The organism is Eubacterium sp. AF16-48 (genome assembly GCF_003479405.1).
GTDB classification, from domain to species: domain Bacteria; phylum Bacillota; class Clostridia; order Lachnospirales; family Lachnospiraceae; genus Eubacterium_G; species Eubacterium_G segne.
The window spans coordinates 1-50144 of sequence record NZ_QUHB01000015.1; the positions used below are offsets into that span (position 1 = coordinate 1).

Consider the following 50144-nt stretch of genomic DNA (forward strand, 5'->3'; position numbering starts at 1 on the left):
GGCAGGGACTACCTTTATTCTGAACTGGTAAACCCTATCTTTATAAAGGACGGCGACAATGTGAAAGTCAAGGTTGCGGTAAAATTCATTGATAATCAGACAAAAGCGACGCAGGTATCGCAGTATGAGCTTGTGCTACATAAGGATAGTAACTGGAAGATTGTAGGATAAATGATATAGCGTGCATTTCCTATCAGATTTGCACGCTTTTACAAAACGACAAGAAAACTGTGCAAAAATATTGACTTGTAATGACCGAATGCTATAATATAAATGACAAGTGTACTTGGTATTATTTGAAGGGAGCGTTATATAATGGATAAAGAAAAAATACTATCACAAAACAAAAAAGAGAATCTATATCTTGATGAATACGAAAAACATATTAAACTTCAAGGGAAATCTTTTGGCTTAATGTTTGTTTTATTTATCTGCATTTTAATTCTTTTCATTAAAGCAGTTTGTAAAGAACCTTACTATGACATAATGACAATTATTGGGTCTGTGGCATTTGGCTCTATGGGTTATGAAGCACATATTTCAAAAAATAAATCCAAATTTGTTATTGCTTTATTCTTTTTTCTATTTATGGGGTATTACTTTTATAAATTTTTAATGGTAGGTTTATAGAATGGACGAACATTTAATTTTGCGAAACAGATTAAAAACTGTACGAAAAGAAAAAAAATTATCACAAACAGAATTAGCTGAACTAGTCGGGGTTTCTCGGAATACAGTTAGTTCTATTGAAACTGGACAATTTAATCCAACAGCAAAATTGGCATTAGTGCTTTGTATAGCTTTAGATAAAAAATTTGAAGAATTATTTTATTTTGATTAAAGGAGAGAACGATTATGGAATTAGAGGAATTGATTGTTGAAATAGTTATAGGATTGTTTTTACTTTTTACATCTTATCAAATAGGTATAAAAGAGAATATTACTTTATTACATGGTTATCATTATACACAACTTGACCCTAAAGATAAAAAGGTGTTTACAAAAAAAATAGGAATAGGCACTTTACTGGTTAGTATTGGTATTCTTGTTATGCCGATTATCAATTTAATCTCTCATTCTGAATTAGGCTATTACATAGGTCTTATTTTGATTGTTGTAGGAGTGTTTTATATCATATTCATCATTGTAAAATACAATGGAAAACTTATTAGCTTTAAAAAGTAGAATTGAGGTATGAATATGATAGGACTGAACAAAAGAGATATAAAAAAGGCATTGAAAGCTGGTGCAAAAGCTGGCGGTGTATCATTGGCTGATGTTCGGGCGGATATTGAAGCTACGATTGATGAAGCTATGAATAGCACCGACCCAGAGGTGCAGGCAAATTTCAAAAAGTATTTTGGGAATAAACGCCCTACACCAGAAGAATATATTTATATCATTACGAAAAAGACAAAGGCAAAATTATAATAAAAGGGTCGTGGAAATGCTTCACAAAATTGTGATCTGCATTATCACGGCTCTTTTACTCTCTGTTTACTTTCAAAACTGTAAGTGTAATTGAATACTGCCCTTGCTATAATTTAATTGTATTCCAAAACAAATAAATGTGGCAGGAAGAAAGGAGCGATTTTTAATGGAACACATTTTAAATTTAGAGCAAGTAAAAAAATACTACGGGGGTAACTCTGGAAATATCACAAAGGCAGTAGACGGTATTTCTATGTATGTAGATAAGGGCGAATTTGTCGCAATCATGGGAGCTAGTGGTTCTGGAAAGACTACCCTATTAAACTGTATCTCTACGATTGATACTGTAACCAGCGGACACATTACAGTCAATAATCAAGATATTACCAAAATCAAGGATAAAGATTTTGCTGATTTCAGACGTGAAAATTTAGGGTTCATTTTTCAAGATTTCAACCTTTTAGATACTTTAACGATTGGAGAAAACATTTCTTTATCATTGGTTATCAACAAACAGAACCCTACTGATATTGAGAAAAGAGTTCATGCTATCGCCGATAAATTGGGTATTCGTGATATTTTATCGAAATTTCCTTATGAAGTTTCTGGCGGACAAAAACAGCGTTGTGCTTGTGCTAGAGCCTTAATCAATGAACCGAAACTGATTTTAGCTGATGAACCGACGGGAGCTTTGGACTCAAAAGCTTCCAGATTATTACTGGAAACAATGTCTGAAATCAACAAGAAAATGCAGGCTACTATTTTAATGGTAACACATGACCCGTTTAGTGCGTCTTTCTGTGAACGTATTTTGTTCTTGAAAGACGGTAAAATATTCAATGAAATTTTCAGAGGGGAAAAAAGCAGAAAAGATTTCTTCAATGAAATACTGGATATATTAACCTTGCTCGGAGGTGAAGTGGGAAATGTTAGGTAAGTTAGCGTATAGAAATACAAAAAGAAATATTAAAGATTATTTGATTTATCTGATAACCGTTACTGCATCCTTTTCTCTTATATTTGCTTTTAATTTGGTGGCAAATTCTGATGAAATTGTAAAGTTATGTTCCAGTATGGATGCATTTAAGAATTCATTGTTCGCTGTAAATATTCTTATTATTTTTGTGATATGCTTTTTGATCAACTATACAACGAAATTTATGTTTGAAAAAAGAAGTAAAGAATTAGGAACATATATGCTTCTTGGCATTAAGAAAAAAGAAATTGCCCACTTAGTTGTAATTGAAAATATACTGTTGGGAATTTTAGCATTTGTATTAGCTATTCCTATTGGCTTTTTATTCAGCCAGTTTGTGTCGTTAGTAATTGTAAACTTACTGGGTATTCCAAAAACTCTCTTTATTTCTTTGAATTTCGTTTCTATTGGACTATTGATAATTTATTTTTTAACTATTTATGTTTTGGTTTTGCTTAATCTATTAAGAAGAATAAGTAAAATGACGATACGTGATTTTCTTTATTTTGACAAACAAAATGAAAAGAAAATGTTCCGTGACAGTAAAAAAAGAAATGTCATTTTTGTTTTAAGTATTATTCTTGGTGCGATTTCTCTTTTTCTCTGGAATTCACGTTGTACTATGGATAATTTTAATAAGCAAGAAACACTTACTTATTTGATGGTAAGCGTAATCATGTTGATTATCAGCATTTATGGTATATCTACAACTTGTGCAGATATGTTCTTGACTGTTATCTTAAAATTTTGTATAATAGGAATTGAAGTTAAATTAGATGCTAAAAATTTGTAATTAAGAAGGAGGGATTCGTCATGTTGGTATTCCAAATGCGTAATGTAGATAAAACATCTACTGTTTTGAAACAGACTAAAAACAGTGATTACGCAGATAAATAAATACGTTAGATTAATTCCTACCAGTGACTAATCTTATGACTTTTTAAACAGATAACTAAAATTACAAACAAATCGTTTAACTTCTGTATTTATTTACAGATGTAATCACTTCAGGAGTGATTACATGAACAAAAATATAAAATATTCTCAAAACTTTTTAACGAGTGAAAAAGTACTCAACCAAATAATAAAACAATTGAATTTAAAAGAAACCGATACCGTTTACGAAATTGGAACAGGTAAAGGGCATTTAACGACGAAACTGGCTAAAATAAGTAAACAGGTAACGTCTATTGAATTAGACAGTCATCTATTCAACTTATCGTCAGAAAAATTAAAACTGAATACTCGTGTCACTTTAATTCACCAAGATATTCTACAGTTTCAATTCCCTAACAAACAGAGGTATAAAATTGTTGGGAATATTCCTTACCATTTAAGCACACAAATTATTAAAAAAGTGGTTTTTGAAAGCCGTGCGTCTGACATCTATCTGATTGTTGAAGAAGGATTCTACAAGCGTACCTTGGATATTCACCGAACACTAGGGTTGCTCTTGCACACTCAAGTCTCGATTCAGCAATTGCTTAAGCTGCCAGCGGAATGCTTTCATCCTAAACCAAAAGTAAACAGTGTCTTAATAAAACTTACCCGCCATACCACAGATGTTCCAGATAAATATTGGAAGCTATATACGTACTTTGTTTCAAAATGGGTCAATCGAGAATATCGTCAACTGTTTACTAAAAATCAGTTTCATCAAGCAATGGAACACGCCAAAGTAAACAATTTAAGTACCATTACTTATGAGCAAGTATTGTCTATTTTTAATAGTTATCTATTATTTAACGGGAGGAAATAATTCTATGAGTCGCTTTTTTAAATTTGGAAAGTTACACGTTACTAAAGGGAATGGAGATAAATTATTAGATATACTACTGACAGCTTCCAAGAAGCTAAAGAGGTCCCTAGCGCCTACGGGGAATTTGTATCGATAAGGGGTACAAATTCCCACTAAGCGCTCGGGACCCCTTGTAGGAAAATGTCCTAAGTGTGGCAACAATATTGTATTAAAAAAATCGTTTTATGGTTGTTCAAATTATCCTGAATGTAAGTTTACTTTAGCTGAACATTTTAGAAAGAAAAAACTAACCAAAACGAATGTAAAAGAATTACTGGAGGGAAAAGAAACCCTGGTAAAAGGAATCAAAAACAAAGAGAAAAAGCCCTACAATGCCGTTGTAAAAATTGGGGAAAAGGGATATATTGATTTTATCTCTTTTTCAAAATAAACATAAAAGCCCTTTAAAGAGGGCTTTTATATATTAATCACAAATCACTTATCACAAATCACAAGTGATTAATCACAAATCACTTGTGATTTGTGATTCTTAATGATACAATATTACTATGTTTTAGCTTTAAAGGCTCGTACAGACTATATGTTTTGTGCGGGCTTTTTTCATACCCGAAAAAATTTAAAAAATTTTTCAAAAGAGGTCATTAAATCACACCTAGCTGTCCTTATATGGTGCGGAAAGAGGGATAAACACTTTTCAAATCATAAAGGAAAGGAGGTGAGATTGATGAAACCGTCTGACTTCCAGAAAACAGTTCAATGTCGTTTTGAAAGTTGTTTAAAGAAAGTTGTCCGTAGTGTCGTGAAAGATTATTACAAGGAATTAAACCGTCGTAAGAATAAAGAAATATCTTTCAGCGAATTGCCAGATGTCCTTGTTGATAAAATGGCTGTTTGGGACGACTACGAAACAGATTATACAATCTTTTCAGTATGTGGCATTGATATTCGTGTCCTTGATGATGAATTGGCAGAAGCCTTGAAGAAACTTCCAGAAAGAAAACGCAATACTCTGTTGATGTATTACTTCTTGGAAATGACAGAAAGTGAAATTGCCAACTTGCAGAAAATCACGCAAAGCGGTGTATTTAGAAACCGACATCACGCTTTGGAAACTATGAAAAAAATACTCAAGGAGGAACATTAGAAAATGAAACAGTTATTTAAGAAACCGTCTTATTACTTGATTTCATCAGCTATGGATTGAAACGAAAAAGCGATTGAAAAATTACTGGCATTTTATGACCCTTACATATCAAAGTGCTGTTTGCGTTCACTTTATGATGAATACGGCAATGTTTATATCGTTGTAGATATGGAATTAAAAGGACGTATCAGAGAAGCACTTATCAAAATGATTTTAGGTTTTGATATTGAAGATATGGACTTAGAACCAGAAGAATAAGCAGTTTTTAGCGGAGCATGATTTAATATCCCCCTCTTTCCTGCTCTGCCACCTGCTTTTATATGAAAGCAACACGCTTTCACCACAGCTCTTTGACAACTGAATAAAGCAGACAGATACGTTTGTGAGATGGCGAGCCACGGGGACTGTACGCCACGACCTTTTCAAAAGAAAGCGAGCGACCCACGCAGTGATCCGAGAGCGACTGTTGGAAAAGTCGTTTTGCCATGACCTATCCTCACAGGATAATGATACGTCCGCATGGTGCGGTTCTGCCCACAAGAATGGGAATAGTTGAGATACTAATGGAGCTTTCCAAAGCCGTCTGCCTGCTTGTAAAAAACGACACACAGTAAAGGGGGGTGCATAGATTATGAACAATACTGATGTGCCTATTTGGGAAAAATATACGCTGACGGTTGAAGAAGCGTCCAAATACTTCCGCATTGGCGAAAAGAAATTGCGTAAATTAGCCGAAGAAAATCTTGACGCTGGCTGGGTTATCGTGAACGGCAACCGTATTCAGATTAAGCGAAAACAATTTGAAAAAATCATAGATACATTGGACGAAATCTAATGTCATTGAGCCGTAGATATGGTATAATAAATATAGCGTATCACGGCTCGTTCCATGACGGAAAGGAGCTTTACACTATGTCTAATGTAAAACGAAAAGACAGTAAAAATCGCAATTTGCGTAATGGAGAGAGCCAGCGAAAAGACGGAAGATACGTTTATAAATATACCGATATATACGGAAAGCCACAATTTATCTATTCTTGGAAACTTGTACCGACAGACAAGACACCTGCTGGAAAGCGTGATGATATATCGTTGAGGGAAAAAGAAACACAGATTAAAAAAGACCTTAACGACGGTATCGATACAGCAGGCGGTAAAATGACAGTCTGCCAGCTCTACGACAAGAAGAACAGCCAAAGAAAGAACATCAAGAGGGCTACTGAAAAAGGACGACAGTATCTTATGAACGCTCTGAAAAATGACCCATTGGGTATGAGGGCGATTGATACTGTTAAGCAGTCGGACGCTAAAGAATGGGCTATCAGAATGAGCGAAAAAGGATACGCCTATAAAACGATTGATAACTACAAGCGTTCCTTGAAAGCGTCATTTTACATGGCGATACAAGACGACTGTATCAGAAAGAACCCGTTTGAATTTAAGCTAAGTGATGTTCTGGAAGATGATACGGAGCAGAAAGTTATCCTTACACCAGAGCAGGAAGAACGCCTGCTTGCCTTTATGGAAAAGGATAAGATTTACAGCAAGTATTATGATGAGGTTGTGCTTCTGCTGGAAACGGGACTTCGTATTTCTGAATTTTGCGGACTAACGACGCATATTGATATGCAGAACAGAATACTCAATATAGACCACCAGTTATTGAAAGACAGCGAAATCGGCTACTATATTGAAACGCCAAAGACCAAAAACGGAAAACGAGAACTTCCATTGACAGAACGGGCTTATCAAGCAATCCAAAGAATACTAAAGAACAGAGGAAAGGCACAACCGTTGATTGTAGGTGGTTATAGCAATTTCCTATTCTTGAACCGTGAGGGCTTACCTAAAGTTGCAGGAAACTATGAGGGCATGGTGCGAGGACTAATTAAGAAGTATAACAAGTATCACACGGACAAGTTACCGAACATCACACCACATTCATTCCGACATACTTACTGTACGAATATGGCAAACAGAGGAATGAACCCAAACACCCTGCAATATCTTATGGGACACGCTAACATAACCATGACACTTGGCTATTATGCACACGGTACATTTCAATCTGCAAAAGCAGAACTGGAAAGACTGGCTTGTTAATATCGGAGCTTATATTTACTACTCATTTACTACTTTTGGTTGCATTTTCATGCTGGTAAATGCCAGCTTATGCAAGGTATCTTCCAAAAAGAAAATACCGATAAAGCCCTAAAATACGGGATATATCGGCATTTACCAACTTATGAAAAGATAATCAGAAATTTAGTAAGTTTTTTTATTAAAAAAATATATATGAACACGGTATTGCATCGAAAATATTACGGCTAAAATGTAAAAAAGAATAAAATTATCAGACATTATATAGTATAATTGTATCATCATAATAGCAAGCGGAAAATTGGAAGGAAGGAACGGATGAAAAAAACGCTAAAGTTACTAATGTTAATGGGAGTAGTTGCGCTGGGAATTAATTTTACGGAGGTAAAAGCGGAGACAACAACAGTTGATGTAACAACAGCACATCAGGAAGCAATTACGACACCGGAAACAAAGGCACAGATATTTGTTGTGGAAAAGGTGAAACCTGATGTAGTAATTTGTTATCATCAGGCAGGTAAAGTTATGTACCATCGAAAGCATACAAAACTTAGTAATATGCTTTATTCCGTGACAAAATATACCCACATAATAAGTGGTGAGACGCAGTATGGAACATTCAGTGATTATCTGGATGATAGAAATATATTAAACTGCACATTGGAAACAGGTCCAATGCCTGCACCTGTAAAAAATAGTGAATTTAAAAAAATATACAGAACAAATAAAAACGTATTGATAGCAGTGGCAAAGATGTATTCATAAAGTAAACAATAACTTTTAAGGTTAAGAAGTTATAAGCAAAAAGTCAGATGTTCAGACAACGACCTGTTATTATGAAGTTTAGCCCTTTCAAGATGGAAAAAAAATAGTGATATAAGATGAAAAATGCATATAAATTTTAAAAACAAGCATCTTGTACTATATTTAAGTTTGTTTTATAACTGATAATAGAGTTGCTTTTTTTGAAAAATGTTAATAGTTCTTTAGAGGAGAGATATTTATGAGTAAAGCATTAAAAAAAATAGTATGTGTAATTGTATGTTTGTCAATGGCATTTGGAGGGATATCAGTGCCAAATTTATTTACAGTAAAAGGAGAACAGACAAAATATATGGGAAGTGGAAGTATTGCAGAAGGATTGCCAAAGGCGTTGCAAAGTGATGCATCAAAACTGCCATCTAAAAGTAATAGCAATGTAACAAGATTTACAACAGATAATTATGATAATAACAATGGAGCTTTTGATACAAATAACTGGGGAACATCTGCAATGTGGAATTTTAATGGAAATAATAAGTATTCCGGTAGCATGTATACTTATCCATTGGCATTTAAAGCTGCGAAAGATGGTATGTGGATATCAAAGCCAAGTACAAGAATTGGTTCTACATATTGCGTTATGACTCTTACTACAAATGGAGATTATACAGATTTTTCCGTAAGACCGGACTTTTCCACGGAAAATGCAAAGGTAGATAAAATATCTGATTGGACATATGATGTGGTTTTGGAAAACAAAAATGATAACAGTCAATATCTGAAAACAACAATTGTACAGGGAAGTCCTTTTGGATTTTTTACATTAAAGAACAGCAAAAAGCTGACAGTTGCAAAATACAGAAAAGATGTTGATTCAAAGATTATTTATTATGATGGTACAACTCTTAAAAATTCGTCATATGTAGTTCTAAAAGTATATGATGACACTGATGAAAAAAACGGCTATCCAAAATATGATTATTATGGAATATATCTGCCAAAGGGAACAACACTGACACAGACAGACAACAGTTCAAGTAGTGTTGGAAATATTAATATAGAATTTTCATCAGAGCAGAAAGCTTATTTTTCAATGGCATGGCTTACTGAGTCAGACGGAAGTGATGCAGAAGCATTGGCAATTGCAAAGGAATATAAAGCATATGCTTACAATTTTATAACAGACACAAAAGCTGAATACACATATAATCAGCAGGTTTCAACTGTGTCTACAAAATACATTTATACAGTTGATAAAAAAAGCGAAAGCACAGTTGATGGAACAATAATGGGCATAATGCCACATCAGTACAAAAATATAAAGACAAATATTTCATACATGAAAAATACAGCAAGAACCTTAAGAGGAACAGTAAAGTTTGTAAAGGGTTCATCATTTACAACAGAACTTAAATATTCAGGTGTACTTCCTTTTGTAACAGGAGTAGCAGACAATGACAAAAGCAAATTAAAAGAATATGTAAATGAATACATGACATCAAAAATGCCGATAAATGGTAATTATGAATTATGCGTAGATGAAACTAATGGAGACCCATATGCGTATGGAAAGCAATTAAATCGTGCATCAAATATGTTGGCGGCAGCAGAGGATGTAAATGATACTGAAAGCAGTGAACGTATTTTAAGGGCAATGGAAAAATCTTTGGAAGACTGGTTTACATACTCAGGCGATGGAGATGGAAAGTATTTTGCCTATGATGATGGCATAGGTTCTTTGTTTAGTTTCCCATCATCTTATAATTCCATTGACCAGATGAACGATCATCATTTTCATTATGGATATTTTATTGCAGCAGCAGCACAGGTGGGATTAAGAGATAAACAGTGGATTAAAAAATATGCACCGGTTATAGAAGAATTAATTGACGATATAGCATGTACAAAGCAAAACAGCAAGGATTCAAGATATCCATATATGAGAAACTTTTCGCCTTTTGAGGGCCACTCATGGGCATCAGGATTTGAAGATCCTGAAAGTGGAAACAATCAGGAGTCAACATCTGAGGCAATGAATGCCTGGTATGGAGTGATTTTATACGGAATGGCAAGTGACAATGAGAAAATAAAAGATTTGGGAATCTATTTATATACAACAGAATTGTCTGCCATCAATTCATATTGGTTTGATATTGATCAGGATGTGCTGGACAGTAAGTATGTAAAACAGGGAACAAATCAGATAAAAAACAACATGGCCTCTCTTGTATGGAGTGGAAAATATGACTATGCAACATGGTTTTCAGCAGATCCTGCCATGGTTCAGGGAATTCAGCTTTTGCCTATAACAGCAGGTTCATATTATCTTGCCACAAACAAGGAATACATAAAGAACAGTATAGAAACACTGAAAAATAAAGGCAATTCAAAATCATGGAACGATATATGGAGTGAGTATCTGGCTATGGCTGATCCTGACGGAGGATTTGACAGATGGGGTGGATCAACACCGGAAAATGGTGAGACAAATGCACATATTTATCAATTTATAAAATCATTGCAAAAGGCAGGAACACCTGAGACAGGCATTACTTCAAATACAGAGTTAAGTATGGTGTTTAAAGATTCAAATGGCGAGAAAACTTACGCAGTGTATAATGCAGACAGTAAAATAAAAACAGTACAGTTTTCTGATGGAGCAAAATTTAGCGCAGCACCAAACCAGATGACTATAAGAACAGAAAGCCAGATGAAGGGACAGGAATACTATGTAGAGTATTATGTGCAAAATGTAAGTGGTCAGTATGACTTGGCAGGAACTGACATACAGTATGGTAAAAATAATGAAAAAGTGCAGATAACACCAACAGAGAAAAAAGGTTATATTATAAATAAGGAAAAGAGTGTGTTGGAAGGAACCATAAAATCTGGAGGAACACATTTGAAAATATATTATGACAGAGGAAAATATAATATAACTTATCAGTTAAATGGTGGCACATGTAACAACATGGTAAATTCATATGTGTATGGTGAAACCATAGACCTGCCAACACCACGAAAAGAAAACAGTGTGTTTAGGGGGTGGTACACAGATGCATCATATTCAAACAAAATAGAAAAAATAGACAGTGATGTATATGGAAACATAACATTGTATGCATGTTGGGCATCAGCCGGGGACTGTTATATCAATGACAATCTTTATATGACAATGAATGGATATAAGGCAACATTTGTAGCGTTAAATGACAGTGCTTCCAACATAATAGTTTTATATCACATATATGATACTATAGAGGAGGCAACAGAAGCCTATAATAATGACAGTATTGCAGGATATATAGGACAGGAACTTGGTAAAAATAATGGGTATTGGTCAAAGGATATAGATTTGACTTCATATAAGGATAAATACATAGTGTTTGCATTTAATATAATTAGTGAACACGGAACAGTATCTGAAAAAGGATTTAAAAAGATAACAAATGCACCAGGCAATCCGGACGAATCAATAGTAGTACCAACAACTAAGGAAAATGCGACAACTACAAAACCTGCAGGTAATACTACATGGTCAAAAGTAATAGGCAATGATTCATTGGAGTATAGCGTAATAGCCGGTGAAACAAAATTGGTATTGATAAAGTACGAGGCAGGAAAGGTTTATGTAGGATTAAATCTTGCAGCAAAGTTTTCATCAGTGACATGGGATGACAAAAATATGACACCGGAGGCTGGAGCCTTTGTAAATATATCTGATGCTGACCTGTCAAGTGGCAGATACCACACACTAAAGGTGGTGGATTATTATAACAAAGAAAGCGTTACGATATTGTTTAAAAATACAAATATATCGGAAGAAACAACAACTGTAAATGAAACTAAAGTAAATCAGGAGACAACTGCAGAATTAGAAGGCTTAATAAAAATAGATGGAGTTTGTATAAATACCAAAATTGGTGGAATGAAAATAGTGGCAAAAGTAACTGACAGTATTAATAATAAAAAAGTAACTAAGTTTGGTTTGATTTATGGTCTGTTAAAATATAATGGGAAAAAAACAGGAATAACATCTGACCATTTGAAAATTGGAATGGAGGGTCAGTTTGTAAGGAGTTATAATACAACACAAAAGGGCATTTGGAAAAAAACAGATAATACAACTACGTATGTAGAAACTATGACGTATGGTGCAAATAGCAAAGAGGCATATACTGCAGAGTATAAAGCAAGAGCCTATGCTGTGTTAGAAGACGGAGAAATAGTGTACAGTAATGCAATAGATTACTCAGTGTATGAAATAGCAGAACAGTTGTATAATAATTGTATGATGCCAACAATAGATGGACATAAATATCTATATAACGCCATATTAACCAAGGTGACACCTGAATATACAGAGAAAATATATAAATAATAAAAAGCCGGTTGTGTAAAAAAATATAATGCATGACCGGTTTCAACACATAAATATCTTGCATAGAATCATACTGATGGAGGGCACGCCATGGAAAATTTAATAGAATATTATTGCAGTCTAAACGTAAAGAAATTCTCAAAAATGCTGGATAATACCACGCAGTGTTACAAGTTTTTCTGGTTAGATTCCATAATGCAGCTAGTAGCAAGAGGAGAGGAAACACCAACATTTCTTGAAATTTTTGCAGGCATGATAGCAGATGCATGGTATGCAGTTAGTGAATATCACTTAAGACTTGGTCCTAAAAACAAGGACGGAAGCAGTTCAGATATTTTAGAACGGGCTGTCAACAAGTTGGGACAGGCTGTGGATATTAAAAATGATGAGGCTAGAGATATCATAATTGAAAAGATAAAATCCAACAGACATTGTGTTAAAAAAGAGATGATGGATTTGGCAAAAAACGTGCCTTATCGTATATTGTCACCCTTTATTGAAGAGATTAAGGGAAATGATCCTTTGTGGGACAAGAGGAAACACCTGATAACATATTTCGATATGGTGGATAAAAAAGAATGTCTGCCATATAAAATAGAAGAGGGGACAGGATTGAACAAAAAAATCATAATAAATAACTCTTGGAGAAGCTTTTTCATTGATAATATGGTAACAATTCGTGGCTGGATTAAGATGAAAAAATTAAAATATCTTCAGGACAGAAATCCCGGTGTGCCTGGCATTATATATAAGTTGGAGCCTGAAAAGGATAAAAAACGCAGGCTTGAAAAAGCCCGAAAGCTTTGGGATTGTGTAATGGAAATAAATGGCGGTGAGTTTAGTGATATTTATTCTAACGCTCCCCTTAATGGCGAATACGATATTGACCACTTTATCCCCTGGTCTTACGTGGCAAATGACGAGCTTTGGAATTTGGTTCCTGTCAAGGGAAATCTTAATTCTGCCAAAAACAACAGACTTCCCCAATGGGAAAACTACTACGGGGGCTTTGCTCACCGGCAATATCTGTTAAATAGAACAGTTCATAGTAATGAATATGCAGGGCGGCTTTTTAACGATTGTAAAAGATATAATCTTAATTCAATATGGCCTTTAGACGAATTGTACATAGAAGGGATTGAACCGGATAATTTTAGCCAGGTTCTTTATAAAAGACTACATCCCATTTATGAATCAGCATTAACTCAGGGATACAGCGTGTGGGAAAATAAAATCAGTTAATAGGAGGAAGGCATAATGTTTGACACGGGAAATGGATAAAATATTATCCATAAAGGAGAAGGACAACTTGATGCAAAATTATATATGGGAAACCCCTGAAGAAATTAATTTGAAAATTGCAGACAGACTTAAGAATATAAGGAAAAGGCGTCGTATTTCCCAAAAAAAACTTTCTGAAATCAGTGGAGTAAGCTATGGCTCCATAAAACGTTTTGAAACCACAGGGCAGATTTCACTGCTAAGTTTAACAAGAATAGCAACGGCATTGGATGTGGTTAATGAATTAAGGGAAATATTTTCACAGGTTCCATACAAAAACATTCAGGAGGTAATTAATGAAAACAAGTGAAATAATAAATGTATTTTATAATGAACGTCCTGTTGGAACCTTAGCACTTGGCGGCTTAGCCCGGCATATGATTTGACCTATAGCAATACCTACTATGGAGAGCATACTACAACGGTAGCAGGGAATGGCAGAAATCCGGGAGTAAAGGAATTAACAGAAGTAGGTGTTAATGCCGGTTTGAAAAAACAATATTGTGAAGAGGTAGCAGGGGAAATAAGAGATTTAGTGGAAGAAATGTTAAACAATTATATATAAAGAGGAGAAGATTATATGCATGATAACATCAAAAAAAGAATCAACATTGCCGCAAAAAGACAGCCGGCAGATCTGGTAATAAAAAACTGTAAAATAGTTAATGTGTTTACCCACGAAATTATTGAAGGAGACATTGCCATTTCAGACGGAAAAATAGCAGCAGTGGGAAATTACAGTGGAGAAAAAGAAGTGGATGCAGAAGGCAGATATGCCCTACCGGGATTTATTAACAGTCATATTCACATTGAATCATCCTTTGTTTCTCCGGAAGAGTTCAGCCGTTTGGTAGTACCTCACGGAACTACCACCATTATTGCAGACCCTCACGAAATAGTGAATGTATGTGGTATGGACGGCTTTGATTATATGGTAAAGGCAGGGGAAAATGCAGCCCTTAATATTAAATACATGCTTCCATCCTGCGTGCCATGTACACCATGGGAACATGCAGGAGCAGTTGTGGATTCAAAGGCTATTAGTGAAGTTATTAATCAGGATAAAGTATTTGGCATGGGAGAGTTTATGAACACTGTGGGAGTAATAAACACAGATTCAGAAGTCATTGAAAAAATCAGTCTTTGTCATCAGGCAGGAAAGCTGATAGACGGTCATTCTCCGGGGCTTAAAGGGGATGATTTGTCTGCATATGTTACAGCAGGAATACATACAGACCACGAAAGCGGTTCCTTGGAGGAACTTAATGAGAGACTTAGAAATGGAATGTACGTTATGCTACGTTATGGTTCTGCCTGTAGAGAGCTTCCTATGTTGCTTAAAGGGGTAAATGAACAAAATTCCAGACGTTGCATTCTTTGTGCCGACGATTTACAGCCGGTGACAATTTTTGAAAAGGGAGATATGGACGAAAAACTTCGTATATGCGTTGAAAATGGAATTGACCCTATTACAGCTGTGCAGATGGCAACTCTTAATGCAGCGGAATGTTTCCACTCAGATGACCGGGGAGCCATTGCACCAAACAAAAAAGCAGATATTGTTTTAGTGGATGATTTGGAAAAATTCAAAATTGACAAGGTTTGGATTGAAGGAAATCTGGTGGCAGATAAGGGCAACTATTTGGCAGACACAAAGCATATTGGAATCCAAAAGGTGGCAGGAAGTGTTAAAGTAAAAGATTTTTCCATTGACAAACTAAAAATGCATTTAGAATCTGACAAGGCTACGGTAATAGGAATTTTGCCGGATAGCGTTGTTACAAAGAAAAAGGTAATGAAAATTAATCGTGGGGAAGATGGAGATTTTAAGTTTGATAAAAATATTGATGTGGCAAAGGTGGCAGTAGTTGAGCGACACCAGATGACAGGCAACGTGGCAACGGCACTTATAGAAGGTTATGGAATAAAGACAGGAGCCGTTGCAGTAACAGTGGCACATGATTCCCACAACATAATTGTAGTAGGAACTAATAATGAAGATATGGCATTTGCAGTATCTAAGTTAATAGAATTAGAAGGCGGCATTGTTGTGGTAGATGGCGGAGAGGTTTTAGAATCCATGCCTCTTCCAATAGCAGGATTAATGAGCGATAAAAGCGGTGAGTGGGTTAGGGATAAATTAACAAAAATTCATAATATTGCTTATGATAGGCTTAAGGTAAATCCTAATGTAGAACCAACCATGACATTGTGTTTTATGTCATTACCGGTTATACCAGAAGTAAAAATAACGGATATAGGACTGTTTGATGTAGTGGAACAAAAGTTTATAAAATAGTGAAAAAACAAAATTACGTTAGGTTGAAAAAGAAAATTCAGAGTGTTAAACTCTAATAGTAAAAAAAGTTAACGGAGGTGAGTTTCATGGATAGTTGCGATAGTATTAGGCTATATAGTAGCTGTGGTATTAAATTAATGAACAATAAGAAGTGGCTGTCTGTGAAATTGGGTTAGTTACTTTTTATTCATATGTCTTTTTATACACCACAGGGAATTATAGCATACATCACAACATGTAACTGTAGGTTCCACTTTAAGTGGTGTATTTTTTGTGTGCAAAAATAAAATCATATAGATGAGTGGTTATATGCACAAAAGTAAGGAGGCATAAATGAAAACAAGAAAATTTGAAAAAAAGAACTATGTTAAAGAGCTTGTAGCTTTAATGAGAAGCACATTGCCTGAAAAAGAACTGGCAAAAAGAATTGACAACTACCATTACAATGATATTGCAGAGGCTTTAACATGCCTTACTGAAAATGAAAGAAAACATATATATAGGATTTTAGGGGCAAAGCATGTTGCAGAGATTTTCACTTATATTGATGATATAGAAAAATATTTTAATGAATTAACATTAGAAAAAGCAGTAAAAGTAATATCATTAATGGATTCCGATGATGCAGTTGATTTAATAGAAAGTCTTGATGAAAATAAAAGGGAAAAAATCTTAAAGCATCTTGATGAAAATCTAAAGGAAGATGTGCAAAAGATTATGTCCTATAGCGAGGATGAAATCGGAAGCCGCATTACAACTAATTATATATGCATTCACAATCATTTAACTATTGGGGAGGCAACTAAGGAGCTTTTAAAACAGGCAGGAGACAACGACAATATTTCCACAATTTATGTTGTTGATGATAATGAAAAATATTTTGGGGCAATTGATTTAAAAGATATGATTCTTGCAAGAAAGGACGATAAATTAATTGAAATAATCAGCCAGTCATATCCGTATCTTCTTGAGCATGACCTGATAGATGAGTGTATGGACAAGATTGTGGAGTATTCAGAGGATTCAATACCGGTGCTTAAGATTACCGGAGAAATAGTAGGTGTAATTACTTCAGATGACATTGTAGAATTAGTTGATGATGAAATGGGAGAAGATTACGCTAAGTTAGGTGGTCTTACAGCGGAAGAAGATTTGAAAGAGCCGGTTATTGAAAGCAGTAAAAAAAGGCTTCCATGGCTGATTATATTGTTATTTTTAGGTATGGCGGTATCATCAGTGGTGGGAATGTTTGAATCAGTAGTGGCAGTTTTACCGATAGTTATATGCTTCCAGTCTCTGGTGCTCGATATGGCAGGAAACGTTGGAACCCAGTCCCTTGCAGTAACTATCAGGGTGTTAATGGATGAACAGCTGACAGGAAAGCAAAAACTTACGCTATTGGTTAAGGAAGTAAGAGTGGGATTGCTTAACGGCTCCATTTTAGGAATAATGTCACTGGCATTTTTAGGTATATACATTCATGTTTTTAAGCATTATGCATGGGGCAGCGCATTTTTAATATCAGCATGTGTGGGAGTATCCCTTTTAGTTGCCATGGTTATATCAAGTATTGTGGGAACTGCAATACCAATGATTTTTCACAAAATTAAAATTGACCCGGCAGTTGCATCAGGCCCTTTGATTACCACCGTAAATGATTTAGTGGCAGTGGTAACATACTACGGACTGGCTTTAATATTCCTTATAAATATTTTTAATCTTGTTTAATAAAATACAGGTATTTGCCAAAAGATATGTTATAATTAAAGTATCAGTTCTGCTTCATGTGAAAGGCATTGATTGTAGTTATTATTACGAGGGATATACAACTTATAAAACAGAAGAATTATAGAAAATACCCTGATATAGTTATTTAGTCGCTATATCCGGGTATTTTTAACTTTAATCTATACTTATGCCATCGTAGAGCACATCCATAAATTCCTCATAGGTTTGAGAATTTATAATTTTTTGCTGTAGCTTGCTATCACTGATTATTTCAATAAAAATATCATATAAATGCTCAAAATCTGTTTGCTCACCCTGTTTTATTACCAGCATAAACACAATTTGAATCATGTTGCTTTCGTTCCAGTTAATAGGATTGTCTAACAGAGCCACCACAACCTTGGTATCTGTAGCACATAATTCCATAGGGTGTGGAAGGGCAAAAACGTCATTCATATTTGTTTTGCCAATTTCCTCACGTTTTAGTACGGAATCAATAAAACGCTCGTCTACAATACCTTTGTCGTAAGTTTTCTGATACATGGTTCTTATAACGTCTTCCTTGGTGGTATTGCCTTTAAGCCGCATAAACAAATCCTTATCAAAAAAGTGCTCAAACATCTGAAGACGTTTATGAAGCATCTTAGACAAATGTCTGTTGATAGATTCCACATCTTTATTGTTTAAAGCGAAATCAACCATAACTGACGGAAGAAGGTTATTATCTAAAGTAATAGTTGTAATAACAAAATCAATATCTTCCACATCTTCCTTAGTGTAGCTTGAATATTCATTATAGGACAAACACTTTACAATATTAATTTTGTCCGGAAAAACTATGTTAAGTCTTGTTTCAAGCATTCGTGTAGTTGCATGACCGCTGCCACAAACAAGAATAACATTTTTCTTTTTCTGGGATTTATAATAACATCTCTCAATGGCAGCTCCAATATAAACTGAAACATAGCCTACATCATCTTCCTTTAAAACATAAGGCTCAAAAACAAAAGTTTTGGCAATTGCAGTAAGAGTAATCTCATATTCTAAAGGATAATTGGTCTTTATGGTTTCAAGCAAAGGATTATTACTGTTTAGATCATAAAGTTTACTGGTAAAAATAGACTTAAGATGCCTAAACAAATCCGCACACAAAATTTCGTCATTTCTTAAGTCAAAATTAAAATCAGTATAAATAACCTCAAGCATCTGATTAATGGAATCCCGAAGCTTCTCATCGTCAATATAAGTAATATCTAAATGAGTATTGGCAATAAGCTGGAGATACATATAATTCTTTTCACTTTGAGACAGAATAATATCGTATTTTTCCTCAATTTCCCGGCATAATCCGTTAATCAATCCCATAATAGAAGAATCCGGTGTTATATTATACAGGTTAATATAATGATTACCAAGAACACGGGTTGTCATTAATGCAAGATGAATAATAATATTTTTCATATTATAATCACTGGTTTTTACAAAATGACTATTTAACTGGTCAATGGTAATTTTTCTAAGCCAGTCCAAATCAATGTTACTAAAAATAGAACGTTCTTCCTTGGTAAAGGAAGTGACATATTCATTAAAGTTAGCGGACAGTATATATTCCACATATAACTTTCTGATTCTGTCCTCGGAACCAATGATTTTTACACCGGAGCTTGGTTTTGTAATGTATTCCAAATCATACTTATTAACAATATTTTTAATAGTCTTTATATATTTATTTAAAGTATTTTTTGAAATAAATACAGTTTCCGAAAGCTCATCCATAGATACATAATCCTCAGAGGACAACAATTCATTAAGTATATATTTAATACGCTCCTCAGAAGTATCAATATTCATTTTTTTATCATCACTGTGTTCAAAGGTTTTTAGAAAATCTGAATATTTTTCATCATCAGTTATTTCTATATAATATCCGTAATTTCTCTTAAGTTTAACCAAAGCTCCACAAGCAGACAAAGTATCATTAATTTCCAAAATGTCATTGCGGATAGTTCGGTCGGTAATGTTTAGCAATGACTGGAGACTGCTTACAGGAGTATATTCGTTTTTCCTAATATGATTGAACATCATGTTTAAACGTTTGTGTTGAAACATATATCCTCTCTCCTATTAAAAAGTAATAATGTCTGATATTTAATTCACGCCTTATTTATATATAACATAGTATAGAATATTTAACTAAAAAGAGCAAAGTCAAAAATTTCCGTTTTGAAACGGAAATGTGATACAACAATTGCACATTATTTCCACTTTGAAACGGAAATACCGGATTTTTAATTGTAATGATTTCCGTTTTCAATTGGAAATCGTATGAATTGAAATGGAAATGCCGGTGGATTATGATATAGCCATAGTAACAAAGAAAAGCACATAGAGAAGGGAAAAAAGAATGATTAGAGAAGAATATATTTTTTTAGATGTTGATGTAGCATCCAAGGAACAGTTACTTGACTTTGTAAGCGAAAAAGCATTGAAAATGGGAATTACAGACAACAAGGAAGGCTTAAAGAGTGATTTCTTAAAAAGAGAAGCTGAGTATTCTACAGGACTTCAGAATGAATTTGCAATTCCTCATGCAAAGTCAGAATACGCAAAAGAAACAGCAGTATTTTTTGTAAAATGCAAAAATCCATTAGATTGGGAAACAATGGACGACACAAAAGTGAAATATGTGTTTGCCTTAATAGTTCCTACTGAGAAGGCAGGAAATGAACACTTAATAATGATTTCAAAATTGGCAACAAGTTTGTTAGAAGACGAATTTAAAGACACAGTTAAGTCTTCAACAGACAAGTCAATGTTAAAGGAATATATATTAAAAATCATGAAGGAGGATAATTAAGATGAAGATCGTTGGAATTTCAGCATGTCCGGCAGGACTTGCACACACACCAATGGCAGCAAAGGCATTGGAGAAGGCAGGACAGGCATTAGGATATGACGTAAAAATGGAACAGCAGGGCAGCATGGGTCAGGTAAATACAATTACTGATGAAGAAGCAAAGGCAGCAGATTTGGTAATCATTGCATCAGACCAGAAAATCGTTGGCATGGAACGTTTCGCCGGCAAGAAAGTTATCCGTGTTGATATAAACATTTGTATCAAGGCACCGGAAGCTGTACTTAAAAAATGTGTAGCAGCAGTTAGCAAATAAAAATTAATAATAAATAAAAAAGGAGATTAAGAAATGAAACAGTTTTTTAAAGACGCTAAAGGTCATTTGATGACAGGTATCGGCTACATGCTTCCACTTATTATCGGAGCATCATTAGTAGTTGCAATACCAAAGCTTATTGCATTATGTTTTGGTATCACTTCATTAGATCCATATGCAGATGGAACAGGAATCTGGCATATAATGAAGTTAATTGAAAATGTAGGTTGGACAGGTATTGGAATGGTTAATACAGTATTAGCAGGATTTATTGCTTACAGTATTGCAGATAAGCCGGCAATTGGTGCAGGTTTAATCGGTGGTGCAGTTGCATCAAATACTTACGCAGGATTCTTAGGTGCTGTAATTGCAGCTTTTATTGCAGGTTATTCAGTAAAATGGGCTAAGAAGCACATTAAGTTACCACAGTCAATGAATTCTGTAATGCCACTGGTTGTTTGTCCTTTAATAGCAACAGGATTAGTTGCAATAATTATGGGTGTTATATTGGCAACACCATTAGCAGCAATAAACACATGGCTTGTAAACTGGATTAGTTCAATGTGCCAGAACCAGAGCTCACAGTTAGTAATGGCATTAATCCTTGGAGCAATGATTGCCTGCGATATGGGTGGCCCAATCAACAAGTCAGCATGGATGGCAGGAAACGCATTAATGGCAGAAGGAATTTATCAGCCAAACGTATTTATCAACGCAGCAATTTGTATGCCACCACTTGCATACGCTATTGCAACAGTAATCAGAAAGAAGAGATTCTCAGCAGAATTTAGAGAGACAGGTAAATCAAACTGGGCAATGGGATTTGTAGGAATTACAGAAGGAGCTATTCCTTTCACACTTGTAAAACCTCAGTTCTTAATTCCAATTAACATGTTTGGTGCAGCTATTGGTACAGCTGTAATTGCTCTTTTAGGTGGAAAAGGTGACATCCCTCCTGTTGGTGGAATTTACGGATTCGTATCAGTAACACATGGATGGGCTTACCTTATAGGTATTTTAGTAGGAGCATTAATCATCGCTTTACTTGCAACATTAGTGGTTGACTTTAATGAAGGAGACGAAGGAAAGTCAGAAGACATTGATATTGATGAAATTGAAATATCTTTTGAAGATGTTAAATAGTAAAAAATAATATATTATGACGTGGTATCAAAAGTAAATTTTGTCACTCATAAGTTTATAAGTATTACAACAAATTAATAACTCAGTTAATGGACAGGGGCTAAGTTTTTGCCCCTGCCTGTTTTAAAATTATTTACTTTAAAATAAATAAGGAAAGGAATTGAAATGAAAAGAAAGATACATGTAGTACCACATTCACATTGGGATAGAGAATGGTATTTTACCACATCAAGATCAAAAGTATATCTTATGAAGGATTTGGGAGATGTTCTTGATACATTAGAAAGTGACCCTGAATTTAAGTATTTTATGGTTGATGCCCAGGGCTCATTATTAGATGATTATATAAAGTGGAGACCACAGGATAAAGAGCGCATTACAAAGCTTGTGAAAATGGGAAAACTGGTTATAGGTCCTTGGTATACCCAGACAGACCAGTTGGTTATTTCAGGAGAAAGCATTGTAAGAAATATGTATTACGGAATGAAGCGTTGCGAAAGCTTTGGAAAATACATGAATGTAGGTTATGTGCCGGATTCTTTTGGACAGTCAGGAAACATGCCGCAGATTTACAGGGAATTTGGCATTGAAGATACATTATTCTGGCGTGGTGTTAGTGATGACATGGTTGAACACACTGATTTCAACTGGAAAGGTGATGACGGCAGCGTGGTATTTACAACACAGATTCCTTTCGGTTATTATATTGGTGGAAAGATTCCGGAAGATCCAAAGGAAAATGATGAATTTTGGGAGAAGGAGTGTCTTGAAAAAGCAGGTGGACGTAGTGCTACAAGACATATATATTTCCCTAACGGATTTGATCAGGCACCTATCCGTACCAATCTTCCACAGCTTATAAAGGAAAGAAACGAGAAAGATCCTGAGAACGAGTATGTTATCAGCTGTATTGAAGATTATATTAAGGATGTTAAAAGTGAAAAGCCGGAATTGGAGGAAGTACAGGGCGAGTTAGTTATTGCAAAGCATATGAGAATACACAAGTCAATTTTCTCATCCCGTTCAGACCTTAAGGTTATGAACACTCAGATTCAAAATTATGTTACAAATGTAATGGAGCCTTTACTTACAATTTCTTATAACTTAGGAAATGAATATCCTCACGAGGCAGTGGCAGAAATCTGGAAGCTGTTATTTGAAAATTCAGCTCATGATTCAATTGGTTCATGTATTTCCGATACAGCCAACGAAGATGTTTATGTAAGGTATAAGCAGGCAAGAGATATTGCCATAAATCTTGTGGAACTTCATTCAAGATTAATTGCAACTAATGTTAAAAACAGTGCAGATATGACATTTACATTAATCAATACATTACCACAGAAACGTGAAGATACAGTTATTGTTAAAACTTATGTTCCAGGTGGAAAATTTGCAATTGTTGATGAAAAGGGAAATAATGTAGATTATACAATTATTCAGTCAAGAGATTTAACGGATTATGTTTTATCCCAGATTATTACTATTGACCCGTCAAGAAAATTCTACATTCCTGACCATGTTTTTGAAGTTACAATGGCAATTAAGGCTAATGATGTGCCGGCTCTTGGATATGTACAGTACAGTGTTGACACAGAAAAAGACAGCCATAAGGAAATGGAAGAGAAGTCAGTTCTTGAAAATGAATATTACACAATTGAAGTGGAAAAGGACGGCTCACTTACAATAGTAGATAAGGAAAATAATGTAACATACAAAAATCAGGGAATATTGGTTGAAAATGGTGACGACGGAGACAGCTTTAACTACTCACCACCAAGAAAAGATTTGGAAGTATTTTCAAATGAATCAGAGTCTTCTGTAAAAATTAGCGGAAGTGATGTTTACAGTCAGGCAGTTATTCATTTTGACATGGTTGTTCCTGAAAATCTTGAAGAGAGAGCAGAGGGAAAAGTCAGCGTAACAATGCCTGTTGATATGACAGTTGCCTTAAGAAAAGGCTCAAAGGTTATTGATTTCAATGTTAAGGTTGATAACAAAGGTCTTTCCCACAGATTATGTGTAGTATTTGACAGCCAGATAGTTTCTGCATTTAACTATGCAGACCAGCAGTTTGGACTTATTAAACGTCCTAATTACTACGAAAAAGAAATGAAACTGTATATGGAATCAATGAATAATAGGTCTGAAAAGAAGACAGGAATACAGGAACTTGCCAACTGGGCAAATGACCAGTCTACATGGCAGGAGCCACCTATTAGCATTGAACCTACACAGTCATATGTATCTCTTACTGATGGAAAAACAGGCGTTGCAGTTATTCCACAGGGAGTGCGTGAGTACGAAGTATTAGATGACAGCAAAATAAGATTAACATTGTTTAGAACCTATGGATTTATGGGTAAGGAGAATCTTATATATCGTCCGGGACGTGCCAGTGGAGAGAGAATTATTGAAACACCGGCAGCTCAGTTGTTAAAGCAAATGGAATTTAACTTTGGATTTACAACTTATGCAGGAGATATTAACGACGCTGATATTGATACATTGGCAAAACAGTACGATACAAATATGGAAGTGTACACATATGCTGAGTTCTTAAATGGCAGACTTATTTTCTCACAAAGAGAAATTGAAGGAAAGAATGATATTGTTCACAGCCTGTTTGAAACTGAAGGAAATCTTGTGGTATCAGCTATTAAAAAGGCAGAAGAAGATGATGGATATATTATTCGTCTTTACAATGGAAAAGACCATAGGAATTTGGATGATAAAATTAAGTTCAATTTTGATGTAAAAGAGGCATATTATACTAACTTAAGAGAAGAAAAGACAGAGGCTATCAAGGTTGAAAATAACACAATTTCAGTAAAGGAATTGTCACACTGTAAGTTTGTGACAATATGGGTGAAATAAATGAGATATGCGGTAGCAATCGATATTGGAGGAACCAATACAAGAGTTGCCCTAATAGATGAAGAGTTAAATATTATCAGTAGAGAGCAGTTCTCTACTGATAATAAGGAACCGGAAAATACACTTAATGAAATATGTCACATTATCAAATCCTTTGATAAGGATATTGTAGGTGTTGGAATGTCATGTCCGGGACCTCTTGATTTAATAAATGGAAAGGTTTTGACACCGCCTAATCTTAATGGTAAGTGGCATAATCTTGAAATTTCAAAGGTGTTAAGTGAGAAAATCGGTAAGCCTGTTTACTTAGATAACGATGCTAATTTGGCAGGATTGGCTGAAGCAGTAGTTGGTGAGGGAAAGGATTGTAATATTGTGCAGTATTTAACTGTATCTACAGGACTTGGCGCCGGCTTTGTTATTAACAAAGAGGTTTATTTAGGTGCCCATGGTTTTGCCAACGAAGTGGCAAATAGTATTATGATTCAGGACGGCCCAAGCCACGGAAACATTCTTCCGGGAGGAATTGAGGCAATTAGCAGTGGAACAGCCATTACTGAAAGAGCCAAAAAGGCAGGACTTTTAGTTAAACATGCCGGAGAAGTTAATGATTTGGCATTGTCAGGAAATGAAGTGGCAGCAGGAATAATGAAGGACGCAAAAAATTATCTTGCTAACTTCATTGCTTTAATATATGGTTTCGCTGACCCGGATATCGTAATATTAGGTGGCTCTGTTGCCCTTAAGATTGATGGATTTGTGGAAGAAATAGAAGCTTTGGTTAAGGAAAAAGTTTACGGAGTAATGAAGCCATATATAAAGGTTAGAAAATCCACATTAAATGAAGATTCAGGTTTAATTGGCGCAGGCTATCTCGCCTTTTCAAAACAAAAATAGACGGAAACTTTTCAAGGTAAAATAGAAATAAGCTTTTCAAAACAAAAATAGACGGAAAGACAAAAGAACAAAAAGAGCGTTATGTTGGCATGAAACACATTGGTGGGACGTGTTGGCGTAAGGCTCTTTTTTGATATGTAAGTAATGGGATTATTAATTTGTAAGACATGGAAAATTTCTTGTACCAGGAAATTGATGGATTCATGGTTAAATCCTGGAACGAATTGCCCATTTTATGGCTGAAATTAGTAAATTGAACCAGGAAATTGATGGATTTATGGTTAAATCCTGGTAGGAATCGCCCATTTTATGGCTGAAATTAGTAAAATGAACCAGGAAATTTATGAATTCATGGTTAAATCCCGGTAGGAATCGCCCATTTTATGGCTGAAATTAGTAAATTGAACCAGGAAATTGATGAATTCATGGTTAAATCCTGGTAGGAATCGCCCCTTCCCCGGGTGAGACCAAGGAAATTAATAATTTCACAGAAAAGTCCTGAAAGAATTGAAACTTAACCGTAATCAATTACTCCAAATTGCGAGACAGAACTTGCAAATAAATCGATTATCTTTATAATAAAAGAGCTTGTTGTGCAAATAAAAATGCAACAAATAGAAAATATGTAAATTTCATTGATACTGAAAATACACAGAAAAACATTAGAAACTAAGATTGAAATTATAAAGAGGATTACTATTATGAAGAAGATTATATTGGCAATTATTTGTATTGCGTTATTGGGAACAGCTATATTTGGAGTTGTAAAGGGGCAGAAAAAATAGGTGTATCACCCTGGGCAGATACATTGCATAAAATGATTGCGTTTATTCAGTTTAACTATAAAGAACCTATTAAGTTAGAAGAAATAGCTGAAGCAGGCAATGTTAGTAGAAGCCAGTGTTGCAAAATTTTTAAAGAAATAATAAATAGAAGTCCTAATGATTACCTGGTAGAATACAGGATAGACAAAAGCATTGATTTAATTATGAAAACAGATATGAAAATGACGGAAATAGCCTATGAATGTGGATTTAATGGCTCAAGTTATTTTGCGGAAACCTTTAAGAAAATAGTGGGAGTAAGTCCCAGAGAATACAAAAATAAAGAGAAGAAGAAATGTACTACGATTTAACTAAAGGAAAAATATATAAAAGTCTTCTGCTTTTTGCGTTGCCGATGATAGCAGGAAATCTTTTGCAGCAATTTTATAATATAGCAGACACCCTGATAGTAGGTCAGGTTTTAGGAAAAGCAGCGTTAGCGGCGGTAGGTTCTGCATATACCCTGATGACTTTTTTAACATCAATATTTTTAGGACTAAGTATGGGTTCCGGAGCACTTTTTTCTATTTATCAGGGTAAAGGCGAGGATAAGTTGCTTAAATTGTCAATAATTCATGCATTTGTGCTTATTATGTTAATAACCGTGATTTTAAATGTGGCAGTATATGTAGGAATTGACGGAATAATGCACTTTTTAAGAACTCCGGAGGATGTTTATGAAGGAATGAGGACATATTTAATAATTATTTTTTCAGGGCTTTTTGCCACATCCCTTTATAACTTCTTTTCATGTCTTTTAAGGGCACTGGGAAATTCTACGGCACCTTTAGTTTTTCTTGCAGTTTCAGCGGTTCTTAATATAGGTCTTGATTTGCTGTTTGTTATGGTATTGTCCATGGGAATAGGAGGGGCAGCATTTGCTACGGTTATTTCCCAGTATGTATCAGGTGTTGGTATAACAATTTATGTGTTGAAAACAAGAAGAGATCTTTATCCTGAAAGAAGTCAGCTTCATTTTAACAAAAATATACTTAAGGAAATTGCCAATTTGTCCTGTTTAACATGTCTTCAGCAATCAGTTATGAATTTTGGTATATTAATGGTTCAGGGATTGGTAAATAGCTTTGGAACAACTATTATGGCGGCATTTGCGGCAGCAGTTAAAATAGATACATTTGCATATCTGCCGGTACAGGATTTCGGCAATGCCTACTCAACATTTGTTGCACAAAACTATGGTGCAGGGAATAAAGACAGAATAAGAAAAGGTACTAAGGCAGCATTTATAATGAGTATTTCCTTTAGCATTGTCATATCCCTTTTAGTGTGGATTTTTGCCAAGCCTCTTATGCATATTTTTATCAGCAAAAAAGAAGTTATGGTTATTGCAGCAGGTATAAAATATTTAAGAATAGAAGGGGCATTTTATTTTGGCATAGGCTGTCTGTTTCTATTATATGGGTATTATAGGGCAATTAAAAAGGTGGAAATGTCAGTTGTTCTTACGGTAATATCTCTAGGTACAAGAGTTGCATTAGCATATATTCTGTCTCCATTTATAGGGGAAATCGGAATATGGATGGCAATTCCTATTGGATGGGCGCTGGCGGATATAACGGGAATTATATATATGAAAAAGAAATAAAACTTATTGAAATATCTTCCAAATAGATATACAATAGTACCGGACAAATTTAATAGCAGGGGAGCTTGTAGGCAGGCTGAGAGGAAGTAATCAACTTCGACCCTTTAACCTGATTTGGATAATGCCAACGTAGGGAATATAAAAGGATTCATTACGGATAAGCCAGGTTAGGTTTGTCCGTTTTATTTTATAAAAATATCAGGAGGAAAAGATGTTTAAGGAATGTATTGAAAATGTAAGAAAAAATGTACCTTTAGTACATAACATTACAAATTACGTAACTGTAAACGATGTGGCAAATGTATTGTTAGCCTGTGGCGGAAGTCCCATCATGTCAGATGACATTGATGATGTAGAGGATATTACCTCTATATGTGGAGGACTTAACATTAACATTGGAACTCTTAACAAAAACACAATACCTTCAATGTTTGCAGCAGGAAAGAAAGCAAACGAATTAGGTCATGTTACATTGTTAGACCCTGTTGGAGCAGGCGCAAGTAAGCTTAGAACAGAAACAGCAAACAAGTTAATTGATGAGGTTAAGTTTGATGTTATTAGAGGAAATATTTCTGAAATTAAAACTTTGATGTTAGGAAGCGGAAGCACAAAAGGTGTAGATGCTGACGTGGCAGATAAAGTTACAGAAGATAACATAGACGAAACAATAGCTAAGTTAAAGGCTTTTTCAAAGGCTACGGGAAGCATTATTGCCGTTACAGGAGCAATTGATTTAGTATGTGACAGTGATAAGTGCTATGTTATAAGAAACGGAAGACCGGAAATGAGTGCCATCACAGGAACAGGCTGTCAGTTATCAGGAATGATGACAGCATTTGTAGTTGCTAACAAGAATAACAAACTTGAGGCAGCAGCTGCAGCAGTATGTGCCATGGGGTTAGCAGGAGAAATCGGCTACGAAAGAATGGCAGAAGGTGACGGAAATTCAACTTACAGAAACAGAATAATTGATGCTATTTACAACATGGATGGAGAAGTATTAGAAAAAGGAGCAAAATATGAAATCAGGTAATACAACACCGGAAGAATTATTGCTTTATGCCGTAACCGACAGAGCATGGTTAAATGGCGAAACACTTTATGAACAGGTTGAAAAAGCATTAAAAGGCGGAGCAACTTTTGTTCAGTTAAGAGAGAAAAAATTAGATGAGGAAAGTTTTTTACAGGAAGCCATTGAAATAAAGGAATTATGTAAAAAGTACAATGTTCCTTTTGTTATAAATGACAATGTTGACATTGCATTAAAAATGGATGCAGATGGCGTACATGTAGGACAAAGTGACATGGAAGCCGGAGACGTAAGAAAAAAAATCGGCAATGACAAAATAATCGGTGTGTCAGCTCAAACAGTGGAGCAGGCAATAAAAGCCCGGGAGAGAGGCGCTGATTACTTAGGAGTAGGAGCAGTATTCCCTACAGGCTCAAAGGATGATGCAGAGGATGTATCTTACGATACATTGAAGGCAATTTGCCAGGCAGTGGATATTCCGGTTATTGCCATTGGAGGCATTACAAAGGATAACGTGAAAGAGCTATCCGGTAGCGGAATATGCGGTATTGCTGTAATTAGTGCAATATTTGCCCAGAAAAATATTGAAGAAGCAACAGCAGAACTTAAAGAAAAAACTTTAGAAATGATTAAATAAAGAAAACAAAGCGGCAAATTGGGGGCACCACCTTTTACCGCTATATAAAACGATAGATTAAAACTATTGACCATAGGAAAAAGCAAGGAGGAAAGAAAATGAATACAGCATTAACAATTGCGGGAAGCGATTCTTGTGGAGGCGCCGGAATACAGGCAGATATAAAGACAATGACAGCTAATGGTGTTTATGCCATGAGTGCCATTACAGCTTTAACTGCACAAAATACCACCGGCGTATCAGATATTTATGAGGTAAGTCCTGAATTTTTAGAGGCACAGTTAAAGGCTATTTTTGAGGATATTACACCGGATGCAATTAAGATAGGTATGGTATCTTCCGGTGAACTTATTAAAACCATAGCCTGTAACTTGAAAAAATACAATGGAAAAAACATTGTTTTAGACCCGGTAATGGTGGCAACTAGTGGAGCTAAATTAATTAGCGATGATGCAATTGCAACATTAAAGGAATACCTTATACCATTAGCCACAGTGATTACGCCAAATATTCCGGAAGCGGAAGTATTGTCGGAAATGACTATTAGCAATGAGGAAGACATGATTAAGGCAGCAGCATATATTAGTGAAAAATATAACTGCTCCGTATTATGCAAGGGAGGTCATAGCATAAATGACGCCAACGATTTGTTATATAGCAACGGGGAATACAAGTGGTTTTACGGAAAAAGAATTAATAATCCAAATACTCACGGAACAGGATGCACTCTTTCTAGTGCCATTGCCTCAAATCTGGCAAAAGGCAGAGATTTAGATGAGTCAGTAGAAAAAGCAAAAGCTTACATTTCAGGAGCATTGGCTGCAATGCTTGATTTAGGAAAAGGCAGTGGACCTATGAACCATGCATTTGCAATTAAAGGCGAATACTAAAATATAAAGGAAAGAGGAACATCACATGGAGAAAAAAGGAACATCAGTATTTAGTAACAGTTTAATCTGGTTTGGGGCAGGGGTATCAATTGCAGAAATCGTAACAGGAACATATTTGGCATCCCTTGGTATGACAAAGGGTATACTGGCAACAGTTATTGGACATATTATTGGGTGTGTGTTATTGTTTTTAGCAGGAATAATTGGCGCTAAAACAAAGAAAAGTTCAATGGAAACAGTTAAGATAAGCTTTGGACAAAAAGGAAGCATTATCTTTTCAGCATTAAATGTAATTCAGTTAGCAGGATGGACGGCAATAATGATTTATGATGGAGCAATATCTGCTAACGGCATATTTAACACAGGAAAATGGGTATGGTGTCTTGTAATAGGCGTACTTATTATTTTGTGGATTATTGTGGGAATAAGCAATGTGGAAAAAATAAATGTGGTAGCAATGTCAGCGTTATTTATACTTACAATTATTCTTTGTAAAGTAGTATTTTTTGACAATCATCAGATGGTTAGCGTTGCAGGAGACGGGCTTACCTTTGGAGCAGCAGTGGAATTAGCCGTTGCAATGCCTCTTTCATGGCTGCCTCTTATTAGTGATTACACAAGAGAAGCCGAAAAGCCTGTTAAAGCAACTGCAGCCAGTGCCATTGTATATGGTTTGGTAAGCTGTTGGATGTACATAATCGGAATGGGAGCTGCAATTTATACACAGGATGCAGGAATTGACCAGATTATGTTAAAGGCAGGTTTGGGAATTGCAGGTCTTTTAATAATTGTATTTTCTACAGTTACAACTACTTATTTAGATGCTTATTCAGCAGGAATTTCCAGCGAAACCATTTCCCATAAAATAAAAGGAAAATATATGGCAATCGCTGTTACAATAGTGGGAACAATAGCTGCAATTGTTTATCCAATGGATGATATTACAGACTTTTTGTACTTAATCGGTTCAGTTTTTGCACCAATGATTGCAATTCAGATAGCGGATTTCTTTATTATAAAGAAGGATAGCACAGAAAAAAATGTGGAAGTAGCAAATGTGGTCATATGGATAATCGGATTTGTACTGTACAGATATTTGATGACAGTAGATATAATTGTAGGTAATACATTGCCGGATATGGTAATTACAGTGATTATATGTGTGATAGTAAGCAAATTTGGAGTTAAGAATGCATAATAATAACATTGTGGAAATAACGGATTTTGAATCTAAGGAACTAGATATATATGCCAGATGTAACGAGCCGGAGCTGCTTAGAGGCTTTGGCAGGGACGGTGGAATTTTTATAGCGGAAAGTCCAAAGGTAGTGGAGAGAGCCTTAGATGCAGGATACCAACCTATTTCCATGCTGGTGGAACACAGACATATAGATGGAGAGGCAAAACACATTATAAAAAGATGTGGCAGTGTTCCGGTGTATACAGCGGAGTTTGATGTGTTATCAAAAATAACAGGATTTAAACTTACAAGAGGCATGTTATGTGCCATGCACAGAACAAAGCTTAAAACCATAGAAGAGGTTTGTGCCGGGGCTAAGAGAATAGCCATATTGGAAAATGTTATAAATCCAACTAATATAGGGGCAATATTTCGCTCGGCAGCAGCTCTTGGAATGGACGCTGTTTTAATGACACCGGGGTGCAGCAATCCACTATACAGACGCGCCATAAGGGTAAGTATGGGAACTGTGTTTCAAATTCCCTGGACTTTTTTTGAAGGGGAGTTAAAATGGCCATATGATGGCATGAAAATCCTTAAAAATATGGGATTTAAAACTGCGGCAATGGCACTTACTGACAATTCAGTAAGTATTGATAATAAAGAATTGTTGTCACAGGAAAAGCTTGCCATTATACTTGGAACAGAAGGGGAAGGCTTAATGGCTGAAACCATTGAGGCAAGTGATTATACAGTAAAAATACCTATGGCTAACGGAGTTGACTCATTAAATGTGGCAGCTGCAAGTGCCGTGGCTTTTTGGCAGATTAGCAGGAAAGGAGAATAAGTTTGGCTAAAGGATTTATTTTTGATGTAGACGGAACAATACTTGATTCAATGTCCATATGGATGGATGCAGGAAAGTTGTATCTTGAAAGTTTAGGAATTAAAACAGATGAAAATATTGGAGAAGTAATGTTTGACCTGACCATGGCGGAAGGGGCAGAATATCTTAAAAAGAACTACGGTCTTGACCTTTCCATAGAGGAAATCTGTGACGGAATAAACAACAGGGTGTTTGAATTCTATGATAAGGAAGCCATGGAAAAGAAATATGTGAGAAATTTCATAGAGGATGCAAAGGAGATGGGCATTAAAATGACTATTGCCACATCTACAGACAGACCTATGATTGAGGCAGCTCTTAAACGACTTGACCTTATGAAGTATTTTGATGAAATATTTACCACTACTGAAGTGGGAAAAGGAAAAGCTTCACCGGATATTTTCTTAAAGGCAATGGAGAAGATGGGAACAACAACTGCTGATACGTGGTTGTTTGAGGATGCCGCATACTCTATGAGAACAGCTAAGGGCATGGGGTTAAACACTGTGGGAATATACGATGAAAGCAGTGCCGGAAACCAGGAGCAGGTAAAGGAACTGGCGGATATTTACATTACGGACTGGAGTGGATATAAGGACGTAATGAGAAAGATAGAAGAAAAGTAGTATAGGGAAGATATGGGGAAAAGTAGAGTAAGGGAAATAGTATAGGGAAGATGCGTGGAAAAGTAGTGTAAATGCAGTATAGGGAAAAAATGGGGAAATGTAGTGTAAATGCAGTATAGGGAAAAAATGGGAAAAATGTAATAAAAATGTAGGATAAGAGATAATTTGAGAGGCGTCTGTGTCAGAAAATGGCATGGGCGTCTTTTTATTATTGTTAAGGAAATGCCAGTGGGATTGCCGGTAGTGGCGTGAGAGCAGGTAGGTGAAGGAATGAAATTATTAAGTTTACAATAAAACAAATTTAGATTGAAAAATTAATGTAATTGTTGGTAGGTGGGAAAGGTTATATGCGATGAAATCGTGGATTTTACAATAAAACAAATTTGATTTGAAAAAAATAATGTAATTATTTGTTGCGAAGGGGTGTTGAAGGGAATGAAATCACAAATTTTACAATAAAAAAATTTGAATTTAAAAAATATCCTGTACATATCTAGGAACAAGCACTTTTTAGGCATATAGATTAGCAATAATTACAATAAAATATAAACAATTTGAAAAAAATCCTGTAGGGTTGAAGGAACCACGGAAAAACCGAACAAAAGTTCCTTCGCAAGTCCTTTTTAATGGACAGCTTGGATGATAGGATTTAGGTATGATAAAAATATAAAATATAAAATTTTTAGGAGGTAGGAGAAATGACAGAAATTATAACAATAATATTAACAATTGGAGTGGGTTACGTTATGGGACATATCGAGGAGATTTATTTCTGGCTACACGAACCGGAGCAGCCGGAAGATACAGAATTTGATATAAATCAGCAATTTCTTGATATAAACAGGTATGGCAATGATTATGCTAAACGTAAATATATTCGTGGTGAATATTTTATAAAAAAGGATAAAAAGAAGTAATGACGAAATATGGGGAGTAGAGAATAAAAATATAGAAGAAAACAAAAAACTAATTTCCAATCGCAAGAAATGACAGAGAGGTGGATATCATGCTAACACATCATTCCATGATTGAATCCGGGGCGTGGCGTATATAGTAACATGACTTATATGGCTATCGATTGGAGCAATAATAATGTTGATTTGGTTATTTCATTAATGGAGAAAGTGAGGTACAAGAATATGAAAAAAGAGGGATATAGCAGACCGGGATTATTTGGAACTGTAAATCATTAAATCAGAAACAAATAACCTTGATAATTCTTTATTATAGGAGGTATAGCGATGAGAGATTGGATGGATTTAAACGGCGATGGCGAAATAGATAGCTCAGAAATGATGTTTGCAGAAGAAATGCTTTGCACCAGCAGGGAAGAGCATGAAGCATTATTTGGAGATGCTGGGGACTTTGAAGATGACACTAAGGATGATTTAGAGATTGATGCTATGGCAGCAGGACTTGATATTGGTGAATTAGAACTTATGGATTCAGATGACAGGGCAGAGGCATTGGAAGAAGCAGGATTGGATCCGGATGATTATGATTTGGACTGAGATTTGGGTAAAGAAGGCTGATTTGTATGAGAAAGAATTCATTTGGACAGGGACTGACAATATTTTTTGTGATAATAGGTGTTCTGTTTGTAATAGGCTCAATGGATGAAGCAATGGATGAGTATGGAGAAGATGGGGAAAGCCGATAAGGCGAAAGGAAAGGTGGTGTCTGTAGTTAATGGTGGAGTAGTGTGTAGGATTATTGCTACTGTTTTAGGTGATACAACAGATAAGTAGAATAAAAATATAAAATTTTTTAGGAGGTAGAAGGATGGCGTTGTTTGATTGGAATCATAATGGCAAAAAAGATTTTATGGATGATTATATTGAATATAACATTTATAAAAGGAATCTGGAAAGAATAGAAGCACAGAAAAATGAATATGGAAGTTACAGTAAAAGAACTACAAAATTTAATAATGACACAGAAAAAGAAAATTCATATTCAAGTTCGAATAAAAGCACAAGCATGGCTGACAAAGTCCTAATTACAATTGGAGCAGTTGCAGCTGGAATATTGTTCATAGGTGTAGTAGCCAATTTTAATATATCTTCTTCAAGTCAAGATAGGAGTTATGGGAGTTATAATAGCAGATACAATAGTAATTATAATAGTAATAATAATGTGTTGAGCAGGGAAACGGAAGAAAAAACAGAAATGGAAACATCAGGATACGAAAAAAATACCTACAAATATAGCAATTATTCCAACAAAACACACAATAAATCTAATAAAGTCTATGATAAATATAATGTTAGAGATTACAGTAACGCAGAGGATTTCTATGAGGACAATTACGATGATTTTGACGGAGAAGAAGATGCAGAGGATTATTATGATGATGTTATGGCGGAATATGGGGAATAGAGGGGAAAAAGTAAAAAATAGTTTTAAAAGTATTAATATGTATGATATAATGGAACCAGATTTTTTGAGCGGATAGCATAAAAAAAAAGACTTTAAAAGTCTTTTTTCTACCACACAATGTGGACCTTACGGCGATTTCGGATAAATCCTTATTTGAACTCACCTTGTAATTTGTAATTACATTATAACAAAATTTTATAGAATGTCAAGAGTAGGAGGGAAAAACTATGGCATATGAAAGATACTATTTAGGTTTGGACATGGGAACATCATCCTTAGGATGGGCAGTTACAAATGAAAAATATCAGTTATTGAGAAGAAAAGGTAAGGATCTTTGGGGCGTTCGTTTATTCAGTGAAGCAAACACAGCAGCTGATAGGAGAAGTCATAGAACAGCTAGACGAAGATTACAAAGAGAAAAAGCAAGAGTAGGATATCTACGTGAATTATTTGCTGAAGAAATAAATAAGATTGATCCGGGATTTTATCAAAGATTAGCTGATAGTAAATACCATAGAGAAGATAAAGAGAGTAATCAGCCTTTTGCGTTGTTTGCAGATACCGGATATACTGATAAGGAATATTATCATGATTATCCGACTATATTTCATTTAAGAAAAGCACTGTTAGACTTGAATAATACAGGAAAAGAGTATGATGTTAGATTAGTTTATCTTGCAATACTTAATATGTTTAAACATAGGGGACACTTTTTGAATGCAAATTTAGATGAAAAAAGTGGAAGTGATTTACATAAGAGTGTTGAACAATTAAATATATCAATGTTGGATATTCTAGGAAAAAGACTTGAAGAGGTGGAACAGGAAAAACTGGAAAACATTTTATCATCAAAAAATTATTCCAACACAGCCAGATTAGAGAAACTTATAGAGTTATTCCAATTGTCAAAAAGTAAAAATAAGCAGGAAGTAGAAATTTTAAAACTAATATGTGGATTGAAGGGTACACTTTCAAAGATATTTGAAAACGGAGATTTTAATGAAGATACAGTTAAAATGTCTATATCTTTTAGGGATGCAAATTATGAAGAAAGCATAACGGAAGTAGAAAGCATTTTAGCAGAAGATGAATTTGAAATGCTACTAATTGCAAAACAGATTCATGATTGGGCAGTTTTGGCAAATATAATGTCCGGAGAAGAATATTTGTCCGTTGCACGAGTAAAAGCATATGATAAACATAAAAAAGATTTAGAAGTCTTAAAAAGGGTGCTGAAGAGCAATTCAATGGATAGCTATAAGAAAATGTTTAGAATTATGGAGGACAATAATTATAGTGCATATGTTGGCTCTGTTAATTATAAGAACGAAAAAGTAAGAAGGGGAGCAAAGCATGACACAGACGAAATCTTTAAGAAAATGAAAGCGATAGTTAGTGGATGTGAAGATTGCGAAGAAAAGAACTATATATTATGCGAACTGGATAAGGGAACATTTTTGCCTAAACAAGTTACATCTTCAAATGGAGTAATTCCAAACCAGGTACATAAAAAAGAATTAAAACGAATAATCGAAAATGCTCAGAAGTACTTGGAATTTCTAACTTATAAAGATGAATCAGGATTGAGTGTTGGAGAAAAAATAATTAAACTTTTTGAATTTCAGATTCCATATTATGTAGGACCTTTATCATATAAAGTTGGTGAAAACGAAAAAATGGGGAAAAGAGGAAATATGTGGTCTGTTAGAAAAGAGAGCGGTGCCGTGTTACCGTGGAACTTTGAACAGAAAATAGACATAAAAAAATCAGCTGAAAAATTTATAAACAATTTAACAAATCATTGTACATATTTAAATGGCGAAACAGTTTTGCCTAAAAATTCGCTATTATATGAAAAATATATGGTTCTTAATGAACTTAACAAGTTAAAAATAAATGGGGAGGGCATTAGTGTAGAATTAAAGCAAAATATTTATAATGATTTGTTTAAAAAGGGAAAAAGAGTTACATCTAAAATGTTGGTTAAGTATTTGAAGGACATAGGTGAGGTTGATGCGAATGACAATCCGGAAATATCAGGAATAGATGGGGACTTTACAAATAGACTGGCAAATCACAAAAAGTTTTTTGAAATTTTTGGTAAAGATAATCTAACGCAGGAACAAATTAATATAGCAGAAGATGTTATTTTCTATTCAACAGTATATGGCGATTCAAGAAAATTCCTTTCTGAAAAAATACGTGAAAAATATCAGAATATTTTGGATGAAAGTCAAATCAAGAGAATTTTAGGAATGAAATTCAAAGATTGGGGAAGATTTTCGAGACAGTTATTAGAACTAAATGGAACAGACAAGCAGACAGGAGAAGTTTCATCTATTATTTCAAAAATGTGGAATGAAAACTACAATTTTATGGAATTAATGGCAGAAGATAAGTTTACCTATTCAGAAGAAATTGAACAACGGGTAAAAAAGATTGAAAAAACACTCTCAACGATGGAATATTCAGATTTAGATGAGTTGTACATATCAGCACCGGTTAAAAGAATGGTGTGGCAGACAATATTAGTTCTTAAGGAATTAGAAAAAGTCATGGGATATGGACCGGACAAAATTTTTGTCGAAATGGCTAAAGGACCGGGAGAAAAGAATCAGAGAAAGGACAGCCGAAAGAAGAAATTTTTAGATTTGTACAAACAATGTCAAAAAGAATCACGAAATTGGAAAAGTGAACTTGAGGCAACAGAGGAGTCAAAATTTAAAAGTAAAAAATTGTATTTGTATTATACACAAAAAGGAAAGTGTATGTACTCAGGAGAAAATATAGAGTTAACGGATTTATTTAACGATAATTTATATGATATTGATCATATTTATCCAAGACATTTTATTAAAGATGATAGTATTGAAAATAATTTGGTTTTGGTAAAAAAGACACATAATGCCCATAAAAGTGATACATTTCCAATTGAAGAGAGTATAAGAAGAAATATGCATTCAATATGGAAAATGCTTAGAGATGGTAATTTTATTACAGAAGAAAAGTACAAGAGATTAATGAGGAATAATGAATTTACTGATAAGGAGCAGGCAGAATTTATTAGCAGACAGATTGTAGAAACTAGACAAGGAACAAAAGTCATAACGGATTTGTTCGAAAAAACGTTCCCTCAAAGTGAAGTTATATATGTTAAGGCAGGGCTGGTCAGTGATTTCAGACATAAATATGGGTTCTTAAAATGCAGAAATATAAATGATTTTCATCATGCAAATGACGCATATTTAAATATTGTTGTGGGAAATGTGTACAATACAAAGTTTACTAAGCATCCTATAAACTTCATTAAGGATTATAAACGTGATCCGGAGAAATATAAGTATCACATGGATAAGTTATTTGAATATCCGGTTTCAAGAGGTGAAGAAAATGCATGGATTACGAAAGGTGGAGAAAGTTTTAAAATGGTTAGAAAAATGATGGCTAAAAATACACCTTTAGTAACTAGAATGAACTATGAGGAACATGGCGGAATAGCAGATCAGACTATTTATAGTGCAAAAGAAGCTTCGAAGGTTAATGGTGATGGATATATTTCTGTAAAAAGTAGCGATGAAAAAATAAGTGACACATGTAAATATGGTGGAATGAAAAAATATAAAGGAACATATTTTGTTCTGGTTGAACATACGGAGAAAGGGAAGAGAGTTAGGACACTGGAAGATATACCTTTATATCTTAAGGAACAGTTGGATAGCAGGGAAAAATTACAACAATATTTTAAAAAAGAAAAAAGATTTAGATATGAAAATCCTGTTGTAATATATAATAGGATAAAGCGGCATTCCTTAATTAAGGTTAATGGATTCTATTTGTATCTTACAGGAAGAACAGGAAAGCAATTACGGGTATTGAATGCAGTGCAGTTATCGTTAGACGCAAAGATGGCTCGTTACGTTAAATGGATTACAAAGGTAAATGACGAGTACCAATCTGAGGCACAGTATGATGAAGATGAAAAGATAACAAGGGAGAAAAATTTGGAGTTATACGAGGTACTAAAAGATAAGCATATGAACAAAATATATAGTAAAAGACCTAATGCAGTTGGCTCTAAACTGAATGGGGGGACAGAAAAGTTTTCTGATTTACCTTTAAGCAGACAGGTGTATGTGCTTTTACAAATTATTCAGTTGTCACAATTAATTAATGAGGGAGTGGATTTAAGGGAAATTGGGGGTTCAAAAGCCAGTGGAACTTGTAAAATTAGTAAAAAAATATCAGGAAATGATGAGTTCAAGTTAATTAATCAATCCGTAACGGGTCTTTTTGAAAACGAAATAGATCTGTTGACGGTATGAGTTGGAGAACAGTCGTAATATCAAATAATGCTAAACTTGATTATCAGATTGGATATCTGGTAGTTAGGGGAGAGAGTACTACCAAAATTCACTTAAATGAGATAGGAACATTGATTGTTGAAAGTACAGCAGTGTCAATGACTTCCTATCTGTTAAGTGAATTGATAAAAAATAAAGTAAAAGTTATTTTTTGTGATGAGAAAAGAAATCCAATTTCAGAATTAGTTTCATATTACGGTAGCCATGATACAAGTGCGAAAATCAGAAAACAGATGGAATGGACAAAAGAGGATAAAGCACTTATCTGGACGGAAATCGTTTCAGAAAAAATAAAACAACAGGCATTGTTACTGGAACGTTATGGCAAGAATGAAGCAAATATGTTATATGGTTATATGTCAGAGGTAGAGTTTGGAGATATTACGAATAGAGAAGGACATGCAGCTAAAGTGTATTTCAATGCTTTATTTGGAAAGAGTTTTACAAGAACAGATGAAATACCGACAAATGCGGCTTTAAATTACGGTTATAGTATTATCTTATCACTTTTTAATAGGGAGATAGTTTCATCCGGATATTTAACACAGATAGGACTGTTTCATGATAATATGTTTAATCAATTTAATTTGGCATCAGATTTTATGGAACCATTTAGACCATTAGTTGATGAAATGGTGGTTGAATTAAAACCGAATTGTTTTGAAAAAGATGAAAAACATAGAATGTTGGGACTTTTGAATAAAGAAGTTGAAATAGCAGGTAAGAGGGAAATCCTGGGAAATGCAATAAAAATATATTGCCGAAGTGTATTTGATGCGTTAAATGATAGAGATATTTCGCAGATAAGGTTTTATTTTAATGAGTTATAGATATATGAGAATTATAGTAATGTTTGATTTGCCAGTGACTACAATAAGTGATCGAAGAGCATATACACAGTTTAGAAAATATCTGATAAAGAATGGATTTCTAATGTTGCAGGAGAGTGTATATTGTAAGTTAGCACAAAATTCCACGGCAGCGGATTTGATAACTCAAGGTGTAAGAAAGAACAAACCTCCATCAGGATTGGTTCAAACTTTGAAAATTACAGAAAAACAATTTTCCAGGATGGAATATATTGTAGGTGAGCGTAAAAATGAGGTTTTAGATTCTGATGAGAGGGTTGTGATTTTATGAGATTGGTTAATAGCAGATATGGAATTAATATTGAATTTAGAGAGAATGAAATAAATACGTTGATTGTGGAAAAGCCGGAATTTCTTACCGACGTGGTTCAAAATATTATGAAACAAATAGAAGGGGAAGAGGGAGATTTTGTTCTTTCAGACAACACAAGCATAAAGATTGATAAGGATGTTGTATTTATTGTTAATCCGTTTGCCATTGATTTTAATAACAAAAAAATAATAAACAGATTATATGAGCAGTTATCTGATGTTGGAAATGATTATATACAAGAATATAATCAGATAAATAGTAGTATAGTAAATACCTTGGACAAAATAACAAACCAGGTTTCGTATAATAATATTACATATAATTTGGAATTCGAATGGAAATCGTTGTATAAGCTGTATAATGTGAGAATTGATGATAATTGTAGTTCTTTGTTCGAAAGAATTGATGAGTACATAAAAATATTGTCAAATGTGTATCATTCCAGACTAGTAGTTTTTTTAAATCTAAAGGATTATTTGAGTATGGAGCAGATTCAAAATTTAAAACAAAGTTGCTTTTATTATAAGATGCACGTGTTGTTAATAGAAAGTGTGGAAAGATATAAATCAAATCAAGAAAACATATTTGTTATAGACAAAGACAGGTGTTTGATTGTAAAATAAATGTTAGCAAAGTTATAATACTACCAAGTATATAGGTTCGGTGATGACAATTTGAGGTTTGAGAACCTTGTAATTTTGTAAGAGTGTAAAACAGTGGTTCGGTGGGAATAGCGGAGCGGATTGTTTGAGAACCTTGTAATTTTGTAAGAGTGTAAAACGCATTATTTTGTTATTTCCCTTGTATTCTTGTTTGAGAACCTTGTAATTTTGTAAGAGTGTAAAACATGACTATTCTAGTTGATAGTTTTCCAAGTGTTTGAGAACCTTGTAATTTTGTAAGAGTGTAAAACAAGCATTAGAGGAAAAGACAAGACACACAGGTTTGAGAACCTTGTAATTTTGTAAGAGTGTAAAACAACTAAGCCAAACAACGGACTATATTTTTTGTTTGAGAACCTTGTAATTTTGTAAGAGTGTAAAACAACAACAAATTCAAAAATGCATTTAGGCAAGTTTGAGAACCTTGTAATTTTGTAAGAGTGTAAAACCGAAATGGCGTGTATGTTTTCAATGGTAACGTTTGAGAACCTTGTAATTTTGTAAGAGTGTAAAACACCTCGGTCGTTGCATCCTCAACGGAATTTTGTTTGAGAACCTTGTAATTTTGTAAGAGTGTAAAACTGTAAAATTTATTTCTCGATTGATTTATTTGTTTGAGAACCTTGTAATTTTGTAAGAGTGTAAAACTCAAAGTTGTATAAATTTCTGTCGTGTCTGTTTGAGAACCTTGTAATTTTGTAAGAGTGTAAAACTGTGTGTATGGCATATCTTTAACTTCCTTAGTTTGAGAACCTTGTAATTTTGTAAGAGTGTAAAACAAAAATTGATGCTGATTTGAACACTTTAGAAGTTTGAGAACCTTGTAATTTTGTAAGAGTGTAAAACCTTTAAATTATTGCAACCAGAAAAAGGTTGGTTTGAGAACCTTGTAATTTTGTAAGAGTGTAAAACCAGGATAATAATCCTCTTCATCATCAACAGGTTTGAGAACCTTGTAATTTTGTAAGAGTGTAAAACCAATTTGGATGCATAGGTGGTTTATTCTTGGTTTGAGAACCTTGTAATTTTGTAAGAGTGTAAAACCTAAACTTTGTTATTTTTTGTTTAGTGGACGTTTGAGAACCTTGTAATTTTGTAAGAGTGTAAAACGGAGAAAATAACGATACAAGTACCAGAATAGTTTGAGAACCTTGTAATTTTGTAAGAGTGTAAAACCAACGGATGAATCGACTTGGGAAATGTTGAGTTTGAGAACCTTGTAATTTTGTAAGAGTGTAAAACTCTCCACTGCCTCCGAGACTACCAGATTGCGTTTGAGAACCTTGTAATTTTGTAAGAGTGTAAAACTCATAGTATATCATTAATTGGTACATCTGGGTTTGAGAACCTTGTAATTTTGTAAGAGTGTAAAACTTGCAGGAGTAAGAATCCTTTAATGTGCGCGTTTGAGAACCTTGTGATTTTGTAAGAGTGCAAAACAATTAAAGCCGGGAATTGATGCAGGTGGTGAGCTTGAGAACCTTAAGTTATCATAAAACGAATAATAAACGCTTGTTTGATGTATGAGGGTTTTAGTACCTGAAAGAATCAAGTTATTGTAAAATATTTGCAGTATCTCGTGAGGGTGATGATGACGGAGCTATGATTGTATGCAGAGATGTTGCAACAATAGCATTGTGGTTATGCTGATAACAGTAATATATATGATGATAGGTTGGGAAAGTTAGTGCTTAAATGATGACGGAATTTATTGAACAGAACAAATAACTGAAGAGAATACTAGCCGGTATTGAGTTAGTAGTTTAATCTACCAATTTCTTTTTCTCCTTATTCTCTTGTGATTGTTTTTTCGAAAAACAATCACAAAAAGAAAGGAGGATACATGAATAGTATCACAGATTTATTTGACGATTATGTATCAAAAGAGCATTTTAGCACTTGGAAGAATTAAGTTATCGCAAAACAATATGCTTAGAGATGCATCAGAAGTAACAGAAGAAAAAATAAAGGAAAGTATTTGATTGGGGCATCAATAAGGGTAAGTGAATCGAATAATGCATTGGAGCTTTATGAAGTGTACTGTGTAAAAGAAGGAGCGATTGATACATCATCAATCAGGTCCTTCGATACAAAAGTATCTTCTCCTGAAGTACCAAGTGCTCCTTCAATACTGAGTTTATTAAAAAAAGTTAGTGAAGTCAACATAGATGATAAAATTGAGAATAGACATCAATGCCGGAAAGATATCTGAAACGGAAGGTCATAACATAATGATATTAACTCTTTCCCATGAACTTACTCATTATGCGGAGAATTTCGTCCATAAGGAGTATGCAGACTTGCAGGAATTTGTCTTTGATGTACTTTCAAAGAATACAGGTAAGGACATTAAAGAGCTTATAGCAGAGGAAACGGAACATCAGAGAAGACAGAACCGGGAACACGGAACGAATATTGAAGTGACAGAGAGCAGGGCCAAGAGTGAACTTGTGGCAAGAGGCTGTGAACTGGTTCTTACGGATGCGGAAACAATCAGGGAACTGGCAGAAAGAAACCGTGGACTTTTTGGAAAAATCAAGGCGAAGATAATTGAGTTTACAGACAGTATCATCAATGCATGTAAGGAAATATTGGGTAAGGATGGAAACATCAAAAACGACGTAATTTCTAAGGAAGCAATGCAGATGAAGGAGTATGCAGAAAAGCTAAGGACATTGTGGAATGAGGCTGTAGGTGCAGCAGGAGAGAGTAATGCTGTAAAGAGTGAGAAGAACAGTGTTTCAGGCGGTGTTCGTGAAATGATACGGTATGATTCTGATAATAATCCATTTGTGGAAATTGACAAAGATATTTTTAAAGGAGTAACTAATAAAAAAGAACGAATAAAGTTGGTCAAGGAAGCAATAAGAGATAGTTTTTCGACTGGAATTGAAATTGATGAAGGAAATGTCTGGTCCAGTGGAAAAACTAGAAAAGAATTTACGGATTCAAAATACAGCAATTGGCTGAAAAGAAAGCACAAGATTATATATACTAGAAAATTGCGTATGGCGGGTAATGCTGATGAAATAGTAAAATCTGTAAAGAAATATTCTTATGAGACGCCTTTACACCCGAGAAAAGATAATTTAATTGGTTTTTATAGAGGGGATACAAAAATAAGGATAGGAAAATTTGACTATACCGCAGATGTGATTTTAGCATTAGATAGTAGCAACAAAATGTATTTTTACGACATAATAAATATAGAAAATACAAAAATAGAAGAGCCGACCGAACCTGGTTCTCAAATGAATGAGAATAACAAGAGACTAGTCAACTCTTCTATTAATAGTATATCCCGAAATTCAGAAAATGACAACAATATTTTAAAGCAGGATAGAAATACAGATGTTATAAAGAAGGCTGCAAATAAACTGGGAGTGTCAGAAAGATTTTTAGAATCAAATCTTGAAGGACGAAGCAGGGAGAGTGCAGTTCAATATTTAAGGTATAACAATCAGGTTAAAAACAGCTTTATTTCAGAAAAGGAATTAGAAGTAATACCGGTACTTAAAGAGCCAACATCAAGCTATGGAATGAGTGATAACATAAAGGAATTTGTTCGTGACAACAATATTTCATACAAAACATTGTCAGAAAATTCCAGGTTAAGGGAAGAATATGCAAAACTGATAGAATATTCAAAAGATGGTTTAGGAAAGAAATTTCTTGAAAGAAGGGCACAAGATAAAGCTCAAGATTATAAAAAGGAAATTGACGAGTGGTATAACAATACAACTAAGGAACAGAGATTGAAAAGTCTTGGAAGATTTTTGATTGAAAGAACATCTGATGTGTTAAAGTCTATAAACGTAAAAGACTATAATATATATTTTGGAAAATCAAAGATACAAAAGATATTAAATAAGCATCAGGATATGGATATAGAATTTATAAAACAGGTACCGGAAATATTGGAAAAACCAATTATAATAATGGATTCAGTTACCAGAAGTGATAGTTTAGTAATTTTGGGAAACCTAATTTCTAAAGAAGGCGAACCCGTTATAGTTTCGTTACTGGTTGATCCTAAAAACAAATCTGGAATAATACAGGACTTTGGAATTATAACAAGTGCGTATGGTAAAAATTTGAACAATTTACAAAAATTAATAAATAATTCAAATATAAGATACATTGAGCCTGACAAAAAAAGAACCAATAAATGGTTGTCAGTACTCAGGCTCCAATTGCCATCATCTACAACCAAATATGGTTCTGTAAATAAGATAACAAATGCATATCAAAATGTCAATGACTTTGCGTTTATGGATAAAAAAGGAGCCTTAGTGGTAGCCAATGCTAAAAATAACCCTGACCAGACATCCGTAAATGCGCCCCTAAAAGACTCCTTTAATGAGAGTATATTTCAAAATAGTGAAAAAGGCAATGACATCTTAAAACAGGACAGCAACATTTTGTATTCATATGGAGGACGAAATTCTAACAATGTGGATTTGCGGGAGTTGCAAAGAACTAATGAGATGGAAAAGGAAGGTGAGAGTTTTGAAGATATATTTAAGAAAACAGGTTGGTTCCGTGGAATTGATAACATATGGAAATATGAAATTGATGATTCTAAAATGACGTTTAACAGAAGAGGACATTTAAGCCTGAAAGATAATCAGGACTACAGACGTTATGAAGAACTGTCAGAACAGGTTGATAAAATTTTGAATAAACAGTGGGAAGGATTAAATGCTTTATATGCGATAATGATAATTTGTCAATAATTGTAAGCGTAAGAATTGATGGAAATGGCGTATATGAATTAAAGCAGGTAGCCTCTAATTTCATAACGGGTATGTATGGAAGAAAAGGAATAGCTGCGTTAATAGACAGAGCTGCTAAAGATAACAAAATACTATATATAAACAATAAAAAAAGCCATAACATATTCTCGTTGGCAAGGGTACAATTCCCTTACTCGCTGAATAATTATGACTTTGACACCATAATACACAAGAGCAGTTATATTGTCAATAATAAATCGGCAGAAAGTGAAGACATTCGCTACCAGGCCAGAATAAATGCCATAACAGATGCAGAGAGCATGACACAGGATAATGGAATAGCAAGTTACACGGAAGAAAGATTGGAGGACTTGTATACAGATTATGCTGCCATGAACGAAGATTATTCACAGGCATATCTGACCAGACTGTCACCGGAAGAGTTTTTGAAACTTACCACAGAGGATGATGATGCGTATAACAGAATAATAAGTGAGTCAACCAATCTGGATAAAGAGAAGTTAAGAAATAACAGTCAGCCAATATACTTAAGAATATATGATGATGGGGAGGTTAAAGGACACGAGGGCAGACATAGAATGGCAGCCCTGATGGATGCAGGAATTACAAGTGTAAATAAATCGAAATTTAGAGATATAAACACAGTTGTTCAAAAAGCGGTTGATATTTTAACAAAATATCCGGGTGTTGAGTACAGGGGAAAAAATCCGGTAATTACAAATTTGGATACAGGAGATAAAGTTCAAGTAACTAAAAAATCATTAAAACACGGAATGCGTATGGGACATTCAGAAGCAACAATATTTGTAAGCTTAAATATAGGTGATGACATTAAATATGGAATCAAGGTTAATGAAGCAATAGGAAATAGAAATAATGCTGACAGTTCATATGTTTTGATGGGATGTATGATGGATGAAAAAAACAATAACTATTATTATCGCATTGTAGTAAACAGATACGATAGTAATAGAATTGGAGATTATTATATAGATGATATGTATGCTGTAAAAGCAAAAAAAGAAGAGACATTTACGGCGGTAATGCCGACAAGGGTTACAGCTAATGCTGATGCCTCCAACATCTCTTCTAACATTAAAGTATCAGACTTTTTAAATGAAGTCAAGGAATACTATGGCGACAGTTTATCAGAAGATGTAAATAATCATTTGGGTAGATTAAGAGAAAAAAGTGATATAGAGGGACTTTTATATCAGAACAGGGCAATAGATATGCTTGTTAAGAAGATGGAAAAAGACAGTGGAACTAATGTAAGCAGTGATGTATTGCATAAGAAATTAAAAAAGGCATTTGAAAATGCAAGAATCAGGCTTATGAGGATGGAATGCCAATGGAGAGAGGTTGGAATGAATTAATCAAAAAGCACAGCAAGGAATTTGAAGTATTTATTTCATAAAAATCGCTCTTATAGTCCAAATTTATTTGCAGATTTTTTATAACATCTGTATTTCTATCCTTTCTATCCTGATTTAAGATGGCATTGTTTTTTCATTATTTTGAGATATACTTCTATTAAGAGGAGAAGCAAGAGCGTTTCGGACGTCCAATCTAGGGGCTTGTACATCTAGAGCTTGCGTAACTCTTTTTTCTGTGTAACCTGACACAACTCATATTTTTTTTTAACGATCTTGTAAATTTCGTAAGGGTGTAGAAATGACATTGCCATTCCTTGAATGCTCTCAAGGTTCACCCCTCATAATCCTAAAAATTAACATAATAGTATTGTTATATGCGCATCATTATCTATATTGATTTAAACAACGCCACAGACAAGGAAATCTTTTGATATAAGAAAAATATGAAAATTTATTATTGAACATAATAGGTGAAGACTACTAGCCGGCATTGGGTTAGTAGTTTTTTATTTGAACGAAAATAGATACAAGGAACAAAATTCCATCTTCACAACAAACATCCGTTCCTTCACAAGTCCTTTTTAATGGACTTAAAAAATGCTAATGTTTATGTAAGGTAAATTTATAATCTTCAAATTTTACTACTAATTAATCTTTATTAACTTTTACTAAATTTAAACGGAGGTGGCATTTATGCATATTTTAGCTTTTATATTGATGCTTGTAGTTGGTTCAATAGTGGCGGCAAGCAATGGGGATTTTTCAGGGTTGATAGGAATAGGAAAAATTGTGGGAGGTATAATATTTGTCTTTGCACTTATGTGGCTGTTACTTCACCCGGTTTTACTGGTAATTGCAATTTTTATTTTAATTATGTTTGTTGAGGTTTGTTTAAGAAACAAATAAAGTTCATTGGCTAAATTAATATGAAACTTTATAAGATAAGGAGGCTCACATGAGTACAGATTTACTATATTACATTATGGATTACAGCGAAAATTATTACCGGGTAAATAAAGAGGAACAGTTGGTGGTGGCAGCAGGTAAAGAAGAAACTACAGTTTTCACATTTTCTCAGGCAAATAGCAAAATATCCGTTGGGAAAAAAATCATCTTTTTATCGTATGATTCCGGTGGAAGGGGAAAATGAATCGTTAGATTATGAGAAAACTGAGGTTCAGTACAGTGGAAATGAGGAAACTTATGACTTTGTTCAGGAAGATATTTCACTGGCAAAAAAACTTACCAGAGACGAAGTTCATTGTAGTATAACCAAAAATCCATCTTCCTATGATTTGTCGGAAATGGATTGGGAGGAATATTTAACACATTTTGCATATGAGGCTTCAAATTTAACTGATTACAAAGATGAATTAACAAAAAAGCAGTCAGAAGTAGACCAAAAGATTTGTGATGTTTTGCATTATATTGGATTGTGTGAAACAGATGACAATGAAGCAACTGATCTTGTGGAGCTGTTAAGGGTTTGTGGTGAAAACCGTCGTGAAATAAAGGATGAATTGTTTGAAAACAGCAATATGCATAAGGCGAAAGCGAATACGAACACAACCAATGAAGTGAATGAAAATAGGAGGAACTTAACTGTATGTATGCTTTAACGGATTACATAGATTGTGAAGCATTAGCGGACACATGTGAGGAAAATTTAGCGGAAGTTGAGGATATTATGAATGTAAAAGAGAATGATGATGGTCTGGTTGTTGCAGAAAATCAAGAAGTATAGAAATGCTGACTTGTAAAAGTAAATTCCGTATGAAAGACTAAATTCCACCCACTGTT

Annotated in this window: 49 protein-coding genes, 1 pseudogene, 1 CRISPR repeat array and 1 riboswitch; of the genes and pseudogenes, 49 read left to right on the forward strand and 1 reads right to left on the reverse strand. The window is 34.4% G+C overall.

The features are described from left to right. From DWW68_RS12115 to mgtE, 21 genes and pseudogenes are all read left to right on the forward strand, one after another. A partial coding sequence (locus DWW68_RS12115; RefSeq protein WP_147365688.1) for a conjugal transfer protein occupies window positions 1-171 on the forward strand: 171 nt, incomplete at its 5' end. Between the two features lie 144 nt (window positions 172-315). Then, window positions 316-630 (forward strand): DUF6442 family protein, encoded by a 315-nt coding sequence (locus DWW68_RS12120; protein WP_003061887.1) that lies wholly within the window; start codon window positions 316-318, stop codon window positions 628-630. A 1-nt stretch (window position 631) separates the two neighbouring features. Then, a complete protein-coding gene (locus DWW68_RS12125; protein ID WP_007286202.1) occupies window positions 632-841 on the forward strand; it encodes a helix-turn-helix transcriptional regulator in 210 nt (69 codons plus the stop codon). 14 nt (window positions 842-855) lie between these two features. After that, window positions 856-1185 carry a DUF3784 domain-containing protein gene (locus tag DWW68_RS12130; RefSeq protein WP_003061243.1) on the forward strand — a complete coding sequence of 110 codons (330 nt, stop codon included), beginning with the start codon at window positions 856-858 and terminating at the stop codon, window positions 1183-1185. A gap of 15 nt (window positions 1186-1200) precedes the next feature. Further along, window positions 1201-1431, forward strand: a complete 231-nt coding sequence (locus DWW68_RS12135; RefSeq protein WP_003060191.1) for a hypothetical protein — start codon at window positions 1201-1203, stop codon at window positions 1429-1431. A 166-nt stretch (window positions 1432-1597) separates the two neighbouring features. Beyond that, entirely contained in the window at window positions 1598-2368 is a 771-nt protein-coding gene (locus tag DWW68_RS12145; protein WP_003061398.1) for an ABC transporter ATP-binding protein, read from the forward strand. Continuing rightward, a complete protein-coding gene (locus DWW68_RS12150; protein WP_003060411.1) occupies window positions 2358-3200 on the forward strand; it encodes an ABC transporter permease in 843 nt (280 codons plus the stop codon). The genes DWW68_RS12145 and DWW68_RS12150 overlap by 11 nt, the downstream gene beginning before the upstream one ends. A gap of 20 nt (window positions 3201-3220) precedes the next feature. Then, entirely contained in the window at window positions 3221-3304 is an 84-nt protein-coding gene (locus tag DWW68_RS12155) for a 23S rRNA methyltransferase attenuation leader peptide (protein ID WP_001814874.1), read from the forward strand. A 124-nt stretch (window positions 3305-3428) separates the two neighbouring features. Continuing rightward, window positions 3429-4166: a 23S rRNA (adenine(2058)-N(6))-methyltransferase Erm(B) gene (gene erm(B) / locus DWW68_RS12160; RefSeq protein ID WP_008687088.1), complete on the forward strand. Its 738-nt coding sequence runs from the start codon at window positions 3429-3431 to the stop codon at window positions 4164-4166. A gap of 169 nt (window positions 4167-4335) precedes the next feature. Beyond that, window positions 4336-4596: pseudogene (locus DWW68_RS12170) on the forward strand (topoisomerase DNA-binding C4 zinc finger domain-containing protein); the annotation flags it as partial. A gap of 294 nt (window positions 4597-4890) precedes the next feature. Beyond that, entirely contained in the window at window positions 4891-5310 is a 420-nt protein-coding gene (locus tag DWW68_RS12175; RefSeq protein WP_003061815.1) for a sigma-70 family RNA polymerase sigma factor, read from the forward strand. A 72-nt stretch (window positions 5311-5382) separates the two neighbouring features. Then, window positions 5383-5568, forward strand: coding sequence for a helix-turn-helix domain-containing protein (locus DWW68_RS12180; RefSeq protein ID WP_226911642.1), 186 nt, complete (start codon window positions 5383-5385; stop codon window positions 5566-5568). Window positions 5569-5941: 373 nt separating this feature from the next. Next, window positions 5942-6145 (forward strand): excisionase, encoded by a 204-nt coding sequence (locus DWW68_RS12190; protein ID WP_002322728.1) that lies wholly within the window; start codon window positions 5942-5944, stop codon window positions 6143-6145. Window positions 6146-6222: 77 nt separating this feature from the next. Continuing rightward, entirely contained in the window at window positions 6223-7413 is a 1191-nt protein-coding gene (locus DWW68_RS12195; RefSeq protein ID WP_003062094.1) for a site-specific integrase, read from the forward strand. A gap of 315 nt (window positions 7414-7728) precedes the next feature. Continuing rightward, the gene (locus DWW68_RS12205) at window positions 7729-8175 is read left to right on the forward strand and encodes a hypothetical protein (protein WP_118590097.1); all 447 of its coding nucleotides are present in this window, start codon (window positions 7729-7731) and stop codon (window positions 8173-8175) included. 238 nt (window positions 8176-8413) lie between these two features. Further along, window positions 8414-12553 (forward strand): glycosyl hydrolase, encoded by a 4140-nt coding sequence (locus DWW68_RS12210; RefSeq protein ID WP_118590099.1) that lies wholly within the window; start codon window positions 8414-8416, stop codon window positions 12551-12553. Window positions 12554-12643: 90 nt separating this feature from the next. Next, a complete protein-coding gene (locus DWW68_RS12215; protein ID WP_118590101.1) occupies window positions 12644-13795 on the forward strand; it encodes an HNH endonuclease domain-containing protein in 1152 nt (383 codons plus the stop codon). A gap of 70 nt (window positions 13796-13865) precedes the next feature. Next, the gene (locus DWW68_RS12220) at window positions 13866-14144 is read left to right on the forward strand and encodes a helix-turn-helix domain-containing protein (protein WP_021952063.1); all 279 of its coding nucleotides are present in this window, start codon (window positions 13866-13868) and stop codon (window positions 14142-14144) included. Between the two features lie 72 nt (window positions 14145-14216). Further along, the gene (locus tag DWW68_RS12225; RefSeq protein ID WP_118590103.1) at window positions 14217-14399 is read left to right on the forward strand and encodes a hypothetical protein; all 183 of its coding nucleotides are present in this window, start codon (window positions 14217-14219) and stop codon (window positions 14397-14399) included. Window positions 14400-14414: 15 nt separating this feature from the next. Continuing rightward, on the forward strand, window positions 14415-16133 hold the full coding sequence (gene ade / locus DWW68_RS12230; RefSeq protein ID WP_118590105.1) for an adenine deaminase: 1719 nt from the start codon (window positions 14415-14417) through the stop codon (window positions 16131-16133). 333 nt (window positions 16134-16466) lie between these two features. Then, complete coding sequence (gene mgtE / locus DWW68_RS12235; RefSeq protein ID WP_118590107.1) at window positions 16467-17861, forward strand: magnesium transporter; 1395 nt, start codon at window positions 16467-16469, stop codon at window positions 17859-17861. A 174-nt stretch (window positions 17862-18035) separates the two neighbouring features. On the opposite strand, the gene DWW68_RS12240 is transcribed toward mgtE, so the two are convergent. Next, a complete protein-coding gene (locus tag DWW68_RS12240) occupies window positions 18036-19970 on the reverse strand; it encodes a BglG family transcription antiterminator (RefSeq protein WP_118590110.1) in 1935 nt (644 codons plus the stop codon). A gap of 295 nt (window positions 19971-20265) precedes the next feature. On the opposite strand from DWW68_RS12240, the gene DWW68_RS12245 reads away from it, so the two are divergent. The 28 genes from DWW68_RS12245 to DWW68_RS13525 all read left to right on the forward strand — a co-directional run bounded on the left by DWW68_RS12245 (window position 20266) and on the right by DWW68_RS13525 (window position 50088). Next, a complete protein-coding gene (locus tag DWW68_RS12245; protein ID WP_021952069.1) occupies window positions 20266-20718 on the forward strand; it encodes a PTS sugar transporter subunit IIA in 453 nt (150 codons plus the stop codon). Between the two features lies 1 nt (window position 20719). Further along, window positions 20720-21031 (forward strand): fructose PTS transporter subunit IIB, encoded by a 312-nt coding sequence (locus DWW68_RS12250; protein WP_021952070.1) that lies wholly within the window; start codon window positions 20720-20722, stop codon window positions 21029-21031. A gap of 33 nt (window positions 21032-21064) precedes the next feature. Then, entirely contained in the window at window positions 21065-22174 is a 1110-nt protein-coding gene (locus tag DWW68_RS12255) for a PTS fructose transporter subunit IIC (RefSeq protein ID WP_118590112.1), read from the forward strand. Window positions 22175-22339: 165 nt separating this feature from the next. Further along, a complete protein-coding gene (gene mngB / locus DWW68_RS12260; RefSeq protein ID WP_021952072.1) occupies window positions 22340-25051 on the forward strand; it encodes a mannosylglycerate hydrolase in 2712 nt (903 codons plus the stop codon). Beyond that, a complete protein-coding gene (locus tag DWW68_RS12265) occupies window positions 25052-25948 on the forward strand; it encodes an ROK family protein (RefSeq protein ID WP_118590114.1) in 897 nt (298 codons plus the stop codon). An 817-nt stretch (window positions 25949-26765) separates the two neighbouring features. Beyond that, complete coding sequence (locus tag DWW68_RS12270; RefSeq protein WP_118590116.1) at window positions 26766-27083, forward strand: helix-turn-helix transcriptional regulator; 318 nt, start codon at window positions 26766-26768, stop codon at window positions 27081-27083. Continuing rightward, on the forward strand, window positions 27068-28378 hold the full coding sequence (locus DWW68_RS12275) for an MATE family efflux transporter (protein ID WP_118590118.1): 1311 nt from the start codon (window positions 27068-27070) through the stop codon (window positions 28376-28378). Before DWW68_RS12270 ends, DWW68_RS12275 begins: the two co-directional genes overlap by 16 nt. 47 nt (window positions 28379-28425) lie before the next feature. Further along, a riboswitch (TPP riboswitch) is annotated at window positions 28426-28532 on the forward strand. A 57-nt stretch (window positions 28533-28589) separates the two neighbouring features. Then, the gene (thiM, locus tag DWW68_RS12280; RefSeq protein WP_118590120.1) at window positions 28590-29411 is read left to right on the forward strand and encodes a hydroxyethylthiazole kinase; all 822 of its coding nucleotides are present in this window, start codon (window positions 28590-28592) and stop codon (window positions 29409-29411) included. Then, window positions 29398-30045, forward strand: coding sequence for a thiamine phosphate synthase (gene thiE, locus DWW68_RS12285; RefSeq protein WP_118590122.1), 648 nt, complete (start codon window positions 29398-29400; stop codon window positions 30043-30045). The genes thiM and thiE overlap by 14 nt, the downstream gene beginning before the upstream one ends. A gap of 98 nt (window positions 30046-30143) precedes the next feature. Further along, the gene (gene thiD / locus DWW68_RS12290; RefSeq protein ID WP_021952078.1) at window positions 30144-30935 is read left to right on the forward strand and encodes a bifunctional hydroxymethylpyrimidine kinase/phosphomethylpyrimidine kinase; all 792 of its coding nucleotides are present in this window, start codon (window positions 30144-30146) and stop codon (window positions 30933-30935) included. Between the two features lie 25 nt (window positions 30936-30960). After that, window positions 30961-32133 (forward strand): putative hydroxymethylpyrimidine transporter CytX, encoded by a 1173-nt coding sequence (gene cytX, locus DWW68_RS12295; protein ID WP_118590124.1) that lies wholly within the window; start codon window positions 30961-30963, stop codon window positions 32131-32133. Further along, entirely contained in the window at window positions 32126-32962 is an 837-nt protein-coding gene (locus DWW68_RS12300; RefSeq protein WP_118590126.1) for an RNA methyltransferase, read from the forward strand. The genes cytX and DWW68_RS12300 overlap by 8 nt, the downstream gene beginning before the upstream one ends. 2 nt (window positions 32963-32964) lie before the next feature. Next, window positions 32965-33627, forward strand: coding sequence for an HAD family phosphatase (locus DWW68_RS12305; RefSeq protein WP_118590128.1), 663 nt, complete (start codon window positions 32965-32967; stop codon window positions 33625-33627). Between the two features lie 698 nt (window positions 33628-34325). Beyond that, the gene (locus DWW68_RS12310; RefSeq protein WP_118590130.1) at window positions 34326-34544 is read left to right on the forward strand and encodes a hypothetical protein; all 219 of its coding nucleotides are present in this window, start codon (window positions 34326-34328) and stop codon (window positions 34542-34544) included. Window positions 34545-34694: 150 nt separating this feature from the next. Then, window positions 34695-34820 (forward strand): hypothetical protein, encoded by a 126-nt coding sequence (locus DWW68_RS13850; protein ID WP_279220127.1) that lies wholly within the window; start codon window positions 34695-34697, stop codon window positions 34818-34820. Window positions 34821-34868: 48 nt separating this feature from the next. Continuing rightward, window positions 34869-35138: a uroporphyrin-III methyltransferase gene (locus DWW68_RS12315; RefSeq protein WP_118590132.1), complete on the forward strand. Its 270-nt coding sequence runs from the start codon at window positions 34869-34871 to the stop codon at window positions 35136-35138. A 26-nt stretch (window positions 35139-35164) separates the two neighbouring features. Then, window positions 35165-35287 (forward strand): hypothetical protein, encoded by a 123-nt coding sequence (locus tag DWW68_RS13855; RefSeq protein WP_279220128.1) that lies wholly within the window; start codon window positions 35165-35167, stop codon window positions 35285-35287. A 122-nt stretch (window positions 35288-35409) separates the two neighbouring features. Further along, window positions 35410-36006, forward strand: coding sequence for a hypothetical protein (locus tag DWW68_RS12320; RefSeq protein WP_118590134.1), 597 nt, complete (start codon window positions 35410-35412; stop codon window positions 36004-36006). 227 nt (window positions 36007-36233) lie between these two features. Then, window positions 36234-40328 carry a type II CRISPR RNA-guided endonuclease Cas9 gene (gene cas9, locus DWW68_RS12325; RefSeq protein ID WP_118590136.1) on the forward strand — a complete coding sequence of 1365 codons (4095 nt, stop codon included), beginning with the start codon at window positions 36234-36236 and terminating at the stop codon, window positions 40326-40328. Then, window positions 40325-41197 (forward strand): type II CRISPR-associated endonuclease Cas1, encoded by an 873-nt coding sequence (gene cas1 / locus DWW68_RS12330; protein ID WP_118590138.1) that lies wholly within the window; start codon window positions 40325-40327, stop codon window positions 41195-41197. Before cas9 ends, cas1 begins: the two co-directional genes overlap by 4 nt. A 4-nt stretch (window positions 41198-41201) precedes the next feature. Then, window positions 41202-41507 carry a CRISPR-associated endonuclease Cas2 gene (gene cas2 / locus DWW68_RS12335; protein WP_118590140.1) on the forward strand — a complete coding sequence of 102 codons (306 nt, stop codon included), beginning with the start codon at window positions 41202-41204 and terminating at the stop codon, window positions 41505-41507. Then, window positions 41504-42172 carry a type II-A CRISPR-associated protein Csn2 gene (gene csn2, locus DWW68_RS12340; protein ID WP_118590142.1) on the forward strand — a complete coding sequence of 223 codons (669 nt, stop codon included), beginning with the start codon at window positions 41504-41506 and terminating at the stop codon, window positions 42170-42172. The genes cas2 and csn2 overlap by 4 nt, the downstream gene beginning before the upstream one ends. 56 nt (window positions 42173-42228) lie before the next feature. Continuing rightward, window positions 42229-43652: a CRISPR direct-repeat array (repeat unit 36 nt; unit sequence GTTTGAGAACCTTGTAATTTTGTAAGAGTGTAAAAC). Window positions 43653-44379: 727 nt separating this feature from the next. Continuing rightward, window positions 44380-46947 (forward strand): LPD23 domain-containing protein, encoded by a 2568-nt coding sequence (locus DWW68_RS12350; protein ID WP_118595016.1) that lies wholly within the window; start codon window positions 44380-44382, stop codon window positions 46945-46947. Beyond that, entirely contained in the window at window positions 46899-48344 is a 1446-nt protein-coding gene (locus DWW68_RS12355; protein WP_147365690.1) for a hypothetical protein, read from the forward strand. Before DWW68_RS12350 ends, DWW68_RS12355 begins: the two co-directional genes overlap by 49 nt. A 693-nt stretch (window positions 48345-49037) precedes the next feature. Beyond that, window positions 49038-49250, forward strand: a complete 213-nt coding sequence (locus DWW68_RS12360) for a hypothetical protein (RefSeq protein WP_118590150.1) — start codon at window positions 49038-49040, stop codon at window positions 49248-49250. 49 nt (window positions 49251-49299) lie between these two features. Continuing rightward, window positions 49300-49494: a hypothetical protein gene (locus DWW68_RS12365; RefSeq protein ID WP_118590152.1), complete on the forward strand. Its 195-nt coding sequence runs from the start codon at window positions 49300-49302 to the stop codon at window positions 49492-49494. Further along, window positions 49442-49963 carry a hypothetical protein gene (locus DWW68_RS12370; protein WP_147365769.1) on the forward strand — a complete coding sequence of 174 codons (522 nt, stop codon included), beginning with the start codon at window positions 49442-49444 and terminating at the stop codon, window positions 49961-49963. Before DWW68_RS12365 ends, DWW68_RS12370 begins: the two co-directional genes overlap by 53 nt. Continuing rightward, window positions 49951-50088, forward strand: coding sequence for a hypothetical protein (locus DWW68_RS13525; RefSeq protein ID WP_158576906.1), 138 nt, complete (start codon window positions 49951-49953; stop codon window positions 50086-50088). The genes DWW68_RS12370 and DWW68_RS13525 overlap by 13 nt, the downstream gene beginning before the upstream one ends. The last annotated feature ends 56 nt before the right edge of the window (window positions 50089-50144 follow it).

Coding starts and splice junctions, on each gene's coding strand:
- DWW68_RS12215 (WP_118590101.1), top strand. CDS start 12,644: ATGGAAAATTTAATAGAATATTATTGCAGTCTAAACGTAAAGAAATTC.
- DWW68_RS12300 (WP_118590126.1), top strand. CDS start 32,126: ATGCATAATAATAACATTGTGGAAATAACGGATTTTGAATCTAAGGAA.
- DWW68_RS12210 (WP_118590099.1), top strand. CDS start 8,414: ATGAGTAAAGCATTAAAAAAAATAGTATGTGTAATTGTATGTTTGTCA.
- mgtE (WP_118590107.1), top strand. CDS start 16,467: ATGAAAACAAGAAAATTTGAAAAAAAGAACTATGTTAAAGAGCTTGTA.
- DWW68_RS12220 (WP_021952063.1), top strand. CDS start 13,866: ATGCAAAATTATATATGGGAAACCCCTGAAGAAATTAATTTGAAAATT.
- DWW68_RS12360 (WP_118590150.1), top strand. CDS start 49,038: ATGCATATTTTAGCTTTTATATTGATGCTTGTAGTTGGTTCAATAGTG.
- DWW68_RS13850 (WP_279220127.1), top strand. CDS start 34,695: ATGGCTATCGATTGGAGCAATAATAATGTTGATTTGGTTATTTCATTA.
- DWW68_RS13525 (WP_158576906.1), top strand. CDS start 49,951: ATGTATGCTTTAACGGATTACATAGATTGTGAAGCATTAGCGGACACA.
- DWW68_RS12320 (WP_118590134.1), top strand. CDS start 35,410: ATGGCGTTGTTTGATTGGAATCATAATGGCAAAAAAGATTTTATGGAT.
- DWW68_RS12350 (WP_118595016.1), top strand. CDS start 44,380: ATGATAAAATTGAGAATAGACATCAATGCCGGAAAGATATCTGAAACG.
- thiE (WP_118590122.1), top strand. CDS start 29,398: ATGAAATCAGGTAATACAACACCGGAAGAATTATTGCTTTATGCCGTA.
- DWW68_RS12250 (WP_021952070.1), top strand. CDS start 20,720: ATGAAGATCGTTGGAATTTCAGCATGTCCGGCAGGACTTGCACACACA.
- DWW68_RS12130 (WP_003061243.1), top strand. CDS start 856: ATGGAATTAGAGGAATTGATTGTTGAAATAGTTATAGGATTGTTTTTA.
- DWW68_RS12240 (WP_118590110.1), bottom strand. CDS start 19,970: ATGTTTCAACACAAACGTTTAAACATGATGTTCAATCATATTAGGAAA.
- ade (WP_118590105.1), top strand. CDS start 14,415: ATGCATGATAACATCAAAAAAAGAATCAACATTGCCGCAAAAAGACAG.
- cas1 (WP_118590138.1), top strand. CDS start 40,325: ATGAGTTGGAGAACAGTCGTAATATCAAATAATGCTAAACTTGATTAT.
- DWW68_RS12205 (WP_118590097.1), top strand. CDS start 7,729: ATGAAAAAAACGCTAAAGTTACTAATGTTAATGGGAGTAGTTGCGCTG.
- DWW68_RS12150 (WP_003060411.1), top strand. CDS start 2,358: ATGTTAGGTAAGTTAGCGTATAGAAATACAAAAAGAAATATTAAAGAT.
- DWW68_RS12145 (WP_003061398.1), top strand. CDS start 1,598: ATGGAACACATTTTAAATTTAGAGCAAGTAAAAAAATACTACGGGGGT.
- DWW68_RS13855 (WP_279220128.1), top strand. CDS start 35,165: ATGAGAAAGAATTCATTTGGACAGGGACTGACAATATTTTTTGTGATA.
- DWW68_RS12125 (WP_007286202.1), top strand. CDS start 632: ATGGACGAACATTTAATTTTGCGAAACAGATTAAAAACTGTACGAAAA.
- DWW68_RS12365 (WP_118590152.1), top strand. CDS start 49,300: ATGAGTACAGATTTACTATATTACATTATGGATTACAGCGAAAATTAT.
- mngB (WP_021952072.1), top strand. CDS start 22,340: ATGAAAAGAAAGATACATGTAGTACCACATTCACATTGGGATAGAGAA.
- DWW68_RS12175 (WP_003061815.1), top strand. CDS start 4,891: ATGAAACCGTCTGACTTCCAGAAAACAGTTCAATGTCGTTTTGAAAGT.
- cas9 (WP_118590136.1), top strand. CDS start 36,234: ATGGCATATGAAAGATACTATTTAGGTTTGGACATGGGAACATCATCC.
- cytX (WP_118590124.1), top strand. CDS start 30,961: ATGGAGAAAAAAGGAACATCAGTATTTAGTAACAGTTTAATCTGGTTT.
- DWW68_RS12195 (WP_003062094.1), top strand. CDS start 6,223: ATGTCTAATGTAAAACGAAAAGACAGTAAAAATCGCAATTTGCGTAAT.
- DWW68_RS12245 (WP_021952069.1), top strand. CDS start 20,266: ATGATTAGAGAAGAATATATTTTTTTAGATGTTGATGTAGCATCCAAG.
- DWW68_RS12190 (WP_002322728.1), top strand. CDS start 5,942: ATGAACAATACTGATGTGCCTATTTGGGAAAAATATACGCTGACGGTT.
- DWW68_RS12310 (WP_118590130.1), top strand. CDS start 34,326: ATGACAGAAATTATAACAATAATATTAACAATTGGAGTGGGTTACGTT.
- DWW68_RS12265 (WP_118590114.1), top strand. CDS start 25,052: ATGAGATATGCGGTAGCAATCGATATTGGAGGAACCAATACAAGAGTT.
- thiM (WP_118590120.1), top strand. CDS start 28,590: ATGTTTAAGGAATGTATTGAAAATGTAAGAAAAAATGTACCTTTAGTA.
- cas2 (WP_118590140.1), top strand. CDS start 41,202: ATGAGAATTATAGTAATGTTTGATTTGCCAGTGACTACAATAAGTGAT.
- csn2 (WP_118590142.1), top strand. CDS start 41,504: ATGAGATTGGTTAATAGCAGATATGGAATTAATATTGAATTTAGAGAG.
- DWW68_RS12135 (WP_003060191.1), top strand. CDS start 1,201: ATGATAGGACTGAACAAAAGAGATATAAAAAAGGCATTGAAAGCTGGT.
- DWW68_RS12270 (WP_118590116.1), top strand. CDS start 26,766: ATGATTGCGTTTATTCAGTTTAACTATAAAGAACCTATTAAGTTAGAA.
- DWW68_RS12255 (WP_118590112.1), top strand. CDS start 21,065: ATGAAACAGTTTTTTAAAGACGCTAAAGGTCATTTGATGACAGGTATC.
- DWW68_RS12155 (WP_001814874.1), top strand. CDS start 3,221: ATGTTGGTATTCCAAATGCGTAATGTAGATAAAACATCTACTGTTTTG.
- thiD (WP_021952078.1), top strand. CDS start 30,144: ATGAATACAGCATTAACAATTGCGGGAAGCGATTCTTGTGGAGGCGCC.
- DWW68_RS12275 (WP_118590118.1), top strand. CDS start 27,068: ATGTACTACGATTTAACTAAAGGAAAAATATATAAAAGTCTTCTGCTT.
- DWW68_RS12315 (WP_118590132.1), top strand. CDS start 34,869: ATGAGAGATTGGATGGATTTAAACGGCGATGGCGAAATAGATAGCTCA.
- DWW68_RS12120 (WP_003061887.1), top strand. CDS start 316: ATGGATAAAGAAAAAATACTATCACAAAACAAAAAAGAGAATCTATAT.